We start from the raw sequence: 57,671 nt of genomic DNA, 5'->3' as shown, positions 1-57,671 counted from the left end.
AACGCATTAAACTCCGGAACATGCCCTGTCGCCAAAGCTTGAAGCACGATTAACGGGTCACTTAACGGCACGGTATCGAGCAACATACTTGATGACAGATTACCAGTTAGAATTCCCAGCGTCGGCCCAGCCATAAATAGCGCAATGATGGTGAACTGACATAGCCGACGTAAAATCAAAAACCGATGCGCGCGCCACCAACCAAGCTTTTCAAGCGCTTCTTTGCCAGCATTTTGAGCTAAATTCTTTGCCATTACTTACCTCCTTTTAGCGATTCAAGCGCACCTTCCGGCACAGGCGTCTCACTAGGGAGGATATTTTCGAGTGGTTTGTCGAGCTCTTTCCAACCAAAATTGTAGTGGCTGCCCACTTTGCCTTTCGCCAAATCCGTCGGGACGACTTTAATAGCAGCGACATCCAACACGCACGCTTGTTCACACTTACCACATCCGGTACACACTTCGGAATTCACTGTAGGGATAAGTTTGGCGTGATAGCCAGTTCGATCGTTGTGAACCATCTCTAACGTGATGGCTTCATCAATCAGCGGACAAACGCGATAACAAACGTCGCATCGTAACCCTTGCCAGTTAAGGCAAGTTTCATGGTCAATAAGAACCGCTGTACCCATTCGAGCATCATCAATATCGGTTAGTTTCGGATCCAGCGCCCCACTCGGACAAGCGACAACACAAGGAATGTCTTCGCACATTTCGCAGGGAATATCGCGTGCAGTAAAGTAAGGTGAGCCAGTCGCGATGGGTGAAAGTAATGTCGCAAGTTTCAAGGTATCGTAAGGACATGCCTGAACACACAAGCCACATCGAATACAAGCTGATTCGAAATCGCCTTCCGGCAGTGCACCAGGCGGACGAATAGGCACACCTTTGGTTTCTCGAGCTTGGCTTTGTAGCGATTGTAAGCCCAATACACACGCAGCTGCGCCAACACCAGCCGCAGTTCGAGCTGTATCACGCAAAAATCGGCGCCGACTTTGCGATATTTTAGACTGAGAGGATTTCATGCTATTTCCTCAACAAAACTCCCTTATCAAGTTAAGCATAAATAGCCCTAAACGTGTCGTTTCCCTATACCTCATAGGAGGTAACCCCATCCTCTATTGATTCAAGTCAACTGACGCACAGTGCCGTCGTCACAGTTTGACTAAATGCGTTTATTTACTGCGACATGAAATTCACCACGATACTCTGCAGTACGCGCCATTCTCAGTACAATAATTCAACACCTTTGCAATCTACTCGCTCAATTCGATGATAAATCACTACTAAAAATTCAAAAAATGACATCATAACAAGCTAATTTAAAAGGCATTTATCCATTAAACATAAAAAAACACTATCCAAATAAGAAAACTGTGGTTAGATTAAAAATTAAAACTAAAAAGCGAAGGAGAGAGGCATGGAAATTATCGTACGTCCAACGACCGTCGAAGACGCAGCGGCACTCGTAGAAATCTATTCACAACCAAAAGCACAACGTGAAACCCTGCAACTCCCAAAGCCTTCGCTCGCGATGTGGGTGGAAAGATTGTCAAACATACCTGATGGTGTTTATAGCTATGTCGCTGAAATTGATGGTAAAGTCGTCGGAAATATTGGCTTTCACCACTCTCTACGTCCAAGAACGATGCACACGGCATCGTTTGGCATCGGAGTACATGATAGTTTCCATGGACTCGGTATTGGTAGCAAATTGATAGAAACAGTCACTGAACTAGCAGATAACTGGTTAAATGTGAGAAGAATTCAGATAGAGGTCAATGCCGATAACGACGCCGCCATTGGGCTTTATAAAAAGCATGGATTTCAAATTGAAGGTGAAGCGATTGACGGTTCCTTCCGTGATGGTGAATTCATCAATACCTATTACATGGCGCGCATCAGACCAGGCCAAAGATAAAACAAAGCCTCCTACTAATTGGAGGCTTTTCTTTTTAAACTTCGACTCACTTTCGTAAGTAAGCCAACGCTCTGCGAGTCAATGCTTCTGTGTAGGGATTGATCTTCCAGTGGTCGGGACTCCAACCTTTCACAAATCGCTGAAAGTCTGCCCAAGCCACAGCAAACAAAGGACGCCACTCACGCTCGACTTCATTAGGGTCAAGATTCGGTTGATAGACAATTAGCGCGTGTTGCAACTGAGCAAAATACGTATCCAAAACCCAAACTTCCATCTCTGCACAACGTTCTGGCTTAACGGCGCTACTCATAAACAGTGCCACATCTTTCATTGCACACCCACATCCAACGTATTGAAAGTCAACCGCAACAACGCTTGATTCTTCTTCATCAAAACAGAAGTTCGCCAATTTGGCATCACCGTGTACTAGTGTTTTAAACTTAGCTTGCGAAAGCGTTTGATCAATCAATTGAGCCGCATTTTGTAGCTCAGTGTCTTGCAATGCTTCAAGCTCGTCGGGTCTGGTTGCTAAGTGCCAGTATGTTCCGGTATGCCACAACTTATCCGAACGAACATCGATGTATCGCGCATGAAAGTTCGCCAACCAAGTGAGGCAGGCTTGTAGATGCTCTAGCTGTGCATCTGTGATGACTTTTGGAAAGCCCACCTCGGCGAGATCTTCCATCACAATGAGCCATTCATTCTCCGATTGGAACGTTTTTAGACCTTGTGGTACTCGGCAGCGAGTATCCACCCCTCCGGAAAAATACTCATACCAATTCACTTCCACCTGATAAGAGTGCAACTTTCTTTGATGAGAACGGTCCGTATTCCAGCCTCTAGGATGCTCTGAAGGCTTAGGGAGTTTTACATGCTTAATGATCACTGAACCAGTAGAATAAGTAACTCGGACTAACTCCCCATAGCCTCCCCATAGCGATTGTATGACTTCTACAGAGCGGTAATTACCGAGATTGAGTTCCTGGCCAATATTTTGGTAGCGTTGGTGGTTGTTACTCATCATGTGAGCAGATGTGACCACGTTTGGTTCTTCTCCATGTAGTGAATAACATATGGGCAAACTGGTTTGATTTGATAACCGAGTGACTCAATTTCTGGCAACACCGCTTCCATCATCACTTTTCCGTACCCCTTACCTCGCAGTGCTTCAGGAACAACCGTTGATGTAATGTGCATGACATTACCCTTAAGCTGATAAATCACCTTGGCTTTATAACCCTGCTCTAAATCAACCCAGAATGTACTATTCGTGGCTTCATGAGTTACTTTATGCATATCTTGCTCTCTAATTTTTGTTACAGATTGATTGAATCAAACTATATCACTGAATAAAATCGATACCATGCGAGAGTGCTGCTTCGCCTCACGCGATTACGTTCTTACATCAGGTACGACAATTATAATGAGAAATATGAGCCCAATTGCCAGAGACGGCAAGCTACCTCTGCAAAGCAAGAAGGCACCAGAACGTCAGGCAAGTACATTAAATAGCACCGATGCAATGGCAATGGTCGAACATGGCAGTGAAGTGAGCTTAAACGTCACCACCCCCGTTGGTACAAAGTTTATTACAACCAGCACATTTGTTGGCTGTCACTCAAATAATACTGCATTGATAGAGGTTCCGAACATCTCCGATGAAGACTTGAAGTTCTATTTTCAAGAAGGCTTTTGGATCAATGTAAAAGCCTACTCTCATCGAGGTGAAGGGGCCGTTATCCCATTTCGGGCCCAATTACAGCATCGACTAGGCGATCCGTACCCAATTTTGGTGCTAGACCTACCCAACACTATGCAGGTCTTTCAGCTTCGCAAAGAAGTGCGTTACGAAGTAAATTTGAGAGCGCGCGTTTGTTTAGAAGCCTATCGAACTGAATGCGAAATAAGAGATTTATCTCGTAGTGGCTGTCGTTTTGTAACATCACCAATGAGCCGGCCACTTCAGGTTGGTGACCACGTTTCATTGGATCTAACGATGCCCGGAGAGAGTCGTATGCTAGCGCCATTGCGAGGTCGTATTTGTAATTTACAAAAATCAACGCACTATGCTCGCTACGGAATGGAGTTTGATGAGGTTGGTAAAAACAACGCTAAAAACCTCCTCAGTCACCTCAAATTTGATGGTACTAAGCTCACACTAAAAAGATAGATTTGATAACCCCTATCGCTTATCAAGAAGCTTTGAAGTGCTAGAAAACAAGAAACCCCTTACTTTTCAGTAAGGGGTTTTTATTTACTAAGAATAAGGCAGTATCTTAGATAAGAGTCATGACTTAGAAGTCGTAACGTAGACCTAGCGCTAGCTCATCTTTTTCAGCCGCGCCTTCGTTATCCATTAGATCGAAGTTGTATGATGCGTAGCCACGGAAGTTAGGCTTGAAGTAGTAAGTTACATCAACAGCTAGGTTTTCTACAGTATCTGCGTCTTCTAGTTCACCTTTGTTGAACGTAGAAGTGAATACAGTTTGACCCATAGTGTAAGCAGCGGCTAGTTCGTAGCCTTTGTAATCAAAAGTCTTACCTGCAACATCCATATCCGCGCCAGTGTAGTTACCAGCGAAGTAGAAGTCACCTACAGAGTATGCAGCTACCAGCATGAACTCATCGCTGTCGTTTTGATCTGCGTAACCAGCACCTAGTTCAAAACCAGTGTTAGCAAACGCGTAAACACCAGATAGAGAGAAGCCATCTTCCTCGTTGTCTGTAAAGCCTTGTGCATCTGTTGTGCGATCAGCAAAACGGTAGCTAGCGCGTACAGCTAGTTGCTCGAATTGGCCTTTGTAAGACAGCATGTTATCTGTACGGTCAGAAACAGGCAGTTTAAGTGCTGCTGTGTTACCGTGGTAAGCCATAATGTCAGTAAAGTCAGTAAGAACCACTAGTGCGCCGTCGTTTTTACCGTAAGTTACTTCACCGTATTTGCCACCCAGACCCGCATAAGCGTAACGAGTTTCAAGACTATCTGTCTCACCAACTTTGTTACCTTTAGAATCAAATACATCATAAGTTTTAGTTACAAACTCACCTTCCCAAAAACCAACGCCGTATAGGTTTTCATTGATTTCCTGTTTGCCTAGGAAGTTAAGACGGATGCGAGTACGGTCTTCTGCCTTACCATCCATCATAGAAAGACGCGCTTCAGCGCGGCCGCCCATCTCAAGAGAAGTGCCATCTTGGTTGTATAGTTCTGAAGCGACAACTTGAGATCCTGATGCCATTAGCGCCACTGCTACAGCTAAAGTTTTTAATTTCATTGTTATTTTCCATATCATTGTTTTATATGTGTTTTCTCACCAGAAAAACAGGACTTTTCTGTACCAACGAGAAAACTGGCGGCATAGTAGCAGCTGTTATTTTTCACGCAACGTGTTGAATAAACAGCGCTTATAGAAGAAAACACCACTTAAAATGACGATATGAATACCTCTCAACCATCAAGTTATCGGTTGAGTTAAAAAAAATGTTCGCGTCAAAAAAAAATTGACGAAAAAAATGTAAAAACAATATCACAAAACGTGATATTGCCCGCAAAAAAAAATCTTGTTAACTGACTGTTTTAGATAGACTTATTGATAATAAATCCGATTATTACAAACAAAAAAATCCCTGAGCATTCACTCAGGGATTTAGAGATTTGATAAGTAGATGATGAATTAAAGCTTAAAGAAACTTAATTGCTCTTTCTGCTTCTCTGCAAGTAATGAAAGCTCAGTACTCGCACTTGCACTCTGGCTGATGCCCGCTACATTTTGGTTTACAAGCTCCGACATGTTAACCACGTTGCGATTGATATCTTGAGTAACTTGAGACTGCTCTTCGGCTGCGGTTGCTACTTGCGTGTTTGAATCGTTGATGTTGGCGACCGACTCGGTAATTCCAACCAACGCGTCATTCGCTTGTTGCGTCAGCTCGTTGTTGCGGCTAAGCATATCAAGGCTGACTTGCATACTGTCATTCGCCAGCCCAGACTGCGCTTGAAGCTCTTCAATGATCGTTTGGATCTCTTGTGTCGAGTCTTGAGTACGCGCTGCTAGCATGCGTACTTCATCAGCTACTACCGCAAAACCACGACCAGATTCACCAGCTCGCGCCGCTTCAATCGCAGCATTCAATGCTAGCAAGTTGGTCTGCTCAGATACGCCGCGAATCACTTCAATAACATCGTTGATCTGTACAGATTGCTCTTTTAGACGCAAAACAACTTGCGCTGCATCGTTCAATGCTTGAGACATTTGCGCACTTGCTTCCGCACTTTCTTGGAAGATAGCCAAACCTGATTGAGCAAGTCCATCAGCTTCACGCGCGGTTGCGTCAGCAGAGGTCGCGTTATCACTCACATTATTCGCAGTGCTTGCAAGCTCGTTAACCGCAGATGCAACTTGCTCGATCTCCGCCAACTCTTGTTGAGCGTTCGCTTCCGCTTGCGTCATTACCGCAGCCAATTCGGTCGATGCAGATGCAACTTCCTCACTAATACGGGTTAACTGGTCCACAGTGTTGTATAACTGCTCTGCGGTTTGGTTTACATCTTTGCTCAGCTTAGAGATCTCATTGTCCCCATCGACATCTGCACGTACTGATAGATTACCCATTGCTAACTGACGCATCACTTCTTGCAGTTTTTGGATTGGTGTAACAATCATGCCAGATAGGAACCAAGCGCCTATCAGTGAGAAAGCAAATACCGCTAAAACCGTCAACATAGCGTTATTTTGCACACGTTCATTTTGCTGATGGCTTCTGATAGTAGATTGTTCAGCTTGCTCGTTTACATGCTTTGATAGCGTGTTAATTTGTTGGACCATTTCTCGGCCAACATTGCGATACTCTTTGACAAATGCACGGTACTCGCTATCCGATTTCAAACCTTGATCGTATTGGTTGAAGAAAGCAACTGAGCGCTCTGAATATCGCACATAGGATTCAATTGCTTGGCGAACTTTAATGGCATCGTCACGGAATAGGTTTCGGGCTTCAATTGCGCTTAAATCGGCATCAACTTGCTTTAAGCCTTCTTTCAATTCGGTTAGAAAATTCTCACGACGAGAAGCATCGTAAATAGCGTAAACCGCGCTTATGCGCAGAGGGTAAATTTGGTCGTCAATACTCGCCAATGTGTCTTTGTGAAAAACCAAAGATTCTTGGTTGGAAGCAATAACATCTTGCTCTGCTTGAAGATTGTTTTTAGTAATCCAAAGAGCAATAAACAAAACAATCGCGGTAAATAATACCGGAACCAAAATTTGCGTTCGTACTGACAAATTTTTCAGTGATAACTGCATGACAGGGCCTCAGTTGTATGCGTGATGTCTATATCCAAACAAACTCGAGCAGTGCCTATAACAACGTTACTTTTCGGCAGTTTGAATATCTATGCTTCCTTGCGACGGGATAAATCCCAGACGAATAAACAAGTGGCGAATATTAGAGGTCGATCACACTTTTGTCTAGTACAAAAACTCTCCATTTTCAATCTGTTATTGACAATATCCCGACAGTGGCGTCGGGATATTGTCGTTATGATAAATTATGATCACTTATGATGAGATACATTCACATTTAGGACGGTTTCAGCCTATTTTCTCAACGAATTGAGCTTAGCTTGAGCAAGGCCAAAAATGGTATCGATTGGATAAGAGCCTTCATCGGTTGGCTCACCAGCAACTTTCCCCGTAAACAATTCGATAGCTTCAGTAACATGGTCAATCGCCCAAATATTAAACTCGCCTTTTTCGACTGCTTTCACGATGTCGGAACGAAGCATTAGATTGTGAACATTAGAGCGCGGAATAATGACCCCCTGCCCGTCATGACGACCTTTAATTACACACACATCATAAAAGCCTTCGATCTTTTCGTTTACGCCACCAATAGGCTGAGCTTGACCAAATTGATTCATCGACCCTGTTATCGCAATGTCTTGTCGGTTTGGTTGCTTTGAAAAAGCAGACACAACCGCACATAACTCAGCCATGCTGGCACTATCACCATCAACACCACCATAAGATTGCTCAAAGGTAATGGTGGTCGTTAATGGCACTCGTGCCGTTTTACCAAATACGGAAGATAAGTAGGCAGACAAAATCATCACGCCCTTAGAGTGAATACTGCCACCCAAATCCACGCTGCGCTCGATATCGATAACATCCCCATCACCGTAACACGTCGTCGCTGTGATGCGATTCGGTGCACCAAACATGTAGTCACTAGTGCTCAATACCGAAAGTGCGTTGACTTGGCCTACGGCTTCTCCTTCGGTGCGAATCAGCGTTGTGCCGTTAATAAAGGTTTCCATTACGTTATCGCGTAATCGGCTTACTCGCATTTCTTGGTTATTGAGCGCCTCTTCAACATGCCCAATACGAATCATGTTGGAGTTGGCTTGACGAGCTACGTAGTTCGACTCTCGAAGCAAGTTGGCGATATTAGCCGAATGTAGAGATAGCTTGGATTGGTCGCCAGACAAACGTGAGCTGTATTCGATGATTCGAGCAATGGCTTTGCGATCGCAATGCAGCATATTGTTGTCATGCACCACGCTAGAGATAAAGCGCGCGTAATGCAGCTCAGACTCCGGCGTACGTTTCATTTCGTCTTCGAAATCTGCCGTCACGCGGAACAACTCGCTGAACTCTGGATCGTAATGTTGGAGTAATTGGTAAGTTCGGTAATCACCAAATAAGATGATTTTGATATCAAGCGGAATCGGTTCAGGATCGAGTGATACCGCCCCCGTCAATGTGACTTCTTTTTCTAGAGACGTAAAACTCAATTGACGAGCACGCAATGCGCGCTTCAAACCATCCCAAACGTAAGGCTGTTCAAGTACTTTCTGAGCATCCATTAATAGAACGCCGCCATTCGCCTTATGCAAGCTCCCTGCGCGAATCAGCGAGAAGTCGGTAAACACCGTTCCCTTGAAAGTGGCAGTCTCAATCGACCCGAAGAGTGAATGATAGTTGGGGTTTTCTTCAACAACGATAGGAAATTCGCTGCTTTTACGGCTTACCAAGACGTTCACTTTATAACGACGTGGCAATTTTTTATCCAAGGATGCCGTCGCAATTTCGCCTTGCTCGCCACTTTGGTCAAGGAAGATATCTGCGTTTTCAACAATATCTTTTTGCAGCTCAGTTAAGTAGGTTTTGATTTCGGAATATTGCGCGTAATCCACTTTGAGTTTTTTGATGAAGTGAGTAATCACATCAAGTGTCACTTCATCATTGAGCTTTTTGATTTTATCGCTGTATGTCTCTTCCCACTCCGTAAGCTCACGAACCATCGAGCGCAATCTCACTTCGAGTTCATCAATAGCATCGCTGAATTGCTCTTGTTCTTTTTTGCTTAGTACATCAAAAGACTCTTCCGTATGAAGCTCATCACCGTTCATGGCGACAAACTGATAATCCCCCTGCGTAGTCAGTGTTAGGTTGATGCCCTTTTCTTTTGCCTCTCGACTAATACGATCCAGCTCGTTTTGTTGCTTAGCTGCCAATTGATTTTTTAATCGCTCAGCGCGGCTAAAGTACATTTCATTGTCGAATGCTAGGGGTAAAGCATTCAATAATTTGCCCATTAAAGCTTCAATATCAACACGTAGCTTATTTCCGATACCACAAGGCAACTTTAATACCTTTGGTGTACGGGTATCCTCAAAGTTCGCAACGTAACACCAATCAAACAGGGCTGCTGCATCGTGCTGGTGACGATTCAGATAGCGCAAGATCATGGTGCGTTTACCTAGTCCATTCTGACCAATGGCGTAGATGTTATACCCTTTCTCTTTGATGGACATCGCAAACTCGACCGCTTTTTGCGCGCGCTCTTGGCCCACGATTTCATCAATTGGAGGTAACTCCTTGGTCGACTTACATGGCATATTCTCTAGATCTGCTACAGAATATAGCTGCTTAGCTTCCAATCTTAGTATTGCCATATCCACTTCCTTTTTTCTTATTTTCGTTATTTGAGTGTAGAGATTATTTGCTTAATTTTAAGTGATTTACCTTCCACCCTAGATTGATTGGACATTTTATGAACACATAAGTGATATTAACACGCACTTGCAATTGATAATCAATTTCATTTAATATCTAAACAAATCAAATGTTGTGGAGATGGATATGAATATTGAGCAATGCTGGATGCGCTACTTAAAAGCGGAGCAACTGATGGAACAAGGCCATTGGCCAGAAGCTCATCGTTTATATGACGACGTGCTCAACAATCTACCCAACCACATTCATTTAGCGCTAGAAAATGCACAAACTAAACCTTGCCAATTTGTATGTCTCATTACGGGACTTAGAGATGCTAGCGTGACGCAATCAGAGATTCTCAACAAACTCGGCTTACAGCATGATGCGTTCTCAATACTCAATCAAACTTACGCGCTATTTCAATTTTTGCAGCTAGAGAGCCATGAACTGATTGAGCGCGTAGGTCACCTACTTGGTCAACAGAGCGAAGACTTATTAGCTCACATGGCGGCATTTTGCTCTGCCCAACGTAATGCTCAATGGATGATAGAACTCGAGCACGTAACGCGCGCGCATGAGCAGTTCTTACATTTGCAAGCAATGAGTTCGGCAAAAGCTTCGCCTTCTCACCTGTATAATTAATCTAAAGCTCAAGCATTGAGGCCAGCTAGGTTTGTACTGTCCATTGCTTGAGTATCATTTGCTTTATCAACCACAAGGATCTGTGATGTCTTCTAAAACCATTCTTTCGGTGAACAACCTATCAGTCAGCTTTACGACAAACGATGGGATCGTCGATGCAGTAAAGAATGTTAGCTTCGATTTAAAAGCAGGCGAGACGCTGTCCATCGTTGGCGAATCTGGCTCTGGCAAGTCAGTATCAACCAATGCACTGATGAAACTACTGCCAGACAACGCTATTTTGCATGAAAGCTCATCCATCATGTTTGAGGGTAGCTCCATCTTGGATAAAACAGAGCGTGAAATGCAAAGTATTCGCGGTGATCGCATTGGCATGATTTTTCAAGAGCCGATGACCTCACTAAACCCGTACATGCGGGTGGGTATCCAAGTCGCTGAGGCCATCATGTGTCACCGCCCGGTCGATAGACGAACAGCAAAAGCAAAGGTGTTAGAGCTGTTTGAATTGGTTCATATGCCAAACCCAGAAAAAGCGTACAACAAGTACCCACACGAATTTTCTGGTGGTCAATTGCAACGCATCATGATTGCGATGGCACTGATTAACGAGCCCGATATTTTGATCGCCGACGAACCTACAACAGCGTTGGATGTCACGGTTCAAGCAGAAGTGTTGCACCTGATTAAAGAAATTCAGGCTCAGATGGGCATGGCAATCCTATTTATTACTCATGACTTAGGCGTCGTAAAACACTTTGCAGATCGTGTCATTGTGATGTGTAAAGGAGAAGTCGTCGAGGAAGGCGAAACGCAAACACTCTTCGAGGACCCAAAGCACGAATACACACGTATGCTAATCAACTCGATTCCTAAAGGCAGTAAGGAGCCTATTAGCGAAAGTGCTACACAGCTTTTAAAGGCCGACGATATACGAGTCAAATTCTTGGTAAAGTCGCATTTTATTGCGAGCAAGAATGAGTACTTCGAAGCGGTAAAAGGCATTTCTCTTGAGCTTAAACAAGGAGAGACCCTCGGGATCGTTGGGGAGTCCGGTTCAGGTAAGTCTACACTCGGCCGAGCTTTGATAGGTCTTCTGCCCTCAACTGGCAAAATAGAATATAAAGGCCAAGATATGGCCTTGCTGACAAACAAAGAACGTTTTGAGCTGAAAAAAGACGTTCAGATGGTATTCCAAGACCCTTATGGTTCGCTTTCTCCTCGTATGACTATCGGCGAGATCATCACAGAAGGATTAACTGTCCACCAACCAATGTTGAGTAAAAAAGAACGTATGCAGAAAGCGCGCGACGTGCTCCGTGAGGTCCGCTTAGATCCCGCGTCCATCAACCGTTATCCGCACGAGTTTTCAGGAGGCCAGCGTCAGCGTATTGCTATCGCGCGAGCACTGATCCTTGAACCTTCGTTTATTCTGCTTGATGAGCCAACCTCTGCATTAGACCGCTCGGTGCAACTGACAGTGATTGACCTTCTGAAAGATTTGCAGAAAAAACACAATATTGGCTACTTGTTTATTAGCCACGATCTATCAGTAGTTAAAGCACTCTCTGATCGTGTTCTAGTCATGCAAAAGGGCGAGGTCATGGAACAAGGTACGGCCGAAAAGATTTTCCAAAACCCTAAAAATGACTACACGAAAAAACTGATAGATGCCTCATTTGATCTTGAAAACAGTGAAAATCAGCACAATGCGGCTTAGGTTCATCACAGTTTCATATTCATAAACTAGGATTAAGAAAAGGTGATAAATTCATCTTGTCTTAAGAATGGCGTAGCTGCCTTTCGGTTTGGCCGCCGAGACTGGTTGGTTCAAGAGTCAGACTTAGTCAACCTGGCTCAAATACTGGCAAACAGTATGAATTGAGTTCCCCCAACCATGAAAAATGCCGCGACACTGTCGCGGCATTTTTTTATTCTCAGAAGCTTCGAACAACTAGGGCATTAAATCGACTCAATACCCATATTATGTAACGTAAATGCATACATGTCTGTGGTGAGGTCAATTTGCTTACTCAGCGGCATTCCTGCACCATGACCTGCATTGACATCAATGCGTATTAATACTGGATTAGCGCCTTGCTGTTTGTCTTGCAGCTCCGCAATAAATTTGTACGAATGTGCTGGCACAACTCGGTCGTCGTGATCAGCAGTTGTCACCAAGGTAGCAGGATATTGCACGCCTTCTTTTACATTGTGAACAGGAGAGTAACCAAGCAAGTATTGGAACATCGCTTCACTTTGCTCCGACGTGCCATAGTCATACTTCCAGCCTTCTCCAGAAGTAAACGTGTGATAACGCAGCATATCAAGCACGCCAACCGCAGGCAGCGCGACTTTGAATAGTTCAGGGCGTTGCGTCATACACGCTCCAACTAACAAACCACCATTAGAACCACCGCGAATCGCTAGGCGATCCGAGCTAGTGTAGTCGTTTTCAATCAGGTATTCCGCCGCCGCAATAAAGTCATCAAACACGTTTTGCTTTTGCTGCTGAGTGCCTGCGTTGTGCCAGGCTTTACCGTATTCACCGCCGCCTCGCATGTTGGCGACAGCGTATATACCACCCAACTCTAGCCAGTTGGCTACATTGCCAGAAAACATTGGAGTAAGGCTGATGTTAAAACCGCCGTAACCATACAACATGGTTGGTGATCTACCATCAAGTGCAACGCCCTTCTTGTATGAAATGATCATCGGAACTTGCGTGCCGTCTTTTGAGGTGTAAAACACCTGTTTTGATTCATACTCATTACGATCGAACGGTGCCTTTGATTCCTGAAACAGTGTGGATTCACCAGATTCGACATCAAATGAGAAGATCGTCGGAGGCGTCACGTAGTTAGTGAATGTGTAATAAAGTGTGGTTTCTTCTTTTTTACCCGCCAGACCATAAGCCGTGCCTTCTCCCGGCAATTGTACATCTCGAATCCACTCACCTTGGTAGTTAAACTGCTGCACTTTAGAAAGCACATCTACCATATAAGTCGCAAACAGATAACCGCCACCTTTGCTGATTTCTAACGGCTGTTCTTGTTCAGCAATCACGTCAGCCCATTGTTCTGTCTGAGTGTTGTAGCTGACAACTTTGCCATTCGGCGCGTCTAGGTTGGTGTAAAGCAGCAAGGTTGCGTCTTGGCTATCAATTAAGTAGGTGTCGCCTTGCGTTGTATCGCGCAGCGTCACAATTGCTTGGGAGTCAGACTGTAAATCGATATAAAACAGACGATTACCCGATGTAGATTCTGCGCCAGAAATAATGAGGAAGCGATCATCTGTCGTCGTCGTACCAGACACATAACGATGAACTTGCGTATCCAACTCACCAAAAATCACTTTATCTTCAGATTGAGGGGTACCAAGTTCATGATAATAAAGCTTGTGATGCTCAGTTCGAGCAGACAACTCACTGCCTTGCGGCTTATCGTAGCTTGAGTAATAGAAGCCTTTGCTGCCCAGCCAAGAAATCGACGTAAACTTCGCATCAACAATCTCAGGCTCTAACTGTTCTTTGGTTTCCGTATCAATGACAAAGATCTTACGCCAATCACTGCCCCCTTCCGAGATGGAATACGCGACCAAACGGTAGTCTTTAGAGAAGCTGACTTCGCCAAGAGAGGTCGTGCCCTCTTCGGAGAAAGTATTTGGATCAAGGAAAACCTCGGCTTCTCCCTCGCCTTTACGTCGATACAATACGCTTTGATTTTGCAAACCGTCGTTTTTGTAGAAGTAGGTGTAGTCACCACGTACAAATGGCTGGGAATATTTTTCGTAGTTTTGACTGTTCGCCACTAAGTCACGGATTTGTTGGCGGTACGGTATCTGACCAAGGAAATCGAAGGTGACCGAATTTTGACCCGAAACCCATTGTGCGGTTTCTTCACTGCGATCATCTTCTAACCAGCGATAAGGGTCGGCAATGTCGTGACCAAAATAAGTGTCCACGACAGAATCTTTACGTGTTTTTGGGTAATGCATAACGTCCGTGTTACTCCGTTGTTTTTATTAAGTTGTTTATCTTCAATCGTTTTATTGCGGTGATTACCTTAGAGCACCCAATTTTGATTTCAACGACATTGTTTTAAATCTATGAAGAACCTAGAAATAATGAGATATCGTTAAGTACCGGTCACGAATGTGCTCAATAAGCAGCTTCACTTTGTTCGGTGGTTGACGAGTAAACGGATACACCGCGTAGATACCCAACTTTTTACCTACTAATTCAGGAAAAATATCCACCAGTTGACCATTACGAATATCGTGATACACCAAGCAGCGCGGGACGTAAGCAATACCATGGCCGCCCAGAGCGGCTTTACGTAATGCGGTCGCGTTATCAGTAGAAAAGCAGCCCGATACTTTGACGATGTAATTGCCATCTTCTCCTTTAAACTCCCAATCCGTTGCACCTGTGGTTTGGTAAGCGTATTGCAGACAATTGTGCGTGGTGAGATCAATCGGCTCGATCGGTTTCCCATTTTTCGCAATATAAGAAGGTGACGCGCATACCACCCATTGGGAATCGAGAATATGTCGTGCGATCAAACTAGAGTCGGCTAGGTAGCCAGTTCGAATGACTAAATCGTAACCATCAGCCACTAAATCGACAAAGCGATTATCCAATGACATGTCCACGGTCAGACCCGGATGAAGGTTACAAAACTCGGCAACAGCATCAGCAAGTATCAAATCTCCAGAGATACACGGCACGGACATTTTTATATGACCGCTCACATTCTCTCCAAAGCCTGCAACAGCATCCATAGCCTCCTGAGTGGCCTGCTTCACATTTTTAGCACTGTGGAGTAACACCTTACCTGCCTCGGTCAAGGTTAATTTGCGCGTTGTTCGATATAATAGCTGAGCCCCTATTTCTTCCTCCAACCTCGCCATTCTTTTGCTAACTACCGAATTTGTAAGGTTATTTGCCTCTGCAACCTTACTAAAGCTGCCAAGTTCGATTACTTGAGAAAATAGGATTAAGTCGTCTGCTCTCATACCATTATGTCACTTTTGGAATTAATTATTTTCATTATTTCCCTATATCAACAAAAAATAAAGGAGTAAATTCACGCCAAATTAACAAAACCATTACAACAAAAAGTCACCTCTACAGCGGATTGACACCGTTCGAGAAGTCAGCGTACGAAGGATGTACAAATGAGTGAAACCCTACTTGCCCTAGTGGCATTTTCGCCAATTGTTGTTGCCGCCATCTTATTGGTTGGTCTCAACTGGCCTGCTAAAAAAGCCATGCCTGTTGCGTTCGGTCTAACCGTCGCTATCGCACTAATGTTTTGGGATATGTCAGCCAATCGCGTACTGGCCTCCGTATTCCAAGGACTGGGCATTACTGTCTCTGTTCTATGGATCGTGTTTGGTGCCATCTTCTTGCTCAACACTTTAAAACACACTGGAGCGATCACCACAATCCGTAATGGATTTACCGATATTTCGGCTGACCGCCGTGTACAAGCCATCATCATTGCTTGGTGTTTTGGCTCGTTCATTGAAGGCGCCTCTGGGTTCGGTACCCCGGCAGCAATCGCTGCACCACTACTGGTTGCAATCGGCTTTCCTGCGCTAGCCGCTGTCCTAATGGGCATGATGATTCAGTCTACGCCTGTTTCATTCGGCGCGGTAGGCACGCCTATCATCGTAGGTGTAAACAAAGGTTTAGACACCCATAACATCAGTGAGTCGTTGGCCGCACAAGGTGCAACGTGGGAAATGTACCTGCAAGATATCACAGCGCACGTTGCTGTCATTCACGCAGTCGTAGGTACGATGATCCCAGTATTAATGGCGATGATGTTAACACGTTTTTTCGGCAAGAACAGAAGCTGGAGTGAAGGCCTGGATATTCTACCATTTGCGCTATTCGCTGGTGTCTCTTTCACCGTTCCATACGCGTTAACCGGCGTATTCTTGGGCGCAGAGTTCCCTTCACTTATCGGTGGTTTGGTTGGTCTGTCTATCGTTGTTACCGCAGCGAAAAAAGGCTTCTTAGTACCAAAGACTAAGTGGGATTTCGAAAGCGAAGACAAATGGCCTGCAGAGTGGTTAGGCTCGCTAAAAGTCGATCTAAACGACAATCCGGGCAAGCCAATGAGCATCGTAAAAGCTTGGGTTCCATATGTAATGCTGGCAGTTATTCTCGTCGCAAGCCGCGTTAGCCCTGAGCTGAAAGGCTTTGTACAAAGCGTAAGTTTGTCGTTCAGCAACATTCTTGGTGAGACTGGCGTTAGCGCTGCTATTCAGCCGTTATACCTTCCTGGTGGCATTCTGGTGTTTGTCGCACTACTTGCTGCAATGTTACAAAGCGGCAGTGTAAAGCCATTGCGTGAAGCGTTTGGCGAGTCAAGCAAAACACTGATTGGGGCGGGTTTTGTCTTGGTATTTACCATTCCGATGGTTCGTATCTTTATCAACTCAGGCATCAACGGTGCTGACCTAGCAAGTATGCCCGTCACAACCGCAAACTTCGCCTCTGACCTTGTTGGTTCTGCGTTCCCAGCGCTGAGTGCCACCGTTGGTGCACTGGGTGCGTTCATCGCTGGCTCAAACACGGTATCAAATATGATGTTCAGCCAGTTCCAATTCGAAGTGGCACAAACGTTGTCTATTTCGAGTGTGATTGTTGTATCACTCCAGGCCGTCGGTGCTGCTGCAGGTAACATGATTGCGATTCACAACGTTGTTGCCGCATCAGCCACGGTAGGTTTGCTTGGTCGAGAAGGCGCAACATTGCGTAAAACGATTATCCCTACGTTCTACTACATTGTAATGACAGGCATTATTGGATTGGTGCTGATTTATGGCTTCCAAATGACAGATGTCTTAATGAAGTAACGCGAAATGCAGGGTTTACAGCCCTGCCTAATTTGACACAGCTGTCTGCACTACTACCCCGACATGTTGATTTAGCTTGCTACATCAATTCCCCCGACAGCTGTGTCACCCTTTCCAGTTTGCATAACTGATTGAGTGATTTAATAAAATTTTTCAACCAATTATGTAAATGGGTTACCAACATCACCGATTCAAACGTAAGTGAACCATAGGTAACTATACTCATTTTGATGTCTTCACTGCTTTGCGATGAAGGCTCAACGAAAGAGCAAATTGCTCCACAACTTTGCTTAGAATAACCGCTAGGACACCATTATGATTATCTCAGCTTCTACTGACTACCGCGCTGCCGCGAAAGCCAAGCTTCCCCCGTTTCTATTCCATTATATTGATGGCGGCTCTTACGACGAACGCACGCTGAAGCGTAATACTGACGATTTAGGTGATGTCGCTCTTCGCCAACGCGTCCTACGCGATATGACAGATTTGAGCCTCGAAACCGAGATCTTCGGTGAGAAACTGGCAATGCCAATCGCGCTAGCTCCTGTTGGTCTAACTGGTATGTACGCGCGCCGAGGCGAAGTGCAAGCAGCAAAAGCAGCCGAGAAAAAAGGCATCCCGTTTACTATGTCGACTGTTTCGGTTTGTCCGATTGAAGAAGTCGCACCTGCAATTGAACGTCCAATGTGGTTCCAGCTTTACGTACTTAAAGACCGTGGCTTTATGAAGAACGTACTTGAGCGTGCAAAAGCAGCAGGCGTAACAACGCTGGTGTTTACCGTTGATATGCCAGTTCCTGGCGCACGTTACCGTGACATGCATTCAGGTATGAGTGGCCCTAACGCGGCCATGCGTCGTGTATTCCAGGCGATGCGCCACCCAAGCTGGGCGCTGGATGTGGGTCTACTTGGTAAACCGCACGACTTAGGTAACATCTCAACTTATCGTGGCGAACCAACAAAGCTAGAAGATTACATCGGCTGGTTAGGCGCAAACTTCGACCCTTCTATCTCCTGGAAAGATCTTGAGTGGATTCGTGATTTTTGGGATGGTCCAATGGTTATCAAAGGCATTCTAGATGAAGAAGACGCGAAAGATGCGGTACGTTTCGGCGCGGACGGCATTGTGGTATCTAACCATGGTGGCCGTCAGTTAGATGGCGTACTTTCAAGCGCTAAAGCACTACCAAGCATTGCGGATGCGGTAAAAGGTGATCTTAAGATCTTCGTAGACTCTGGTATTCGTACTGGTCTTGATGTCGTTCGTATGCTCGCACTTGGTGCAGACTGTACGCTTCTTGGCCGTTCATTTGTGTACGCATTGGCAGCACAAGGCGGAGCAGGCGTTGAAAATCTACTGGATCTGTACGATAAAGAAATGCGTGTAGCAATGACGCTGACTGGCGCTAAGTCTATCGCGGATCTTTCACGCGATTCGCTAGTGAAAATCCCATAATCTTTGCAATCGAGCAAAACAGAAACGAAAAAACGAGCCAACAGTGGCTCGTTTTTTATTGCTCTTCAACCCGATAATTTGACGAGCAAGCTAGCTAACTTGGTGAACGTACTCGATCACGACTTGGTTTCCGTCGATAAACACGTTACTGATATCGCCATCCACCGTCACACGATTTTGTAAATAAACGGTACCAGATGCAGATAGGTCACGCTCCGTCAAAGACGGAATCACCTGACCAGGACGTACATGTAGCTGCTCGCATAGCTGTTTTACAAAACCTAGCGTCAGTGGAGAATTACCACGTAACAAGCCAGAAAACTCGTGTAGACTCAAACCAAGGCGCTTCGCCATTTCCATTTGAGTGATGTGCATTTTGGCTTTTTGTGACATCCAGATGTCGTAGAGCGCGTTTCGATCCAGCTCTGTAAATTCCATATCTGCCTCCGCTAATTCAAGAGCCAATACACTCTCACACTTACTTAAGATAAATGTTAGCGATAAGTCAGAGAAGTTATAATTGATCGTCCAAATATCAACCCTCAATCATTGGTAGCGTACCTCTGAACATGCATGAGGCGGTCGCTCAACAGAACATTGAGGTGACTCTCTTGTCATCGGAAGGAAAAGTCCATCTCGGACGGTTTAGACATAAGTAAATGATTTAAAGGAAATCACTGGGGTGAAGGAGTAATATCTGCTACCTTTCCTTCCATGGTTCACTAGAAATAAGTTACATATGCCACAGTGGTTTACCGAATTACAAAGCTACATTGAAACGTCTCATCAAAATTGGAGTGGGAGCGTCCTTTTCATTACGCTCGCTAGCTTTATAGCTTGGATAGCTTGGCGGCTGATTCGCTCTCGCCTCGCTGCGCTCGTAGAGAAAACGCCCTTCCACTGGGATGATATGTTGCTTGATGCGCTAAAAGCGCCAGTCAGTACACTCATTTGGTGTTGGCCAGCAACCGTCTCTATCGGCATCATATTGGAGAGCGAGCTCAACGATAAAATAAACTGGTTAAGTACGCTGAAACTGATTTTAATCATCAGCATCTTCGTATGGACCGTTATGCGGCTCATTACCAATGTTGAAGAGCATGTTCTCGAACAAAAGAACCGAGATGAAACAACAGTACAAGCGATAGCTAAGGTCGCGCGCCTGTTCTTTATTACCGTCGGAATTCTAACCGTAATGCAGGCATTTGGTCTGTCACTATCGGGCCTCCTTACCTTCGGTGGTGTTGGTGGTTTGATCGTCGGTTTAGCGGCGAAGGATTTGCTGTCTAACTTTTTTGGAGGTCTTATGATCTACTTCGATCGTCCATTTAAAGTTGGCGATTGGATCCGTTCTCCAGACCGACAAATAGAGGGGACAGTAGAACGCATTGGCTGGCGCATGACCATTATCCGAACTTTCGATAAGCGTCCACTGTATGTACCAAACTCAGTGTTTAGCAGCATTGTCGTAGAAAACCCATCTCGCATGCTGAACCGACGTATCTACGAAAAAATTGGACTTCGTTACGACGATGCAGAAAAAATGCCGCAAATTATCACCGCGGTAAAAGAAATGCTGAAAAATCACAAAGACATTGATGCACGCCAAACACTTATCGTTAATTTCGATACATTCGGTCCATCATCATTGCACTTCTTTATCTATACCTTTACTAAAACCGTGAATTGGGTGAGATACCATGAGGTTAAGCAGGACATACTGCTTAAGGTAATCAACATCATTAAAGAACACGATGCAGATATCGCGTTCCCTACTCAGACGCTTAAGCTTGATCCTATACAAATGGTAAAAGCGGAAGAGCAAGAAGATCACGGCTTCTAGTTTTCACCAATACCCAAATAATCAAGCCCGCTATGTTTAAGCGGGCTTTTTATTTTTCTTCGCATGAAGTGGTTATTGTTGCGTTAACACCATACGTGCATTCAGCGGTTGGATTGGGCGATTGTTTTTCCCCATTACTTCCGAAAAAGATTTTATCTGCTCAGGAGAAATAGTTTGTGCTTCTTTCATCACCAACCAACGCACACCTTCAGAGCATGGTGGTGTCGTTAGTGAGCCGTTAAAGCGGTAGTAGTCTTTATCACTTGGGATAAGGGCATCCGCATCAAATGGAACCTTGATGGTAACATCTTGATCTTTAGTTGGAATGTTAGCTAGCATCTTAGCTAAATCTGGGTTCGTGTCACCCAGTTTAAAGAACACCGCGACAACAGCTAGATGACCTACTTTGTCGGCATGCACAAAGTGTACTTCTAGTGGGTATTCTTTACCATCCACATGGTTTTCAGATGGCGTATGGAAGTGGAACTGTTTCAACGTAAACTCTTTACCATCAATGGTGAGTGTGTTTTTACCTTCTAAACCAGTCTGTAAAGTGTGACCATTGTTCAGCAGTGAAATTGCCTTTCCTTCGTAGTCGAAATTCAATTTTTCTAGCTTCGCTTCGGTCGCCGATTCAATGTTGATTGGGCTCTGGTTTTGACCTTTCGCGCACTCAGATGCAAACTCACCCCAATGAGCTGGCCCATGGTTTCCCTCGTAGCCCCAGCTTGCTGCATAAGCTGTTCCTGTAAATACCAGTGCCAAACCTAATGTTGTTAGTGACTTCTTCATCATTTTCCTTATTTCTGAAAGTTAAATTCCGTGAGAATAAAGCCATACTAATCTCACAAAATTAAGCAGTGACAGAGTGAAAACTATGATTACAAAAGATTTTTGGAATAGAAGCCTCTAATGATGTAATTGACATGATGCTCAAAATTGAACGTCAACGATTATTGAGTCGGTGTAAGTACCTGCAGGAGGGGTCGTTTGGCTGGTTAGTATCTGCGCGCGATAATTATAATTCTGTGGAGTGATACCATCAGGAATGGAGCCGCCAGTATCGACGTCACTGTGTTCACGACGTTCAGAACTGGTTCCTCCCCAGCGCTCCATCGTTGATGACTTATAGATTTCATACTCCAAATAGTGACCACTAGAAATCATTCGCCGCTGACCGCCGGACGCATTTAGGCCGTCATTCAAGCCAATGGAGAAGGAACTATTCTTGGTACAAGTTAACGATATAACCTGACTGACTGGTTCAAAACCGGCCACTAATGGGGACGAACCAAAATCAATATCTGGCGCTGTGATCATACAATCAGGGGTCACTTCTAACTCAACCGTAATCACGCTTTGAGCGCTGCCATTGGTGCGGCCAATGCATACCCCTAGAACCCCGATACCCTTACAGTAATCCCAAATCCAGGATACGGTGATTTGGTCTTTATAAGTCCCAGCGGAAAGATTACTACCCACTCCCGTCCGAGCATAGAGCGGAAACTCGGCTTGAGTGCCAAACAACCCGAGTAAATCGAGTAACCCGATTTCAAAAAAATTGTAAGTTTGGCCGAATACATACTCTTGTGAAAGACCTGGATCGCCAAAAATCTGATAGCTGAGCTCCGAACTCGGATCATCCTCATTTAATAGCAAACCATTATTTATACTGTTAAACGTTGCTGATACGTAGTCGCCACTTAACAAAGACACAAGTGTAGAAAAGTCACACGTAATCCCCGCATGAGGCTGAGCTGAGCTTTGCTGCTGAGAGCTTGAAACAGTAAACGAAGAAACATTGCCAAACAAGATTAAAGGTGTTGCCGCCGTGAGCTGACAAGCCATTGTCGAGCACGAGAAAAAGAGAAGTAGGCTAGCAAACCAGCTGCGCAAAATCATAGTGCGGTCTCTTCTTCGGCTTTGATACAAACCTGCTCAGGCAATGTTTGTATTTTTTGACTGTCACGCTGATACAACCCCTCAATAAACACTTTACATGGCGACTGTCCTTGAGGATAAAACTGAATATAGCGGCCTAGGTCAACGCCTTCAAAGTACGTAAAACCATCCCAACCAATTTGGCTTGTTAAGCCCGTTTCTGAGCGGCCATATGTACCAATCGGAAGGAACAAATGATTTTCGTCTACCACCGTCATGCTCAGTGCAATTTGTAGCTCTATTGGGAACTCTAACAGGTAGCCGTAGCCCGAATGTATCGAAGCAAACTGCTCTGTCTCAGAAAACGCAGCATTGGCTGGTAAATTAAGTGGATCGATTTCATATTTGGCGGTGTAATACGCCGTAGCCCAAGGAACAAGTAAGTAACCTTCATCGTCTGTCACTCCGACAATTTGATTCTCATATTTAACCGGAATACCTTCAAAACCACTGGTGCTCACTACCGCAAAGCTGTCATACACTTCATTCGCTGGGAATATTTCTCCATCCAACGTAGAGACTGAACCTGCCATTTCCGCAAAATAATCATAGTCGCCACTGGTGCCATTTAACCCCGCTCTGAACTGCGCCCATGACGCACGGTAGGTCAAATCGGCCTGTTTACGGTTTTCTGGGTCCTCGTTAATATCATGCGCTAAATTGACGCCCCACCCACCTCGTATTGGCGCAAGGCGGCTGTAACCCACTCGCCCTCTAACATCGCCATCATCCTCTCTTTTCAGCGTTAACCCCGAACTTCCCCCCAAAGAACTGAAAGGTAGAGAGAATTGCGCCAGCGTAACACTCTGACCACCAATACTATGGTTGTAAGAAAGGGACATATTGATATTAAAAGGCAGAGCGTAGCTATAAGTAAGATTTAGGGTACGTGAATCTGAGTCGGATTGTTGAATATCAAAGTACCCACCAGAAAGTGAGCCCCAATCTCCCAAACGGACTCCCATATTGATTTGTGATAGATGGCGCGACGCGAGTGAAGCGTCCTTGCCTTCATCGAGCATTTCGTAATTTGGTAAATGAGATAAGGTATAAAAGTCGGCTTGTTCTACTTGAGTTCGAGCAGCGAAGCTAAACAACCGAGACTGATAACTATAACCTAGCGCATATGAGGTAGATTGATCCTGAAAATTACTCACACGAAACGAGGCATCCACCGTACCCAAGTTGAAAGCATTGGTGACAAAGCCCAGCCCCGCAACGATCAGGTCGTCTTTTGCTTCGGCTTGAGCTTCTAATGTTAACCAGTCAGTCATGCCATGACGCAGAGCGGTAACCACGCCACCGTCTCCATAGTCGTTAGATGCATTACCGAAATTTTCTCTGATCGCACCAATACTCGCACTATAAGATGTAAATCCGGTCTTCAGTAGATCGGAAGAGAGAAAAAATGGGCTGGTCATGACCGTTTGCTTACCTTGAGCATCCGTTGCAATTACCGTTGCTTCCCCAGCACCAGAGAGCATTGGAATATCGTTAATAATGAAAGGACCGGGCCCAACATTCATTGAGTCAGTTTTAAAGCCATTGATAAACAAATCTAACGTAGTGGGCGCTGTGACCTCACCGTAAAATGCAGGTAACGGCGTCGTCACGACATCCGGGCGCATAGAGAAATCATGCGACAACTGAATACCCGCCAGTCTTACTGGTTGGCTCCAAGATAAAGGGCGAACAATATAGTCCCCTACCTCCATACGAATTCGCTTCTCTTGATTGACGTACTCGTAACTCGTATCAAAACGAGTGTACTGGCTGCTTTGCTGGGACTGAACATCGCGATGAAAGTTAGATTTAAATATCCCGGTAGTAGAAAAAACGCCAAACTCAGAAAAGGCTCTGACTTCATGATTTATAGAAACCTCCTTTTGTCGGCTTTCGTTCTCGTACACACCAAATACGTTGTAGTTAAGCAGGCCACCACGCCCAAACTGAGCCGGGGAAAATCGCCCCATATCCTGCGCTGATAAGCTCTGCATCGGTAACCAATTAGGCGGTACGTCAATTGTAAGTTGCAATGACGATTGCAAGTAACGCACGTTAACTCCTGGGATAGACGTAACCTCAAGTCTCTCTTCAGTTCCAGGCAACGACTTGGCGGTAACCCCAACTGAAATGAGGTCCTCCCGGAGCAAAAAGAACTGATCGCCAACTCGCTCAACTTTCGCAACAAGCCCGGTTGCTCTTTGATTGATCACCAACTCCAGATTGAGGCTAATATTCTCAAACTTTTCTAATGAGAAATTTTCAGGACTCGGTAGCTCAGAGAAGTGGTTTGCTGAATTTGCACAAAGACCAATACTGCTCCACGTTACGCTAAGTAATACCAACCAAAAGAAAGCATTCATTGTATTAAATCTATTCATTATTGCTTCAATGGTATTTGGTAACGTTTACCTCCAATATTCGCGCTCAAACTCAAGGGTCTGACATTACTATGGGGAATAGACCAAACCTTATACTGTTCAGGAAGAATATAGCCAGCTAGTCCATCGGAAATAACGACAGGATCTTTATTTGGTAGATTCAACTGTAAATTCACTAAGCGAACATGGTGTTTTCCTGAATTTTTAATGTGAACAAAACGCTGATTATTTTTCTTAATAAACTGTGCCTGTAAATCACCCCATAATTCACTGTCACGGTTTGGTTTTTGAGTATCAGTCAGCCCTTTCCCGTAAATAAACAAAGGTATCGAGTAACGCATTCGGACTTTTACAGCGAGTTCATTTTCCGTCAATTCTGTTTGAGGGTTTTGAGTTGGCGGTAATTCATCTATGATCACTCGGTATGCATACTCCTTACCCGCAGAGGCCTCATCTTGGTTGATGATGCGGATTAACTGCTTTTCACCTGGTTCAATTTTGACAAACGGAGGGGTTGCAATTAACTGGCTTTGACTTGAATAACTATCTTCTCCTTCGTTTTGTTCCCACTTAAAAATTCTCACCTGTAAATAAGAATCAACACTGCCTTTATTTACCATCCAAAGTGATGTTGCATTACTCTCCTCTGATATTTTGGGGTAAATCGGCCAAATTAATAATGAGTTAGCATTGGCATTTGAGAAAAAAACAAAAAGGAAGGTTATTAATAATAGTTTTTTGAGTATGAATTCCATTTCACCCCTCCAAAGTTCACTTACCACTCTAATGTCAGCGTAAGCGTATCCATATAAATTCCAGCCATTTCATTCCCATTTATTGTCGCCTTTGCCCAGATAGGAAACTGAATATTATCTGGGTCTTGGTCGGTATCGACGGAATATTGCGTTTCAATATCAAGCACCTGCGTATAATTTAGATCCTGAAACAAAAAGTAATCTACCGTTGTCGCTTCTTCACTGTGCTTTAGCTTACGTACACCGTCTGATGCATTCATCCCGCCATTTACGGAAACATTCATCGTAATACCCGGAGTACAACTTAATGTGAGTGATGAACTGTAAGTGATGCTGCCTTGTACTTCCGTCGCGTAAACTGAAGAATGCTCACCAAAATCTAACGTGCCTATTTGCCCGGCTTGGGTTGCGCTTTCTTCTTGTACTACGCCGTTAATCAAACAACCTGTATCTACGGTGGCAGACACCTGAAAAGTTTGTGTCGCATCAGCCAGCACAGTTAAAGAGCACAAACTCATCGCGACAAGTGAAAAGCCCCTAACAACCAGCGTCACGTTTTACCAGCTTAGCGTCACACTGATGGTATCGGAGTATGTACCGGCAATGCTGCTCGTACCGTAAGCTTTCGCAAAAAGCTCAATAGTTTGCGATGTTGCACTAGTAAATTCAGACAGAGCTACCGTCCCGCCTTGTATAATTTGTGTGCTTCGGTCTGAGTCGGTAAACAACGTATAATCAATAAATTGCGCGCCATTTGACATCGCATAGGTACCAACGGTCGCACTTGCATCATACAATCCGGTGCCCAATGTAAACGTCGGTGTCACACCGTTACTACAAAGCACTTCAATACCCGTCGCACTACCACCATTTACCACACCATCTTGTTCACTGAAGATTGCAGGCACGTCTCCAAAGGCGAGTGAGCCAAAGCCAACGCCAGAAGCTGCATCTACCGCATTATTTCCATTAATCACACAACCTTGTACAAGGTTAATTGAAACATCAATCGTACCGCTAACTGACGCTCCACTCGCTTGCCAACTAAATGAGGTTAAGAGCAGAGGCATCATCAGATAAAATCTTTTCATATAAAGCTCCATTTTTACATTCCACTGTATATCGGTAACCTTTTTATTAGTTATAGCTCAATTATGACAAACCAAATGCATATAAAATGTAAAACAATAAAAAGAAGCAGGATAAGGATAAAGACGAACAGCAAATAAAAATATTAAACTTAAAAGTGACGATTTTTAAGCATGTAATGCTAAATAATAACCACCAAAAACAAATGGTTATTATCTTGTTCCAAATATAGAATCGACAATGAGTTAGAAGGTAGGGTGAAGTTGAGTGGAAAAAATCTAAAAAAGTAGCAGAACGATACGAGAAGTTTAGAAAAGATTGGCGACCATTTCTTCCCGAAACAAAAATCTTCATGAAACAAAAATGCGCCCCAAAAAGGAGCGCATTTCTTACTTGAATAAGTTATTCCCAATCAAGAATAACTTTGCCTGACATACCGCTGCGCATTACATCGAAGCCTTCTTGGAAGTCATCAATCTTGTAGTGGTGCGTGATGATTGGCGATAGATCCAGACCAGATTGGATCAGTGAAGCCATCTTGTACCACGTTTCGAACATTTCGCGACCGTAGATACCTTTGATCACCAAGCCTTTGAAGATAACTTGGTTCCAGTCGATACCCATGTCTGACGGTGGAATACCGAGTAGTGCAATGCGACCACCGTGGTTCATTGTGGTTAGCATTGAGTTGAATGCTGCTGGGTTACCAGACATTTCTAGACCAACGTCGAAGCCTTCTGTCATGCCTAGCTCAGCCATTACGTCTTCTAGCTTCTCTTCAGCCACGTTTACTGCGCGTGTTACACCCATCTTACGAGCAAGTTCTAGACGGTATTCGTTCACGTCTGTGATCACTACGTGGCGAGCACCAACGTGCTTTGCTACTGCCGCTGCCATGATACCGATTGGGCCAGCACCTGTGATAAGCACGTCTTCGCCTACTAGGTCGAAAGAAAGTGCTGTGTGTACTGCGTTACCAAACGGGTCAAAGATAGACGCTAGGTCGTCAGAGATCTCGTCTGGGATCTTGAACGCGTTGAACGCTGGGATAACCAGGTATTCTGCAAATGCGCCTTCGCGGTTAACGCCCACACCAATCGTGTTACGACATAGGTGAGTACGGCCGCCACGACAGTTACGACAATGACCACACGTGATGTGACCTTCGCCAGATACGCGGTCACCGATTTCAAAGCCACGAACTTCCTGACCAATCGCAACCACTTCACCCACGTATTCGTGACCGACAACCATAGGCACTGGAATTGTCTTTTGTGACCATTCGTCCCAATTGTAGATGTGTACGTCTGTACCACAGATAGCGGTTTTCTTAATTTTGATCAGAATGTCGTTATGGCCAACTTCAGGTTTATCAACCTCAGTCATCCAGATGCCTTCTTCAGGCTTTAGCTTTGATAATGCTTTAATTTTCATAATGTAACCTTAATTAAAGGCCCTATTGTCTAAGGCCTAGAATCTTAAATAAGACCCATGTCCTTACCAACTTGGATGAACGCGTCGATTGCACGGTCTAGTTGCTCGCGAGAGTGCGCCGCAGACATTTGAGTACGGATACGTGCTTGACCTTTTGGTACTACAGGGAATGAGAAGCCGATTACGTAGATGCCTTTCTCCAGCGCACGCTCTGCAAATTCTGCTGCTACTTTTGCGTCGCCAAGCATGATTGGGATGATTGCGTGGTCAGCACCACCCATTGTGAAACCAGCGTCTTCCATACGAGTACGGAAGTGTGCTGCGTTTTCCCATAGACGATCACGTAGGTCACCGCTCTCTTCTAGTAGATCTAGAACGCGGATAGAAGCGCTTACGATTGCTGGTGCAACAGAGTTAGAGAATAGGTATGGACGAGAACGCTGACGTAGCCAGTCAATCACTTCCGCTTTACCAGATGTGTAACCGCCTGAAGCGCCGCCCATTGCTTTGCCTAGCGTACCAGTGATGATGTCGATACGGTCAACCACGTTGTGGTGCTCGTGCGTACCTGCACCTGTTTTGCCCATGAAGCCAACAGCGTGAGAGTCATCAACCATAGTCAACGCGCCGTACTTCTCTGCCAGGTCACAGATAGCCGGAAGGTTTGCTACTACGCCGTCCATTGAGAACACACCGTCCGTTACGATAAGAATGTGGCGAGCACCTGCTTCTTTCGCAGCGATCAGTTGTTGCTCTAGCTCTTCCATGTTGTTGTTTGAGTAGCGGAAACGCATTGCTTTACATAGACGAACACCGTCGATGATTGACGCGTGGTTTAAAGCGTCAGAGATGATTGCGTCTTCTTTGCCTAGAATAGTTTCAAATAGGCCCGCGTTTGCGTCGAAACATGATGTGTAAAGAATCGTATCTTCTTTACCTAGGAACTTAGAAAGCTTCTGCTCAAGCTCTTTGTGGATGTCTTGCGTACCACAGATAAAACGTACTGAAGCCATACCAAAGCCGTGCTCGTCCATGCCTGCTTTACCCGCTTCGATAAGTGCCGGGTGGTTAGCAAGACCAAGGTAGTTGTTCGCACAGAAGTTTAGTACTTCTTCACCAGTAGAGATTTTAACAGCCGCTTGCTGTTGAGACGTGATGACACGCTCTGATTTGTAAAGGCCTTCCGCCTTTACTTCTTCGATTTGCTGCTGAATCTGTTGGTAGAATGCAGAAGACATTTGAAATTCCTTCCTAGTTATTTTGGCGAGTATTTACTCGTTTAGAATTAGGCTTAGCCTTTATGTGACGGGCGTCACGGGCTATCACTCATCAATTAATTGTAGTGTAATTCAAGGAAGGAGGAAGGATTATACCTTAAGGTGGAAAAGCATTAATGAATCCTAGGCACAAATTCGATTAATGCTTTTCTATGAGTTTGTTATAAAAGGAATTATAGCCAGGTAGGCTTAGCCAAAAGTGCTTCAAAGTCCTTAGCAGGTAATGGTCGGCTATAGTGGAAACCTTGTCCGAACTCACAGTTTAGGTTTTTCAGGTAATCCACATGACGCTGTTCTTCGATGCCTTCTGCGACGATCTTAAGATCCAGCGCTTTTGCCATTGCTATGATTACGTTCACAAGCTCGCGGTCTGAGTCGTTCTCGAACATATTTTGCATAAAGCTACGATCAATTTTTAAGCGGTCGAACGGAAACTTCTGCAAGTAACTCAGCGCAGAATAACCAGTACCAAAATCATCAATAGTAAGTTTGGTGCCTAACGCTCGTAAGTTATTAAGCATGTCTAATAGCTCAGAATCGTGATTGAAGAGGAGACTTTCTGTCACTTCAATATCGAACTTATCTGACGGAAGACCAGACTCCTCAAGGCTGTGTTTAATAAACGTAAGTAAGCGCTCGCAGTACCTAAATTGAACACTAGAAAAGTTTACAGAAACAAACAACGGAGTCAGACTCTGCCATTGTGCCGCTTGTCGACACGCTTGTTGAATAGCAAACTCACCAATTTGATGAATTAAACCATTTTTCTCTGCAATAGAGATAAACTCTTCAGGGTTTACGAATCCGTACTTGTCATCATTCCAACGCATTAGCGCTTCTGCCCCTACGATTTTACCACTACTCAGCTCAATAATTGGCTGATAATACAGCTCTAACAACTGATTGGAGATCGCACTTCTCAGACGATTTTCCAGATCTAAGTAGCGTTGCAAGTCTTGGTTCATATTATGGTTATAAAAACAAAAGCCATCACGCCCATCTTGTTTCGCCCGATACATTGCCATATCTGCACATGCAAGAAGCTGCTCAGCGTTGTCTCCATCATCCGGGAACACAGACATTCCGACGCTGCTACTCAGAAGAATTCATGGTTGTTCCAAACAAACGGATCGTTAAACGCCGAAAGTACACTTGAAGCAACTCGCTTTGCAGTATCATTATCAGGCAAATCAGGGATGACGAGTAAAAACTCATCCCCACCAATTCTCGCCAATAAGTCTGTTTTTCTCGCGACTTGATACAGTCGCTGAGCACTGAGTTTAAGGATTTCATCCCCAACAAAGTGTCCCATTGAATCGTTAATCTGCTTAAAGTGGTCTAAGTCGATGAACATCACCAAAACTTTAGACCCACTACGCGATGCCCTAATTAACTCCAAAGCCAATCGCTCGGAACCATAACTACGATTAGATAAATTGGTTAATGTGTCATATTTAGCTTGGAAGGCGAGTTCTTTTTCAGACGCTTTTCGACGTTCAATTTCGTTCGTTAATTTTTTATTCTGTTGAGAAAGAATATCTTTACGCTTTTTTTCTTCCTCAAGCTTAATTTTCAATTCAATCCTATTATTGTTCGTGATGAATGCATAACATAAAGCAATGACGATCATAACGGCCAGAATACTCAAACCAATAATAAAGAGCCGTGATGTAAATATATCTCGTTCACTCAAAGGCTCGAACCACGCCATCAATTTGAAGTGATGTTTATCCACAGGAACTTCAAAGTAAATTTTTCCGTCTACAGCCTCAGAAACGAAATAATTCTCATCCTTATTGTGAGAAGGTGTTTTATTTATGGTATCCCATACAGCCATTTCCACGTCTTTTATTTTTAGCACCATTCGGCTATAACTATCTTCGTGTTCTTGGTTAGTAAGTTGGTCAATAACAATATTCTTATTAAGATCGGCAATTAAAAAGGCAACAGGCTTTCCGGAGAACTTAACTTGCTTAATGACTTGAATGCGAACGTCATCATTGTATCGCGTCGCACAAACCTCTTCGGGATGCCCGTGTTGAGTCATTAAGGTCTGTATGTCCATTTTGTGCTCGGCAAGGTTTTCAGATCCAGTGGTGACAATGGTGACTCCATCACTGCCTACCAGCGTGAGCTTCTTATAGATTTGGCTGCTATTAATTAGCTTACTGTCTATCTTCTCATCGAAGCGACGCTTTAAATTAATTAAACTTGCACCTAACCCATACTCCATTGACATGCCAGAAGCTAAATTACCAAAGAATGTTTGTATTGTTTTATCTGTAGCTAGATTATCAACATCTTCACTCGCTATGGTAAATAAATTATCGAGTGTGCTTGCATAACTTTTTACTTTTAAATCTAGTTCTCTGTATTGAGATTCTTTTAACTTATTTTGACCTACGCTAGTCACAGTAATAAGCATAGCTAAGTAAATTGAAACTAATATTGCGCTTATTGTAATAAATCTTTTACTGGAAAATTTTTTAACGGCCTTATTCATCGGACTTTCTTTTTATCTTCTATAAAGTAATCGTTATAAAAGTAGTAAATAGATGGATAGTATTTTTTTACTAGTTTTTCGTATGAACCGTCTTTTTTTATCGAGTCTAAATAACGATCAAATGCTTTGCGTAATTCAGGGGAATTTTTACGGAATGCAACAGCCATTTTTTGATTTTCAGATATAGGGCCAATGACTTTTATTTCACCCGGCCATTTTTCGAGGGCAATTAGCGTATCCGCAACATCTAATAATGTGCTTTCCGCATCATTTTTCATTATCGCTGGAACCATCTCATTAAGGAGACGCGCCCCATCAGGTAATATAACTTTTGCACCTGTGTCATATAAGTCATAAAGGTTAGGATCCAAGCAAGAATGTTCTAAAGCTAACACTTCGCGACCATCGATCAGCTGCTTGACGTTTTTAACATCTTCATCGACCGACCCACTTGGTTTAATCGGGCTCAGACTAGAGTCGGATCTGGAAACCAACCATACACCTGAAGGAAAATAATCTTGTGAAAAATCGACAACCTCAGAGCGCCAATCAAGAATAGTAACGCCATTTGCGATCAAATCGCCTTCAATTGGAACACTTTCTCCGACAACAGCCTGCTTGTTGTGATATTGCACATTTTGCCCTGTCAACTTACCAACCACGTCGCTCCACTGTGCTGGAACATACTGGTACTGAACACCTAACGACTTGGCAAAACCTTTTATTATCTCTACATCCAAGCCAGTCAAAGTTTCCACTTCACCTTGTTCAATATAGGAGACAAAGTTAGCGTACGGGACACCAATGTGACGCAGTACACCGCGTTCACGGATTTGTTGTAAATCGTCTGACCAAGCGGCAGACGACGCAACAGAGGTAACCATGAGCGCCACCGTCGCTAAAGTTCTTTTGAATGTTATGACTGACATAATAATATCCTTACCTTTCACAAAGCGCCCAATAATGGGCGCTTGAGTGATAAACAACGATGTTAGAACGACGAGTAATACAAATTCGTCATCGCCACTACGAGCCCTTCCACATCTTGTTCGTCATGGAACAAATGCGTAGAGATACGCAGCGCGTAAGTATCAAAGTCATCATCCTTATGCAGCTTAAAGCTAGTCGTACGGATGATGTAACCATACTCTTCACGTAAACGATCTCGGAATTCCGTCAGTATCTCTTCATTAGTTACATCGGGGAACGGGTTAACCGTCGTTAAGCCACTGGTTAAGCCTTCCACGTTTGGTGAATACATTTTGGCTTGTGGTAAGTACTCTTGAAGCAAGGTTTTACATAAACTACCAAGGCTTACAACTCGCTCTTCGATACGGTCTCGACCAATCTCATCCCACATTTTGCAACTATCAACTAGTGCTTGTTTCGCAGGATAGTTATCGTTACCAATGTATTGCATTTGCAGCTGTTTACCTAGGTAATCAGCATGAGAAAGTGAGGAGTTGATCAACCATAACGGGTTCTCTCGGTCACTCCAATACTCATTCAAACGGTTACCGTTATCACGAACATACAGAATACCTGTCGCGCCCGGACCACACTGCCACTTATGACCAGATCCTGCATAGAAATCACAATCCATATCGTGGAAATCAAGGTCAAACATACCGACCGTATGCGCGCCATCAACAAGAGTAGGTACACCATACTCTTTTGCTAAAGCACAAATGGCTTTTGCTGGTAGCGCGGTTCCTGTTTTGTATGTGATATGAGAGAAAACAATTAGGCGAACGTTTTGATTCGCATCAAGCGCGTCTCGGAACGCTTGAATGTAATCTTGCTCAGAAACGTTTTCGGTACCAGTAAATACTGGTAGTTGAATTTCTACCACATCCACACCAAAACGATGTTTCGCTACGTTCATAGGTGATGTTGCAGCAATATGTTCATGGTGTGTCGTTAGAATCACATCACCTGGTTCAAAGTGTAAGCCATTAATGATCGAGCATAAGCCATCAGTAGTGTTGCGGCTGAGAATGATCTCTTCTGGGTTAGCACCAAAACCTGGTGCGACGTCTTTAACCATCTCAGAAACATACGGCCAAGAGCCAAATTTGCCTTTCATATCCCAAGGGTATTTAGCCACCAGCTTGTTGTTATGCTCGTAATCTTCAAGAACATGTTTTGGCATTGAACCTGTTGTACCAATGTTCATGTAAGTGGTTCGTTTATCCAAAACGAACTGTCTTCGCACTTTACGCCAGAAGCGCTTATCGTGTTTTCTACCTAGCCCGCGGCTGCTCCAATCAATTTTCTGTTCTCGTGCTTGAGCTACGCCTGAGAAAGCGGAAGCACTCACACCAGCAACAACAGCTCCTGTTGCGCCTTTCAGAAAATTACGGCGGCTGCTATTAGTCTGAATAGATTCCTTGTCTTTCATCTTTTTCAATCCTTGTCGGAAATTAGCCATATTATTAATTTTAAGTGCGTAACTATCTGTTACTAAAACATTATTACCCATTACAATCAGAGTTTAATTTTTTCCTCTGCCATTAAGTGACTTTAGTTCCAATTTTTTATCTTATTTGATGATATAAGCAACAGTTTGACCACAAATCTATAAACAACAATGTTCACATTAATATATTCGTTAATTTGATTATTCTTTATTGCGGACAATTCCACCAAATTCTTTATAAAACAATTATGAGCTTTGTTATAAAGTCATTAAAAATTTAACTTTGCGTTAATTTAAAAATATTCAGGCTATTTTAGGATTGGCGTCTATTCTTTTTATATCTTAACGATCTCAACATGTTAAGACTAAATAAAAGAAAGCTGATTTCGGATCGAGATATCAGTTTAAGACCATAAAGTGATACACATCACTCTATGACATAAACTCACCGCTCAACAGACATAAGTACAACAGGTTTTCACTAATATGTGCTTGAGCGTACACCCTAAAAGAAGGAGGTCCCATGTTAAAAGGATTGCTATGCATTTCAGTTGCATCCGCTCTTGTCGCCGCCCCTAACGTGCTAGCGAAAACGGTAGAAATGACTGCTCTCAACACCAATGAGAGTGCGGGTACCATTGAGATTTCACAAAGTGATTATGGCGTTGTTTTTACGCCTCAATTATCAGGTTTGTCAGCAGGTGTGCACGGTTTCCATGTTCACACTAGTCCATCTTGCGATAGCATAGAAAAGGATGACAAAACCGTATTAGGCGGCGCAGCAGGTGGCCATTATGATCCTAACAACACAGGGAAGCATGGCTATCCTTGGACCGATGACAATCATTTAGGCGACTTGCCTCCACTCTATGTGGACATGGACGGCAATGCCAATCAGCCCGTTGTCGCGCCTCGCCTAAAATTATCAGATTTAAAAGGTCGAGCGTTAATGATCCATGCAGGTGGTGACAATCACTCCGATCACCCAAGTAAGCTAGGTGGTGGCGGCGCTCGCGTCGTATGTGGTGTTATTGAATAAACATTAACTTATGTCTCACACTTCTCTTTAGATTGCGAGAAGTGTGAACTTCTGTTGATATTGAGAGGATGTTGCATTGGTCTCAAGGTAGCTGTGGTGAAGCATTAAGATCGATTGAACAATCTTCGTCCCGATCCCCAAAGAACCGCCCTCCGCTTCTTCCTCGATGTGATTGACGAAGGTAAAGTGGATACGCGACTTATCCTCACTCAAATGTGCTTGGCAATGCACTTCCGAGCCGATTGGGCTGTGGCGCAATGCATTTTCAAGCAGGTTCAATACCAACCGCTCCAATAGCCCCTTGTCACCCACGGTTTGGATTTCGCTATCGATATCCACTTTCAACACCACTTCTTTACGAGAAAACTGGCTCTGCATCGTTTCGGCACATTCTGCCATCAACGCGCCAAGATCTACGGGGCGGTACTCGTAGTTTGGCATTGGAGCTTCTTTGCGCGCGGCGTCTAACAAAGAATGCAATTGAGTTGAGAGCTTCTCACAATTTCGGAAAGCGACGTCAATCAAAGGATCGGATTCCGGATGTTGCAAACGCCACGTTTCCAAATAGCCAAGCACGCTCGATAACGGCGTTTTTAAATCATGGCTAAGCTGCAACAAGCTTTGACGACGATGAGACGATTGATACTCCAACTGTAAAAACTGCTGCTGAATGTGCTTCGCCATCATCTGATAAGAGTGCGCAATCGGCACGAGCTCCGGCACTTGGTGAGTAAAATCAGGTTGCAGGCGGAAATCATGTTCAGCTTGTTGTTGAAGTTGCTTGGTCACACGTTCAATCGGATTCAATAGGCTACGTTTGACCAGCACATAAGCCCCAAGAGCAAAGCCTAAAATGGACACTAAGACCAATCCTGCCAGCGCGATGTAAGGAGTATCGACTTGAGCATTGGCAATGGCGTCATGTCGGGTACTGCCAATCACCACGTAGAGATAACCGATCGTAGAGCCTAATTCTTCTATCGCGGCGACAGAAAAGACTTTGTGCTCACCACGATTACGTGGGTCTTCACCCAAAATAGGAAAAGGTTGGTCATTTAAGAATTGCTTAATGGGATTGAGATCCACCTTCCCCATGATCTCCGCCCCTTCCGGTGCTGCATGGGTGGTGATGTTACCTTGGCTATCGAGGAAGTAGATTTCAAAATCAGGGCCGATCAGCATGAGCGTGTGAAAAATCGACTTGAGCGCTTTCGGATTGTAATCCGTCCCGATCATCAGCGGGTTATCATCACGCATGTGGCTAGCTAGCTCTTTATGCAGGCTTTGTTTAGTGCGTAACTCGATGGTTTCTTTTTGCCAATTGTAAGTCAGTGCAATCACCACCGCCGCGAGGCAGAACCACAAGCTAGTAAATACTACCAAGCGAGATTTGAAGCTCATCCTATCGCCTCCTTAAACAGCGGTGTTTCCGAAACACCCGTGATGATTGAAAAATGACGGTGAAAACAACTGCAGACTTACTGTCTTGGCTTGATGTTTTGACTTACTTTCTTGCATTAGTGTCTTGGTTGAAACTTATACCCAACACCCCAAACAGTTTGAATGAAGTGATGATCAGAATCAGACAACGACAATTTGCTGCGTAAACGGTTAATGGTGCTACACACCGTGTGGTGATAACCAGAATGACTAGTGTTCCAAACGTGATCGAGCAATTCATCTTTACTGTAAACTCTGCCCGGACGAGTCGCGAGAAACTGCAGCAAAGTAAACTCTGTCGCGGTAAGAGTGACGTCTTTGTCGTTTAGGGATACTTGGTGCAACTCCGGAATGATTCTTAGCGGACCAAAATCCATCGCATCGTCGAGGACTTCATTTGCCACCTTTGCTTCTGCGGTTTGGCTGACTCTGCGTAACACGTTTCGCACTCGTGCTTGGAATTCTAATACGCTAAATGGCTTAGTGATGTAGTCATCAACGCCCGCTTCTAAACCGTCAACCTTGTCCATTTCACCGTCTCTGGCTGTCAGCATGAGCACTGGGCTCCAATCTTGTTGCTGACGCAAATAATGGCAAATGTCTAGACCATCACCATCTGGTAAACCTCGGTCAAGGATCAATAAATCAAAGGGTTGTTGCTGGTATTGCGTTTTAGCATCGGCGACATTTGTGGCTCGCGACACTTGGTGTCCTTGAAACTTGAGATGCATCTGAACCAGCTCTGCCAAATCATCGTCATCTTCCACCAACAAGATGTTCGCGACTAAATTGATTGCCTGTTGTTCCATGGTCCTTTCCTTGCCTTCGAGTATCCTCACTTTGCACATGACCGGAACAAATTAGAAATTCTTTCAAAAAAGGTTCCGATGACGCCATGAGGGATAAAGCGCTCGGCTACAAGCGCTTTGGAAAGGAGACGTCATCGGAGCCTGTGTTACTCGACTCGAGTGATGGTGACTTTCGCACCTGGGTTCAAGAAACGATGGTTCGCAGAGAGTGCTGAGTTTGCTAATCCATCATCTTGGCTAACAACACCCGCATGGAATGCAACAACGTCACTGCTGTCATTACGAGCGGCATTGAAACCCTCACCGCCACCTGCTGGGCCCGGAATGGTTGCGGCAAGCTCATCATTCAGTTCCGTGCCGGAATCCCAAACGTTCATGCTCATTTCATAGCTTTCACCCACTGCGAGCGATTTGAGCGATAGCCCCGTTTCACCAACAAAGGCATCATTGGTATTCACAAACATAGACGCCACAGACAAGTAACCGTAACGACTAGGGTCAACCGTGATGGTGACTTCGTCCGATGCACCCGGCAACACCAATCCATTGCCCGAAATGCCTTGGTAAACACTGTCATTGCTGTTCATCAACTCAATCAGCTCAGCGTTACTCCCGCCTTCGGCAAGATGCTCAAGTTCAACAGATGCGGCTTGTCCAATTTCAAACAGTTGGTAGTCACCATTGTGAGTGAGTACCGCGAGCGGAGACATAGGTTGATTCGCAGTCAAGTTCGCCACGTTGACGGTGTAGCGGTACGATTTCACTACATCGTTATCATCATCGCTTGGACAACCGGCGAGCAAGCCGACTGAAGCTGCAACTAGTAAGATTCTGTATTTCATACATCCCCCTTACTTCACAACGATTGTGATGGTTGCAACTGGGTTTAACCAACGATGGCTGCTGCTGTCTAGGTCACTGATGCCGCCGGCTGGATCGCTATCACCAAGGTTACCCGGATGCACGTGAACTTTGTCGTTAGTTACCGTTGCTTCAACGCCTGTGCCGCCAGTACCAAAGGTAATGAAAGGTGGGTTTGGCATGCTAGACGCAAGTTCATCGTTCGCTTCTGTACCGGCATCGTAACTTCTTAGCGTTGCTCGGTATGTACCCGCTTCCGTTGGAATCTTCCAGCTATCTAGACCGACGAAACCATCATTGGTTGGCAGCAACATCGCGCTCAGAGAAAGATAACCGTGGTCGCCACTATCCAAGGTGAAGGTGGTTGCAACACCTGGATTCAAAATGCCACCAGCAGGGTTCTCAACCACCGCACCACCAGCGTTACCAATCACACTAGCAAGCCCAGAGATATCACCACCTTCTGCCATTGCTTCTAGTTCTGGCGTTGCTGCTTGACCCGTTCTGAACATTTGAAGATCAGAGCCATGTGCAGCAACAATAAGTGGCGTAAAGTAGATGCCTTTGGTTGCGTTTGTCACGGTGATTTCCAATTCCACCGCATTCACTGATGCAGAGCCTAGTGCCATAGCGACTGAAGTCATGACGAGTCCGAGTTGGGTACGTTTTTTCATTGTGATTCCATCCTTTAATGAGGGTTGAACTACCCAAGCCCATGTGTACGGCTTTACTTCTTTGTTCGTGACTTGAGTAGGTTAAGCATTACGTTTCGAACGTTTTGCGTTCTTGCCTCTAAGAATGACGAGCAAATCTATCAGCAACTTCATCGAATTCTCATAAAATTCTCACAAGTTCTGTTCGAATTCTGTCAGCAGCACTTTTTTACTCTTAATCAGGTATTTACACTTCGCGCTTTCCCCTCCTAAAATGCAGTATTCCCTGTTTAAATCACGATTCTCACCATGATTCATAACGTTCTGTCTGCCTACTATGGCGAAATTTACGGCATCGCTTTTTTCAACCACTACTTGAGCCATTACGCCCAAAGCGAACAACAAACACTGTGGAAAACCTTGATTGAAGTGGAAGAACTCACCGCAGAAAAGCTCAAACCTGTACTGCTGACAAATGGCATGGATATCGAAAGCCGACACCAAGAGATGTTTGATAAAGGCTTGGCAGATGCAACCAAGTGGATTGGTTTACCATGGCAAGAGTTGGTGGCGACTCTTCTGAAGTGGGTAGAACCTTATGAGGTCAAGTATCGAGAGTGGTATGAAGAAGTGAAAGCTTCACAGCAGTATTCAATCGCTGAGCGAGAAGCTATCGAGTTAATTGCAGACCATGAAACGGCCATTTATCACTGTTGGCAGCAATACCATACTGGTGAATCTGGCTTGCCTGCACTCAATGCATTTTTGGCAAAATATCGTTAAAGCGAGACGGTGACACTTGAACCTCGTGAAACCGTACCAGACAATATCGTTATTCCGCTGCGCAGAACTGAACAATTATGGTTAATCCAAAACTCATTGCCCTACTTCCTGATCTTGCTTCGTTTATCTTGGTGGTAAACGAAGGCAGTTTTACCGCTGCTGCTAAACAACTCGGCGTAACGCCATCGGCTTTAAGTAAGTTGATCACACGATTAGAGCAAGCCCTCTCGGTGAAACTGTTTGAGCGCACGACTCGTAAGTTGATCATCACTCAAGCTGGGCAAAAGGTTTACGACCAAAGCATTGCAATGGTGAATGCTGCGCAGCAAGCCGTTGAGTTATCTGCAGAAGATCATGCTGAGCCAACAGGTGCACTCACAGTGGCTGCCCCTGAAGCATTTCTTAATTCGGTGCTTCAACCGTTTGTGTTGCCATTCCTAGAGCGTTATCCAAATATACAGCTTAAGCTGCGTGCAGCAGATGGTGAGATTGATCTGTTCCGCCAAGGTATTGATGTCGCATTCAAGCTCACCGACAAACCCGATGAGAATCTGGTCCTCAAAGAGATCAGCAAGACCAATCTTGTTTTGTGTGCTTCTCCAGATTACCTAGCCAAACATGGTATGCCTGAGCACCCAACCGAGCTTGAGCAGCACGACTGCATTTACCTTGCCGAGAACGACAAAGACAACATCTGGTCGTTCTTTAAAGAGGAAGCCTTTCATTCGATTGCAGTAAGCGGGCGTTACGCCGTCAACCACTCTCAAATGCGCTTGAATGGGGTTAAGTCTGGCTTGGGAATTGGGATCTTCCATGACTTCGTGATCAAAGACGCGTTAGAGCAAGGTGAAGTGGTGGAGGTACTACCGGATTGGATGATCAAGAGTAACTACCACGGCGCTATCGCGATGCAGTATGCGCAAACCAAATACATGCCTGCTCGTCTGCGCGTGTTTATCGACTTCGTTAAGGAGCATTTAGTCTCCGACGATACTAACCATGCTTGAAGAGGCTAACCATGTTTAATGCCATTCATCACGTCGCGATCATTTGCAACGATTACTCAAGGTCAAAACGCTTTTACACTGAAGTGTTGGGATTGAAAGTCATTGCTGAGAACTATCGCGAAGCCAGAGACTCATACAAGCTTGACCTCGCTTTACCTGACGGCAGCCAAGTTGAACTGTTTAGCTTTCCGGGCGCACCAGAGAGACCGAGCTTTCCTGAAGCACAAGGGCTAAGGCATCTCGCTTTTTTGGTTGATGATGTTGAACAGGTGAAAACCTACCTAGAATCGAATGACGTTGAAGTTGAGCCAATTCGTATTGACGAATTCACAGGCAAAGCCTTTACCTTCTTCCAAGACCCAGATGGCTTGCCGCTGGAGATTTACCAGAAATAAAAAGAGCCAGCACGTCGCTGGCTCTTTTACTATTTCATTCTTTGTCTGTTACTAATTCAACGCCGTTTTCAGCTTCTCAACGCGGTTGAACAACAGCCAATCCAGAGTGAGAACCGTAACAATCGCCAAACCGCCCATCGGGAACGCCAGACACAATACTACCAACGTTACTAAGCCAAGCTTCCAAATACCGTCTTGCTGAAACTTAGGTGGCGCACCCAATGCAGCACTGCGACTTGGCCTGCGAATCCACCACATCACCGCACCTGTGATTGAGATTAAGATGAACGCCAAACAGAACACCACGTTGAGCACTTTGTTAAACACACTGACATCGCCTTGATGCAATGACACACCTGCCGCCATGAACTTGGCAAACAAACTGTAATCTTGCCATGTGACATCCACCAACAAGCGACCGGAATATTGGTCAAAGTGGCTGGTGCGATCTTGTCTTGGGTCGGAAATATCGCCACCCATAGAGTTAGCTGCAACGGTGTAAACGCCCGTCTCAGAGCGCGGCAAAAACAGCTTATAACCAGTGAAGCCCATCATTTCAGCTTTGAGGATGATATCATCAATAGAGAGCACATCATTATTGCCTGCGTATGCCATCTCTTCCTTCATATTGGCATGATCATGAGCGGGTTTGTCTTTCGACTCTGGCACAGCAGCAAGCTCTAAGTTCCATGGCATCTCTTCTGAAGCGCCATGGTTAAGATCTTTGTGTGTCAGTGTAGATTCCGGTTTCTCACCCCATGTGTAATAGGTTGGGAAGGTATTCCAAGCTTGCACCATTTTCGCCCCCCAGATCCCTGCCCACGACAATCCTGAAATCAAAAAGAACAACAGAACAAGCGACAGTACACCACCTAAATTCGCATGCAGGTCACGCATCAACATTCGAGGGCCATTGTTAAGGCGAATTTTCAAAAAGCCGGCGCGGCTGGCGTTGTCTCTCGGTAACCAAAGGTACAAACCAGACACCAACAGCAAAATCCCCAGACTTGCGGCGATTTCAATTAAACGGTCGCCTAGGTCGCCGATGAGCAACGTGCCGTGAATGCTGTTCATCAGTTCATAGATGCTATCACCACGATTAATGGTGCCTTGTACGTCTCCTGTGTAAGGATTTACTGCAACAATCAGCGAGCTGCCTTCTTGGTTTTGAATCGAGAATCGGTTGGCCATATCGGCCGTTTTAGCAGGTACAAACTGAGTGACATTAAAATCGGGATACGCCTGCTTGACGGTTTCTAATTGTGCAGAGACAGGAACCATTTGCTCTTGTGGTGAAACTTGTAGTGTCGCTTCGTATCGAGCCAGTTCGATTTCGTCATCAAACAACATCACCAATCCCGTGAGGGAAAGCATGAGCATAAATGGAATGACGAACAAACCTGCGTAGAAGTGCCATCGCCAAGTCATAAAGTAGATGGATTTTGCGCGTGAGGCTTCCTTGAGTTGAGGCTTTGCCGAGTTTCTCAACATGTGTATTTTCCTTTTTTCATTGTTGAACACCCAAATTCAGCCAAACGCATCCTGCACATACGCATTCGTATGCGGCGCTATTTGACTTAGATTTGGGAGTACCACTGCTCGAAGTGGCAGTGTTGCTGACTATATACCCAAGTGACTTCAAGATGCTGGATTCAGAGCGTTGTCATTGATTCGAGTGCAAAGAAAACAACGCTGTGTAATAGACAACTCTTTCCAAGTTGTTTGAAGCAGCAATCGGAGCAATGACACGCTCCCGAAGGGCGAGTTGCCTTGGCTTGTATACTTTGTTGTCGATATCTTGATTTAGACCCACTAGACCTTTAAATCGCCGCCGCGTCTACAAACCAAGTCATTCTCGCTGAACCAAGCATCTCGAGGTTACTTGGGTATCGTGTAATTGTTTTTGTTATGAGAAAAGGGAAACTGGCGGCGCTCGAGGAACTGGTGTTTCAAATCGCACACTTAGAGCCAAATAAGCGTAGCTGTCAGAAATCACCAAGCTCAGTCTTGAGAGTATTGGTGTCGTTGGAAGTGTATCGTGATGAAAAGTCGAGAAGTGGCTAAACGGACAAGGCTTACCTTTGTGGCTGACAGAATTGTCGCCCTCTTCTATTTGAACCAATTCAAAACCGTTAAGCGTACATAGCGTTGCCCACACGCCCATGCTGTTACCATGAGCATTGATAACAGGCATCAGCGTCACTAGCGCCCAACTGAGAGCACTAGCAAATAACATCGAGCGGTAAAAAGGAATTAATCTACGCATAACGGTGACTTAACAAATTTCACACAGCGTAACTAATTCTGAGTGGTAGCTCAAAAACAGGATCAATAAGTGGCTGCTACCTCACAGGTTTTCTTGAATACCTCGATTGACAGGCACAAAAAAGCCCGCCGAAGTGGCAGGCTGATGGTCATTTCTTCAATTTGGATAAACGGTTAGCTAAACAGTTTGCTCCAGATACTTGGGTTGCGTTTGTCGTGGTACTCTTCACGAAGGCTATCGATTTCACGCAGTTGGTCTTTCGCTTCTTCTAGCTTGCCCGCATCAAGATCCGCTTCAATCTTATCTAGCGTTACCGTCAGCTTGTTAAAGCCTTCTAGGTAGATATCGAACTTCTCTGGTGGGTAATTACCACGCTTAGATTGTTCAACGATCGCTTGCAAGCTATCAATCGCAGATTTCATGGTTTCAACATCAGACGCTTCTGCCGCCTGTTTGAATTCCATCTTCATCTGTTTCATGTTTTGTTTTAAATCAACCGCTTCTGCCATTGCGTATGTTGAGCCAAACGCAATCGCACACCCTAGGACTAAAGGACGTAACATTTTTCACTTCTCCATTTATAGTGCCGAATTCTGTGTCGGCTTTATTCACCCAAATAACCTACGCCATAAAAGGCGAAAAACTAGCTTATTTGAGTATTTCCGGGTCGCAGTGTAAAGCAATCTGGCGTCAGGTGCATACCTTAAATGTAATCAAGTTTATGCGTTGAGAATGCTGTCATATTCTGCAATTGGTTTACGGCCTCTCAAAGCTAAGAAAGACAAAAACTGCTGAGCGGTGTGAGTAATCACTTTCTTGCTATCAATACCCACTTTGTCCATTAACTCTCCAACCAACTCCAGATTACCAACATCGTGACAGAAGTGCGCGTCACTGCCCGTGGTGAAGAAAACACCGAGATCTTTCCCGATTTGTGCAATCTCGTGGCAACGGTCTACGCTGCCTACTCGGCTATTGCCCTTCAGAGTGGTGTTGTTAATTTCAATCGCGACATTGTGCTCTTTCGCGCACGCTAAAACGGTCTGAAAATCAAAGTCGAAATTTGGATTACCAAGATGACCGAGCGCATCAATACGGCCACTCTGAATGACATTAACAAGTGCTTCCGTGTGAGTTTGCTTGTTTGCAGGACGAAAAACGGGTTCATGAAAACTCGCGATCACCCAATCTAAGTTGCGGTCCACACTCAGTGGAATATCAATGTCGCCTTCGGTATTCATAATGTTGGATTCAACGCCACGAATAATCGCAACCCCCTCAAGAAAACGAGGCAGAATTTTCTGGTTCGAGAAGAACCAGTAATGAGGCGCACCCGGCATTGATTCTGCGTGATCGGTCGTGCAGAACATATCCAGCCCGTTCTCTTTTGCCAACTTTGCATTTTCAAGCAAGGTACTGTACGCGTGACCACTGGCGTACGTATGTGTATGGGTATCAACTTTAAATTCCATCATCCACTCTCTTAGGTGCGCTATCTTGCGTGCTATTGTATACCTTCAGGCAACGCATCGTCAGCCCAAGATAAGCAAGAACCCTAAGCTTGCTCTTCACTAATGGCTTTTATCAAGGGTAAAGCTTTTTCCCATCCGTGATTAAACATGGAAACAAAGTCGTTGTGAGTATGAATGGTAACATTGAGTAGTAAACGATCGTTGTTGGTATCGATCTGGTAGATCTCTCGCGATCCGATCCACCTAGATGCTAGGTCAGCATCGAGTTGTTGACGATTATCCGGATTAAAAATGGCAACATGATGAAATTCAAGTTTTTGAAGCGGTAGCACCGTATCTATGATCGCCCTTGTCCCGCCCATATCTGGATCAAAAAAAGTGATGCCACCTCCTTCTTCCCAAGCTCCTTCAAATTGAGACTGCGGTGAAAAGGCTTGTGCCCAACGTTTATACAACTCAACATCGGTTAGCACTTCCCACACTCGTTGCGGTGTCGCCGAAATTTCGACGTAATAATTTAGCGTAAGCATGATTTCTCTCCCTGAACCTTTCTTGACGCTAGCCCATACTCAAGAAAAATCAAACCACACGACCAATTTATCTACCTGCCCCCTTCATTTTCCGACAGACTAAGAAGTTCTCGCTTGTAAACCACCACTGCGATGCGCCGTAAAACGAACCCAACATGTGTTCAGTATGATTGCGAGCACTATTAAACTCATCCCGACAATTTGACTTTGACTCATTCGGTCTTCAAAAAACAGGCTCTGCCAAACCGCAGTGAACAATAAGTTAGTAAAAATGAGTGGCGCAAGTTGAGAGCCACTGCTTGCCAGTTTATATGCTTTGGAGCGAAAAACTTGGGTGTTAATGATCATCAGAGACATCATACCGATCCACAGCGTATTTGAAGAAATCTCAGGCGCCATAACACTCATATTAAGTAACGCGTCGAAGTCATTAAACAAAGTTAGCGGCAACAGAAATACGGCAGCAAAACCAAACGCCCAAAAGTTGATTTCTAGCGGCGACATATTTGTTTTACTCACTTTATATAACGTAAGCTGAGAACCAGAATTGAAGAGTCCACCAGCCAAGCCGAGCAATAAATCCGCTCGCCATGTAATCTCACTTCCACCGCCCGCCAACATAACCACACCAGTGAACGCCATTGCTAAAGCCGCCAATGTTGAAACACGAATGCGCCCTCTCATGAACAGCCTTTCAACCAAGGGAATAAATAATGGGCCAGTAGCAAACAACACAACCCCTTCAACGAGCGTTAACGTTTGTAATGACGCGATAAAGCAAAGTTGTGACAAACCGATACAAAGAGCACGCAATAAAATAGGCTTTAGCGTGCCCGATTTAGGAAAGGTAAGGTTTTTCACACGAAGTAAAATAAGCAAGATAAGCGCAGGCACCAAAAAACGTAAGAAGCTAAATAGTGTGACGGAAAGTTCGCCTGACAACTGCTTTGCTAACAGTCCAGTAACAGATAAGCTTAACGTAGACATCAACATGAAAAGGATAGATTTATTTACAGCATTCATTCAATACTCCTTAATATATGGAGCATTTTAAAAGACATCACTTATCGTAAATAGCGAATAATATTAACCATTGATGTAAGAAAAACTTACAGTTTAACTTATCTATCACCAGCTACGGTTTTTAAATTATGCGGAAACTAGTCCCCTTAAAGTCCATCTACGCATTTGTTGCAGTAGCTGAGTCTGGCAGCATGACAGAAGCAGCACATATATTAAGTGTGAGCCACTCAGCCGTAAGTCAGGCGATTAAATCGCTGGAGAGTCAAGTCAACAAGCCTTTGTTTGATCGCATAGGCAGACAAGTTCAACTCAATGCGGACGGTAAAAAGTATTACCGAAAGGTGGCACCCGCTTTAGAGCAAATTGTCGATGCAACGGAAGCACTCATCCAAGATCAGAACTTGCAACGTGTTACGCTCAATATGGTGAATTCATTGGCTCTTCACTGGTGGATTCCTCGAATGTCCGATTTACAAGGGTTTGCTCCTCAATTAGACGTTCGTTTATCAAACCTGTCTGGCAGATTCAATTTAGAACAAGAAGGTATCGACGCGGCCTTGGTGCATGGAAATCCCGAAGAATGGCAGGATTACTACTGCGAAAAGCTCAGTGAAGATGAACTGGTTTTGGTATGCAGTCCTGAATTGATAGCGAAGACAAAAGACTCAAACATCACTCAACTCTTAAAGCAGTATCCCATCATTGAAGTTACTAACGAACGAAGAAAAAATGACTGGAACGTGTGGCTGGACGCGACGGGTATCCAGCGACCTAAAAATAAAAAACCAATCACTTTTAACATGTCGATACAAGCCGTCCAGGCCACAACTCGTCGTTTGGGGTTATTGGTCACTCATCGCTTGTTTGTGAAGGATGACATCAAATATGGTCAGCTAATCGAGCTGGGTGAACCCGTCATTAATCCTCATCAACAGCTTTACTTTGTATGCCCGCCACACAAGCTAAAGCTTGAATCGTTTCATCTGTTGCGATCTTGGCTACAACAATCATTCAACTATTAGAAACTTTTGTTAAGCACATTCACTGAAAAACTAGTATAAAGTTAGAAGAGCACTTTTCATCCAAGGATGGTTTATGAAGCAGTATCAAATATGGCTAAGCGCACTCTGTTTTGCAGTATCTTTGAGTACGACCGCTGAAGTAGAAAATGATAACCGCCTTTCAGAACAAGGGATCTCCACGGCAATTATTGGGGGTCAGCAGGCTACCCAAAACCAACTTCCTTTTTTTGCACGTCTTATTCTACATAAAACTGGCGCTAATCAGTTTGCCAATATTTGTGGGGGAACCATTGTAAACGACCGCTTCATTTTAACTGCGGCTCACTGCGTAGAACCAAGCGTTTTTACTGACGGCTGGACAATCAACGACCTACGAGTGTTAGTCAAAAACCCTACGATGAATGACGTGTTTGTTGAAGAATTCAAAGATGTTCGCTCTATCACGATTCATCCTGATTATGTGCCTAGCGATTTATGGATTAATGACATCGCTGTCCTTGAATTGACTAGACCTATCACCGATAACGTCCAATCCATCACTTTACCGCAAGACTTTGGAGACTACAGCAGCAAGTCAGTTTATCAGATATTCGGTTTAGGTCAGACCTCAACCAATGATGAAAGCCCCCCTAACTATTTACGCTGGGCAGAAGTAAAACCCCTTACCGACACCCAATGCGCTTCGTTGGTAACAGGGTTTAACGCTCAGGAAAGTTTATGTGCGAATGGATTTCCTGAACGAAGCTACACTGGTATCTGTCGTGGTGACTCAGGCGGTCCTCTCACCTATCAAGACAATAATGGCATGTATCAGCAAATTGGCATTGTGAGCTACGGTTCTTCAGTTTGCGAATCCGCTGCGATTCCAAGTGTGTTTACCGAGATTTTGAACTATGCAACATGGATTGAGACCCAAACCAGCTCAGGTGTAAAAACCAGTTATAACGCCCTCTTAGCAAGTTCGGAAGATTATCATAGCGAAGGGGACTCTGGCTTTGAGCCTGTCGATACCAACACATCTGGCTTTGGTAACAACGGCAGCAGTGGCGGCGGTGCTCTCGGATCAGGGTTGATCATGCTTGGAGGCTGGTTTGGTTGGCTAAGACACCGCAGAAATTATTCGCGCTCCTAGTAGCGTCAACAAGACATCATAATATCTTGCGCTTAACGCGAGAGTTAATGATGTCTTCAATCATCTTTTGCTCTTTTTTCGCTTTTTCATAGTTCTGCTTAGTACGCCAACGATCAAGCACTTTTTCTAACCCTTGAACGCGTGCGTGCTTGTGTTCTAGCGTTTTCTGTACAGATGCACATTCCGCTTGCATAACGGCTTGCTCTTGCTCGTGGTGACGAAGCATTCTTTGTAGCATTTGGTCAACACGATTAAAGTTCATCAAAGCCGCGCTCGTCAGCGTCGGGCCGGTTCGGGTTGATTGTCCAGCGTGGCCTTTCAACGCCGACAACTGTTCCAATTGCATTGAAAGATGGGAGTGACGCTGACGCATGGCATCAAGTTGTTGACCCACACGGTCACGCTGTTTTTCTTCCATTTGCTGTAACTTGCCTACGGCTTTTAACTTGGATTTCATTTCAGCCTTGTCACTCCCATTTGATTAAGCACTTTGAAAAAGCTGCGCGAGCTCGGTCAAACTGGTTGGGTAATCTACAGACTCGTTGGCAGCTTGTTGTAGATATGCACGCAAATTTGGATACATAGCAACAGATTGATCTAACTCAGGATCTTGTCCTGGTTGATAACCCCCTAATGGCAGTAACTCTTTAACCTGAAGGTAGTTGGAGTACATTTGACGGAAGTTATTCGCAATCGTGCTGTGTGCGTCCTGCGTACAAGTATTCATACAACGGCTAATAGACGCGTTGATATCTATCGCGGGATAATGCCCTTGCTCAGCCAGTTGACGCGATAAAACGACATGCCCATCTAAGATGGCGCGCGCGGAATCCACGACAGGATCTTGTTGGTCGTCCCCTTCTGCCAATACGGTATAAATTGCCGTTAAGCTACCATGTTGATTTTCACTGTTACCCGCTCGCTCTAGGAGTTGAGGTAACACGCTGAAGACTGAGGGCGGATAACCACGAGAAGCTGGAGGCTCACCGAGCGAAAGAGCGATTTCGCGCTGTGCCATGGCGTATCGGGTTAGAGAGTCCATCAGAAGTAGAACGTCTTTGCCTTGGTCTCGGAAATACTCTGAAACGCGATGACAAAGTAGTGTCGCTCTTAACCTCATTAGCGGGGATTCATCAGCAGGAGCCGCGATAATGATCGCTTTCTTGCGCGCTTCTGGGGTTAAGTTTCTCTCGATAAACTCACGTACTTCTCTGCCTCGCTCACCAATAAGCCCGACCACAATTACATCGGCCTCCGTGTTTTTGGTGATCATCCCCATTAACACACTTTTACCGACGCCACTGCCAGCCATCAAACCAATACGTTGGCCTTTGCCTACCGTCAATAGTCCATTAATCGCTCGCACGCCTACGTTGAGTGGTGTATCAACTGGGCGTCGCTTCAGTGGGTTAATCGGTTTTGGTTCAAGTGAAACTCGATCTCCCCCCTTAAGCGGAGCCCCATCATCTAACGGCTCACCTAAACCATTCAGTACGCGTCCTAACCACTGAGAGCTTAGCTGCACGGTACTGTCACCATCAAGAGGGATGACTTTTGCACCTGCAAACAGATCGCCTAAACGGCGGATAGGCATGAGGTAAGCAATAGTGTGTTCAAAGCCCACAACTTGCGCTTCGATCATATCGCCTTCCGCGGTTTCTACGAGACAACGCTGCTCAAGCTTAAACCGACACCCTACGGCTTGTAACATTAAGCCGTTTACTTTTATCAATCGCCCTGTTACGCGAGCAACAGGGATTGAATCGAGCGAAGCCAAGGCTTCGCTCAAACGCTCACTTAATAGTTCATGGCTTAGGGTATTACTCATGCTCAGACTCTACCTGTGGAATACTGACTTCATCCAAAAGGTGTTGCTTTACATTGTCCATACAGGCTTCCAAACGAGAGTCGCAGCTCGCATCCGCTTCTGCGTCATCAGTCACTAACTGACAGCCACCAATAGGAAGCTCCGTATTAGGGACCAGTTTCCAAGATTGCGGCAAATCAGCATTGATGTGAGTAATGCGCTCTAAATCTTGCGGATTTAAATGCACAGTTACTGTTTCCGCTTTACCAGGCATGGCAGACAATGTCTCGTCCACCAAAGCTAGGATCTGCTGAGGCATTAAAGTGAGCTCGGCACGAATCACTTGCTGAGCTACCTTTTGTACCAGTTCACAAATCATATGGCGTTGTTGCTGTTCTTTTTCATCTTGCCAACGAGAAAGGGCGTGAAAAAGTTCATTGACAGGCTTCGCCGCCTCCAAAAAGCCTTGCTTTCCAGACTGCTCACCGGAAACAAAGCCTTTTTGGAAACCTTCTTTTTGGCCTTCCAACAGACCTTGTTGCTTGCCCTGTTCGATACCTTGGCGTAAGCCTTCCTCATGTCCTTGTTGCAAACCTTGTTGAAAACCTTCTTCAAGTTGCTGTTGGATATCTATTTGAGGTTCTTGCCAGCCTTGGTTATCTAGCCCGAATTCGTCTTCGATAGTCTTAGGTTGCGCTAAAGGAGGAAAACGGTGTAAACGATACCCGCTCGGAGGCAATCGCATAGTACTTGATTTTGTCTCTAGCATGACCTTACTCCACCGTTGGCTCTTCATAGAGAAGCAGCTGAACTTCACCAGATTCATCCAGCTCACGTACCATTTGCATGATGTCTTGACGTGCTTTTTGAACTCGACTTAACGCAACAGCGCCGCGTGCGTCCATGTCATCTTCTAGCGCTTTCACCATACGTTGCGGCATTGAACGCTTAATAGCTTGTTGTAAGGTAATATCGGAACCTTTTAGCGCGACTGCCCACAACTCTAGCGGAATCTGCTGCACCAACATGTCCATGGTTTCTTCGCGTTGTCGGCCAAGAACCATAAAGTCGAACATGTTTTCTTCGATTGCATTAACAACATCTTCATCATGCAACTTCAGCATTTCCATTAATGAACCACGGTCACCTTCAAAGCGGTTAATGATATCTGCTGCTTGCTTAACACCTGATAACGGCGTGCTTTGACTCGCGGATACTTTTTCGATGCAACGCTCAACGAGTTCATGCAAATCAACGGCAACTTGATGATCGATATCTTGCAATTGAGCAATACGGAACAAAATTTCGTCATGGTAATCTTGTGGCAAGTGCTTCAATACCGCTGAAGAGCTGTCCGCTGGCAAATACGCTAGAAAAATTGCTTGCATTTGTGGGTGCTCGTTCACAATGAAACGAGCGAGAGTTTCTGCTTCCACCCACTGTAAGCGCTGCATATTGTTGCGAATTTCATCGCCATATAACGTATTCAATAACCCTTTTGCCAAATCGTTACCCAACGCTTTACGCAATGTATTAGATAGGTATTCCTTAGAGGCTCCTCGAATACCGCTGTGCTCACGGAAATCTTCAAAGAAAGTTTGAATAACACCACGAGCAGAATCGCTCTTAATGCCATTTAACTTCGCCATTGCACGAGTCACACGCTGGGTTTCATCACGGCTAAAGTGTTGCAAAACCTTCGCTGCGGCATCCTCGCCCATGCCTAATAGCACGAGCGCGGTTTGTTCAACATAACTAAGCGTCTGCTTTGATAGAACTGTGTTCATTGATGTTTACCCATTGTTTCAGTATTTCGGCTACGCGCTCTGGCTCTTCATTAGCAATAAGCTGTAGGTGTTTCAATTGAATTTCTAATGGCGAACCTGCTGGTGGTAGCATGTCGCTGTTTACATCTAAACCTGAAGAGGCTGAGATGCCTTTTTCAGATAGGCGGCGATCAAGTACTTCTTCATGCTCGCGCTCTTCACGCGTTTGCAAGTTTTCGTAGTCAGGTTCTTCCTGAGGCTCAGCAAAATTTAGCTCAGGCACAGGTTTATCAACGCCAGTTAGGTGCATGATTAATGGACGCAGTACGAAGAAGATCATCGCCAAGCCTAACAAGCCACCAATAACGTAGCGTATTGGCTGCTGTACTGTAGGGTCTTGCCACCACGGCAGTGCAGGAGGAGCATCAATTTCGATTGGGGTGAAGTTGAAACTCATTAAACTTAAGCTGTCACCTCGTGTGGCAGAGATACCAACAGCATCCATGATCATGTTTGAGATTTGCTCTTTATCGGCTTCACTCCACGCCACACCATCTGGCGAAGCTTTGGAGTTCAACAGAACCGAGACACTAAGCTTTTCTATTTGGCCTTGTTGGTATTGAGTACGACGAACACTACTACCTACAGCATATTGACGATTCACTTCAGATCGCGCATTCGTGTTTTGGCTATCGTTCGTTTCCACTTCACCAGATCCTGTCACTGGCGGTTGGTTACTTAGAGAACCAGGAACACCCAACGCAATTTGATCAACCGAGTTGTTATGAATGGTGTGCTCATTACGCACAACCGGCGCGTTATCCAAAATTTCTTGTGTTTCTTCAACTTGGCTAAAGTCCAGATCGGCAGCGACTTGTACGCGGAAGTTACTCGGCCCCACAATCGGCGTAAGCATATCTGCTGCGCGTTGGATGATCTGTTTTTCAACACTCTTCTGGTATTCAAGATATTTCGCGTTTACTTTGCCGGCTTCCGCAGAAGCGACATCCGCACTAAGAAGACGGCCATACTGGTCAATGACAGAAACAAATTCTGGCTTCATTGCCGTGACACTGCCGACCACTAGGTTAATGATCGCTTCAACTTGTTCAGGCTTTAAGTCTTCACCAGGTTTGAGCTCAAGCATGACAGATGCTGAAGGATTCTCACTGTTTTGGCGGACGAATAGAGTTTGACGAGGTATTGCTAAATGAACACGCGCGTTCGCTACTGAGTTCAAAGACATGATAGTACGTACTAACTCACCTTCTAAACCATGACGATAACGCGCTGTTTCCATAAATTGGCTCGTACCAAGAGAGCTATCTTCCTTGAGCGAATCCAAACCTGTCGGCAGCTTAGCTTTAACACCTTTTGATGCAAGCAACATGCGTACCTTAGCAACCTCACCTTCTGGTACAAGAACTTGTCCATTTTGCTCTTGCATGCGGTAGCTTACGCCTTCGCTTTCTAATACCGACACAATTTCGCCGATATCAAAACGCTCTTGCTGGCTATAGAGCGGACGAAAGCTCTGCGAGGAACTCCATAGTGCAACCACAATAATCGCTGCAACAATCGCAGCTAACACCGCAGATAGCACTAAGTTTCTCTGACTGCTAGACCAGATTTGCTTCAGCTTCGTTGTCACATCGTCCATGCCGTTGGCAGTAGAAAATGTCTGTGCTGTGCCGGTAGCCATAGCTGTGTTTCCGGCGACTTGGGGGGTTAGTTCTGACATGAATTACACCGGCATCTTCATAATATCTTCAAATGAGGTCACGACTTTGTTGCGCACTTGCATCAAAGCATTAAAGGACAAGCTGGCTTTTTGGCTCGCGACCATTGCACCAACTAGGTCATCACTTTTTCCTGTTTCTACGGCCGTCATTTTTTGACTAGCCACTGATTGATGTTGATTCACTGTATCCAACACATTTGTCATCGCTTGTGAGAACGATAAAGGTGCGTTTAGTGATTGTTGATCTAAAGGATTTGCACTCACGATAAACTCTGGCGGCTGCACTTGTGCCTGCATCGCCTGCATTTTTGACAACATAAGTTGCTCTGCCGAGACCGCATGAGTAGGTTGACTTGCCATCTATTTTTTCTCCTATTAGGCAGCCGAGCCTAGTGCCGACTGTAAATCAATACCATGTTCTCGCATTGCTGCGAGCTTGTAGCGTAGCGCTCGAGTAGAGACTCCAAGCGCGTTTGCGGTTTTCGTTCGGTTTCCACCAAACTGACGTAACTTTTCCAAAATAAACTGATATTCAGCTTGCTTCTTCGCTTCTACATGACCAAAACTTGAAGTTGGCTCTGCTGTAGGAACTGACGCGACAAGCTCAATAGGCAGCATCAGGTCATGGGCTGTAATGTAATCACCATGACGCATGACCAAAGCGCGTTGAATGACATTTTCCAACTCACGAATATTGCCCGGCCAGTGATACTGACTCAGCGCACTAATCGCATCTTGGGATAGGTGACAGCGGCTGCTATCTTGATACTTTTCAATAAAGAATTGGCTAATCGGTAGAATGTCCTCTTTTCTTTCACGCAAAGGCGGCCAGTGCAGAGGCAGCACATCTAATCGATAATAAAGATCTTCACGGAACGTGCCTTTTTGAACTTCCTCACGTAAGTCTTTGTTGGTTGCCGCAATAACACGAATATCGAGCTGAACGGCTTTATGGCTACCAACACGTTCTACTTCACGCTCTTGAAGGACGCGTAACAATTTCGCTTGAACCGCAGGTGACATTTCACCAATCTCGTCAAGCAGAATCGTCCCGCCATTTGCTTCTTCAAACTTACCGCTTTGAGAATTTGTCGCTCCGGTGAACGCGCCTTTTACATGACCGAATAGCACAGCCTCTAACATTGACTCTGGAATGGCGGCACAGTTAACCGCCACAAATGGACCATTGATACGCGGAGAGTGCTCATGCACATATCGCGCCAGCACTTCTTTACCCGTTCCCGATTCACCTGTAATAAGCACACTCGCGTTAGTACATGCTGCACGATGCGCCAATTGCAGAACTTGTTTGCTTCTCCAAGACTCCGCAACAATGTTGGCCATTGGCTTACCTAACGCTTCAACACGTTTAAGCAGATTAACCAACTGATTAGATTCAAACGGGCGTAATAGATAATCAGTAGCGCCCGCTTTCATCGTCTCAGCAGCCAAGATGCCTTGTTCTTGGTCGACAATCGCAATAACAACACCCGAATTTCGCTGCTTTTGGTGACACGCGACAAACTCACGAACACACATATCCGGCAGCGTAGAGCTCACTAAAGTGATTTCTGCTCGCTCTTCAAGCAAAGCGCCTCGACCAGTACGAGTGTGTTTCGCGGTGTAACCTGCATTTTGCAACACATCCAATACTGGTTGAGCAAGAGCTTCATTTGGCTCAACCAACAAAATTTTCGTTTTCGTCATCATTGAACCTTAACTTTCGTTTGTTGATTTTGTGATTGTAGATCTGGGTGGTGTTTCGTAGCCGTATACTCGTTGTCCCTCACTAAACGCAGGGTGACACGTCGGTTTTTTGCTTGGCCATTAACCGAGTTATTGCTGGCAATTGGGTAACGTGAACCATGAGCTCGTGTTTCGATCATCGACTCGTCGACCCCAAGCTCAATCAAAGCATTGGTGACTTGCTCTGCTCGAGTACGTGACACAGAAAGGTTCGTTAAACTTGAACCAACGTTATCGGTGTGACCGTCGATGAGGATTTTGGTCACTCGATCATCCACAGATACATAGCTATACAGCGCTTCTAGTGTTGCTTTCTGTCCACGACTTAACGTCTTCTGACCAAACTCAAATGAGAGCGCCATATCCCTTGCCTCTGAAAAAGACAATTTAGGCAATCGCGCGCGACACGCATTAAATGATTTCAATGCGTTTTGAATTTGAAGAGTAGGAATCACAATCTCTGAAACAGAGGAAGCATTACTTCCTTTAAGTGACAGCGTCACCCAACTACCCGAAGCAATTGAATCCATGAATTCTTCAGCGCCTTTATTAAAGATGAAACGCTGAGACGGCTTAGTAAATTCAAGGGAACCAAATTCTTTTCTATAAAGCTCATCACCCCAAGGAGCATTTTGAGTTGTTAAAGCAATCGTTTTCCATTTATTGTTTTCATATTCTATATCGGAAATAAAATAGAATTTATTATTAGGTTCCGCTAGGAAATAAAACTTCCCATAGTCATTATTTGATTGCAACAAGTTGCATTTGAATTTATTTCCCTCATATGTCCATTTAGAGAGGTCCATAGGGATTGTTAAGACTTCTTCTGAATATGACACTTTTGAAAAAATAAAACTGATAACAATAATTGTGTTACAAATTATCAAACGGACATGATTCATGTATATCTTACATTCCCATGACTTAAACCGTTTAATTAAATATGCCACCAAGCCGAGAGAACTGGCATAGCTAATCATTTTAATTACCTATTCTGAATATTAAAATTGGTTACAAAACGCTCAAGAGAGCACGCTTAGCCTCCAATGGAAGCTTTAAGCATAAAAAACAGTATCTTATAATTTATTTATTTGAAGTTGTTGTTACGCCATAAAGGCAATTTAAAAAATCTATAACAACTAAAACGCTCAACATTGTTATTTTATTTATTAAGCGATTTATAAAGAAAACTAACTCTTTTTAAATTTCATTAAAAGATTATGACTATATGAACAAAGCAACATGTGAACTAAAGTCACAATCTTAGAGTTTGGAGCTAAAAGATCATTAAAATTTCTGTGTAGACTACACGCCATTAAGTTAAAACACTTTCGATTGTTAACGCACGGTAAAATATAAATGGAAAATAGAGTTAGCGAGCCTATTTCTGATAGTCAACTACTTGATGTAGAATTATTAGGCAAACCTATTCATATCATTCGTGAGAAGCTCGATAATTTAATTTCAGAATCTTGCTCAAACCTTACGACTGAATTACAAAATTGGCTCAGCACAGGAAAAGTGGAAGCTAGCTTAACCTCAGTAGACTTGCACCGCTTTACATCGGTTGAGATGGACAAAGAGCAAACGTCGACCTATCAACATCAGGAAGGCGGCATGGTATTCATCCATGGTAACCCTCACACGCTA

52 protein-coding genes and 1 pseudogene (2 of these 53 cut by a window edge) are annotated in these 57,671 nt (G+C 44.6%); 14 read left to right on the top strand and 39 right to left on the bottom strand.

Annotated features, from left to right (window positions below; genetic code table 11):
• Both napH and napG read right to left on the bottom strand, forming a co-directional pair.
• Positions 1 to 254 carry the beginning of a quinol dehydrogenase ferredoxin subunit NapH gene (gene napH, locus R7F64_RS01820; protein WP_170894191.1) on the bottom strand. It extends 601 nt beyond the left edge of the window, so the window shows 254 of its 855 coding nt (coding positions 1-254); its start codon is at positions 252 to 254; its stop codon lies beyond the left edge, outside the window.
• Positions 254 to 1,024 (bottom strand): ferredoxin-type protein NapG, encoded by a 771-nt coding sequence (gene napG, locus R7F64_RS01815; RefSeq protein WP_318071396.1) that lies wholly within the window; start codon positions 1,022 to 1,024, stop codon positions 254 to 256. The genes napH and napG overlap by 1 nt, the downstream gene beginning before the upstream one ends.
• 395 nt (positions 1,025 to 1,419) lie before the next feature.
• Between napG and R7F64_RS01810 the strand changes: the two genes are divergently transcribed.
• Positions 1,420 to 1,920 (top strand): GNAT family N-acetyltransferase, encoded by a 501-nt coding sequence (locus R7F64_RS01810; RefSeq protein WP_017820512.1) that lies wholly within the window; start codon positions 1,420 to 1,422, stop codon positions 1,918 to 1,920.
• A 46-nt stretch (positions 1,921 to 1,966) separates the two neighbouring features.
• Here the strand turns inward: R7F64_RS01810 and R7F64_RS01805 are convergent, their stop codons facing one another.
• Positions 1,967 to 2,944: a phosphotransferase gene (locus R7F64_RS01805; RefSeq protein WP_132936476.1), complete on the bottom strand. Its 978-nt coding sequence runs from the start codon at positions 2,942 to 2,944 to the stop codon at positions 1,967 to 1,969.
• Entirely contained in the window at positions 2,941 to 3,216 is a 276-nt protein-coding gene (locus R7F64_RS01800) for a GNAT family N-acetyltransferase (protein ID WP_262630054.1), read from the bottom strand. The genes R7F64_RS01805 and R7F64_RS01800 overlap by 4 nt, the downstream gene beginning before the upstream one ends.
• Positions 3,217 to 3,343: 127 nt before the next feature.
• Between R7F64_RS01800 and R7F64_RS01795 the strand changes: the two genes are divergently transcribed.
• Complete coding sequence (locus tag R7F64_RS01795) at positions 3,344 to 4,090, top strand: flagellar brake protein (protein ID WP_042521645.1); 747 nt, start codon at positions 3,344 to 3,346, stop codon at positions 4,088 to 4,090.
• 124 nt (positions 4,091 to 4,214) lie between these two features.
• Here the strand turns inward: R7F64_RS01795 and R7F64_RS01790 are convergent, their stop codons facing one another.
• The 3 genes from R7F64_RS01790 to R7F64_RS01780 all read right to left on the bottom strand — a co-directional run bounded on the left by R7F64_RS01790 (position 4,215) and on the right by R7F64_RS01780 (position 9,877).
• Positions 4,215 to 5,195, bottom strand: a complete 981-nt coding sequence (locus R7F64_RS01790) for a porin (RefSeq protein WP_025768571.1) — start codon at positions 5,193 to 5,195, stop codon at positions 4,215 to 4,217.
• A gap of 399 nt (positions 5,196 to 5,594) precedes the next feature.
• Positions 5,595 to 7,223, bottom strand: coding sequence for a methyl-accepting chemotaxis protein (locus tag R7F64_RS01785; protein WP_258484051.1), 1,629 nt, complete (start codon positions 7,221 to 7,223; stop codon positions 5,595 to 5,597).
• Positions 7,224 to 7,516: 293 nt separating this feature from the next.
• Positions 7,517 to 9,877 carry an ATP-binding protein gene (locus R7F64_RS01780; protein WP_318071395.1) on the bottom strand — a complete coding sequence of 787 codons (2,361 nt, stop codon included), beginning with the start codon at positions 9,875 to 9,877 and terminating at the stop codon, positions 7,517 to 7,519.
• 187 nt (positions 9,878 to 10,064) lie between these two features.
• Between R7F64_RS01780 and R7F64_RS01775 the strand changes: the two genes are divergently transcribed.
• Both R7F64_RS01775 and R7F64_RS01770 read left to right on the top strand, forming a co-directional pair.
• Complete coding sequence (locus tag R7F64_RS01775) at positions 10,065 to 10,562, top strand: hypothetical protein (protein ID WP_017635485.1); 498 nt, start codon at positions 10,065 to 10,067, stop codon at positions 10,560 to 10,562.
• A gap of 85 nt (positions 10,563 to 10,647) precedes the next feature.
• Entirely contained in the window at positions 10,648 to 12,279 is a 1,632-nt protein-coding gene (locus tag R7F64_RS01770) for an ABC transporter ATP-binding protein (RefSeq protein WP_017635486.1), read from the top strand.
• A 242-nt stretch (positions 12,280 to 12,521) separates the two neighbouring features.
• Here R7F64_RS01770 and R7F64_RS01765 read toward each other — a convergent pair whose 3' ends face one another.
• Together R7F64_RS01765 and R7F64_RS01760 are read right to left on the bottom strand one after the other, a co-directional pair.
• On the bottom strand, positions 12,522 to 14,555 hold the full coding sequence (locus R7F64_RS01765; RefSeq protein ID WP_017635487.1) for a prolyl oligopeptidase family serine peptidase: 2,034 nt from the start codon (positions 14,553 to 14,555) through the stop codon (positions 12,522 to 12,524).
• Between the two features lie 120 nt (positions 14,556 to 14,675).
• Positions 14,676 to 15,575 carry a LysR family transcriptional regulator gene (locus R7F64_RS01760; RefSeq protein WP_005375112.1) on the bottom strand — a complete coding sequence of 300 codons (900 nt, stop codon included), beginning with the start codon at positions 15,573 to 15,575 and terminating at the stop codon, positions 14,676 to 14,678.
• Positions 15,576 to 15,737: 162 nt separating this feature from the next.
• On the opposite strand from R7F64_RS01760, the gene R7F64_RS01755 reads away from it, so the two are divergent.
• Positions 15,738 to 17,429, top strand: a complete 1,692-nt coding sequence (locus R7F64_RS01755) for an L-lactate permease (protein ID WP_005375111.1) — start codon at positions 15,738 to 15,740, stop codon at positions 17,427 to 17,429.
• Positions 17,430 to 17,744: 315 nt separating this feature from the next.
• Entirely contained in the window at positions 17,745 to 18,884 is a 1,140-nt protein-coding gene (lldD, locus tag R7F64_RS01750) for an FMN-dependent L-lactate dehydrogenase LldD (RefSeq protein WP_005383962.1), read from the top strand.
• A 90-nt stretch (positions 18,885 to 18,974) separates the two neighbouring features.
• On the opposite strand, the gene R7F64_RS01745 is transcribed toward lldD, so the two are convergent.
• Entirely contained in the window at positions 18,975 to 19,322 is a 348-nt protein-coding gene (locus R7F64_RS01745; protein WP_005375109.1) for a helix-turn-helix domain-containing protein, read from the bottom strand.
• Positions 19,323 to 19,623: 301 nt separating this feature from the next.
• Between R7F64_RS01745 and R7F64_RS01740 the strand changes: the two genes are divergently transcribed.
• A complete protein-coding gene (locus tag R7F64_RS01740) occupies positions 19,624 to 20,727 on the top strand; it encodes a mechanosensitive ion channel family protein (protein ID WP_005375107.1) in 1,104 nt (367 codons plus the stop codon).
• Between the two features lie 72 nt (positions 20,728 to 20,799).
• Here the strand turns inward: R7F64_RS01740 and R7F64_RS01735 are convergent, their stop codons facing one another.
• The 11 genes and pseudogenes from R7F64_RS01735 to R7F64_RS01685 all read right to left on the bottom strand — a co-directional run bounded on the left by R7F64_RS01735 (position 20,800) and on the right by R7F64_RS01685 (position 34,511).
• Positions 20,800 to 21,519: a carbonic anhydrase gene (locus tag R7F64_RS01735; protein ID WP_017635489.1), complete on the bottom strand. Its 720-nt coding sequence runs from the start codon at positions 21,517 to 21,519 to the stop codon at positions 20,800 to 20,802.
• Between the two features lie 141 nt (positions 21,520 to 21,660).
• A complete protein-coding gene (locus R7F64_RS01730) occupies positions 21,661 to 22,629 on the bottom strand; it encodes a spore coat U domain-containing protein (RefSeq protein ID WP_213965072.1) in 969 nt (322 codons plus the stop codon).
• Positions 22,626 to 25,052, bottom strand: coding sequence for a fimbria/pilus outer membrane usher protein (locus R7F64_RS01725; protein WP_373920830.1), 2,427 nt, complete (start codon positions 25,050 to 25,052; stop codon positions 22,626 to 22,628). The genes R7F64_RS01730 and R7F64_RS01725 overlap by 4 nt, the downstream gene beginning before the upstream one ends.
• Complete coding sequence (locus R7F64_RS01720) at positions 25,052 to 25,807, bottom strand: molecular chaperone (protein ID WP_025768578.1); 756 nt, start codon at positions 25,805 to 25,807, stop codon at positions 25,052 to 25,054. Before R7F64_RS01720 ends, R7F64_RS01725 begins: the two co-directional genes overlap by 1 nt.
• 20 nt (positions 25,808 to 25,827) lie before the next feature.
• The gene (locus R7F64_RS01715; RefSeq protein ID WP_318071458.1) at positions 25,828 to 26,325 is read right to left on the bottom strand and encodes a spore coat U domain-containing protein; all 498 of its coding nucleotides are present in this window, start codon (positions 26,323 to 26,325) and stop codon (positions 25,828 to 25,830) included.
• A gap of 39 nt (positions 26,326 to 26,364) precedes the next feature.
• On the bottom strand, positions 26,365 to 26,910 hold the full coding sequence (locus R7F64_RS01710) for a spore coat U domain-containing protein (protein ID WP_005375099.1): 546 nt from the start codon (positions 26,908 to 26,910) through the stop codon (positions 26,365 to 26,367).
• 388 nt (positions 26,911 to 27,298) lie between these two features.
• Complete coding sequence (gene tdh, locus R7F64_RS01705; RefSeq protein WP_005394871.1) at positions 27,299 to 28,330, bottom strand: L-threonine 3-dehydrogenase; 1,032 nt, start codon at positions 28,328 to 28,330, stop codon at positions 27,299 to 27,301.
• A 44-nt stretch (positions 28,331 to 28,374) separates the two neighbouring features.
• Positions 28,375 to 29,568: a glycine C-acetyltransferase gene (locus R7F64_RS01700; RefSeq protein ID WP_005375095.1), complete on the bottom strand. Its 1,194-nt coding sequence runs from the start codon at positions 29,566 to 29,568 to the stop codon at positions 28,375 to 28,377.
• Positions 29,569 to 29,780: 212 nt separating this feature from the next.
• Positions 29,781 to 32,110: pseudogene (locus R7F64_RS01695) on the bottom strand (putative bifunctional diguanylate cyclase/phosphodiesterase).
• Positions 32,107 to 33,039 carry a transporter substrate-binding domain-containing protein gene (locus R7F64_RS01690; RefSeq protein WP_005375093.1) on the bottom strand — a complete coding sequence of 311 codons (933 nt, stop codon included), beginning with the start codon at positions 33,037 to 33,039 and terminating at the stop codon, positions 32,107 to 32,109. The pseudogene R7F64_RS01695 and the gene R7F64_RS01690 overlap by 4 nt, the downstream one beginning before the upstream one ends.
• A 62-nt stretch (positions 33,040 to 33,101) precedes the next feature.
• Complete coding sequence (locus R7F64_RS01685; RefSeq protein ID WP_213910488.1) at positions 33,102 to 34,511, bottom strand: aminotransferase class V-fold PLP-dependent enzyme; 1,410 nt, start codon at positions 34,509 to 34,511, stop codon at positions 33,102 to 33,104.
• A gap of 541 nt (positions 34,512 to 35,052) precedes the next feature.
• Here R7F64_RS01685 and R7F64_RS01680 point away from each other — a divergent pair.
• Positions 35,053 to 35,568: a superoxide dismutase family protein gene (locus R7F64_RS01680; protein WP_318071394.1), complete on the top strand. Its 516-nt coding sequence runs from the start codon at positions 35,053 to 35,055 to the stop codon at positions 35,566 to 35,568.
• Positions 35,569 to 35,595: 27 nt separating this feature from the next.
• On the opposite strand, the gene R7F64_RS01675 is transcribed toward R7F64_RS01680, so the two are convergent.
• From R7F64_RS01675 to R7F64_RS01660, 4 genes are all read right to left on the bottom strand, one after another.
• Positions 35,596 to 36,969, bottom strand: a complete 1,374-nt coding sequence (locus R7F64_RS01675) for a sensor histidine kinase (protein WP_053303867.1) — start codon at positions 36,967 to 36,969, stop codon at positions 35,596 to 35,598.
• Positions 36,970 to 37,085: 116 nt separating this feature from the next.
• A complete protein-coding gene (locus R7F64_RS01670) occupies positions 37,086 to 37,817 on the bottom strand; it encodes a response regulator transcription factor (protein WP_041053947.1) in 732 nt (243 codons plus the stop codon).
• A 146-nt stretch (positions 37,818 to 37,963) separates the two neighbouring features.
• Entirely contained in the window at positions 37,964 to 38,659 is a 696-nt protein-coding gene (locus tag R7F64_RS01665; RefSeq protein ID WP_005443001.1) for a spondin domain-containing protein, read from the bottom strand.
• A 9-nt stretch (positions 38,660 to 38,668) separates the two neighbouring features.
• Positions 38,669 to 39,352, bottom strand: coding sequence for a spondin domain-containing protein (locus R7F64_RS01660; RefSeq protein WP_318071393.1), 684 nt, complete (start codon positions 39,350 to 39,352; stop codon positions 38,669 to 38,671).
• 288 nt (positions 39,353 to 39,640) lie between these two features.
• Between R7F64_RS01660 and R7F64_RS01655 the strand changes: the two genes are divergently transcribed.
• From R7F64_RS01655 to R7F64_RS01645, 3 genes are all read left to right on the top strand, one after another.
• A complete protein-coding gene (locus R7F64_RS01655; protein WP_225477326.1) occupies positions 39,641 to 40,114 on the top strand; it encodes a hypothetical protein in 474 nt (157 codons plus the stop codon).
• Between the two features lie 77 nt (positions 40,115 to 40,191).
• The gene (locus tag R7F64_RS01650) at positions 40,192 to 41,121 is read left to right on the top strand and encodes a LysR family transcriptional regulator (protein ID WP_005384005.1); all 930 of its coding nucleotides are present in this window, start codon (positions 40,192 to 40,194) and stop codon (positions 41,119 to 41,121) included.
• Between the two features lie 11 nt (positions 41,122 to 41,132).
• Entirely contained in the window at positions 41,133 to 41,516 is a 384-nt protein-coding gene (locus R7F64_RS01645) for a VOC family protein (RefSeq protein ID WP_132936283.1), read from the top strand.
• Positions 41,517 to 41,567: 51 nt separating this feature from the next.
• On the opposite strand, the gene R7F64_RS01640 is transcribed toward R7F64_RS01645, so the two are convergent.
• From R7F64_RS01640 to R7F64_RS01615, 6 genes are all read right to left on the bottom strand, one after another.
• The gene (locus R7F64_RS01640) at positions 41,568 to 43,007 is read right to left on the bottom strand and encodes a PepSY domain-containing protein (protein WP_318071392.1); all 1,440 of its coding nucleotides are present in this window, start codon (positions 43,005 to 43,007) and stop codon (positions 41,568 to 41,570) included.
• Positions 43,008 to 43,422: 415 nt separating this feature from the next.
• Positions 43,423 to 43,782 (bottom strand): hypothetical protein, encoded by a 360-nt coding sequence (locus tag R7F64_RS01635; protein ID WP_080773099.1) that lies wholly within the window; start codon positions 43,780 to 43,782, stop codon positions 43,423 to 43,425.
• A gap of 173 nt (positions 43,783 to 43,955) precedes the next feature.
• Complete coding sequence (locus tag R7F64_RS01630) at positions 43,956 to 44,345, bottom strand: cytochrome b562 (RefSeq protein WP_170893963.1); 390 nt, start codon at positions 44,343 to 44,345, stop codon at positions 43,956 to 43,958.
• Positions 44,346 to 44,501: 156 nt separating this feature from the next.
• A complete protein-coding gene (locus R7F64_RS01625; protein WP_170960403.1) occupies positions 44,502 to 45,254 on the bottom strand; it encodes a phosphatase in 753 nt (250 codons plus the stop codon).
• Between the two features lie 83 nt (positions 45,255 to 45,337).
• Complete coding sequence (locus R7F64_RS01620) at positions 45,338 to 45,784, bottom strand: SRPBCC family protein (RefSeq protein WP_005375065.1); 447 nt, start codon at positions 45,782 to 45,784, stop codon at positions 45,338 to 45,340.
• Positions 45,785 to 45,883: 99 nt separating this feature from the next.
• Complete coding sequence (locus R7F64_RS01615; RefSeq protein WP_136976832.1) at positions 45,884 to 46,807, bottom strand: DMT family transporter; 924 nt, start codon at positions 46,805 to 46,807, stop codon at positions 45,884 to 45,886.
• Between the two features lie 128 nt (positions 46,808 to 46,935).
• Between R7F64_RS01615 and R7F64_RS01610 the strand changes: the two genes are divergently transcribed.
• Both R7F64_RS01610 and R7F64_RS01605 read left to right on the top strand, forming a co-directional pair.
• Positions 46,936 to 47,829: a LysR substrate-binding domain-containing protein gene (locus tag R7F64_RS01610; protein ID WP_130545755.1), complete on the top strand. Its 894-nt coding sequence runs from the start codon at positions 46,936 to 46,938 to the stop codon at positions 47,827 to 47,829.
• A 73-nt stretch (positions 47,830 to 47,902) separates the two neighbouring features.
• A complete protein-coding gene (locus R7F64_RS01605; protein ID WP_025768593.1) occupies positions 47,903 to 48,961 on the top strand; it encodes a S1 family peptidase in 1,059 nt (352 codons plus the stop codon).
• 16 nt (positions 48,962 to 48,977) lie between these two features.
• Here R7F64_RS01605 and fliJ read toward each other — a convergent pair whose 3' ends face one another.
• From fliJ to R7F64_RS01565, 8 genes are read right to left on the bottom strand one after another with little or no spacing between them, the layout of a single operon-like run.
• The gene (gene fliJ, locus R7F64_RS01600; RefSeq protein ID WP_017820533.1) at positions 48,978 to 49,418 is read right to left on the bottom strand and encodes a flagellar export protein FliJ; all 441 of its coding nucleotides are present in this window, start codon (positions 49,416 to 49,418) and stop codon (positions 48,978 to 48,980) included.
• Positions 49,419 to 49,442: 24 nt separating this feature from the next.
• Positions 49,443 to 50,789, bottom strand: coding sequence for a flagellar protein export ATPase FliI (fliI, locus tag R7F64_RS01595; protein ID WP_318071391.1), 1,347 nt, complete (start codon positions 50,787 to 50,789; stop codon positions 49,443 to 49,445).
• Entirely contained in the window at positions 50,782 to 51,537 is a 756-nt protein-coding gene (fliH, locus tag R7F64_RS01590) for a flagellar assembly protein FliH (protein ID WP_005375050.1), read from the bottom strand. Before fliH ends, fliI begins: the two co-directional genes overlap by 8 nt.
• Positions 51,538 to 51,541: 4 nt before the next feature.
• Positions 51,542 to 52,555, bottom strand: coding sequence for a flagellar motor switch protein FliG (locus tag R7F64_RS01585; RefSeq protein WP_005375048.1), 1,014 nt, complete (start codon positions 52,553 to 52,555; stop codon positions 51,542 to 51,544).
• The gene (gene fliF / locus R7F64_RS01580; protein WP_005384024.1) at positions 52,524 to 54,275 is read right to left on the bottom strand and encodes a flagellar basal-body MS-ring/collar protein FliF; all 1,752 of its coding nucleotides are present in this window, start codon (positions 54,273 to 54,275) and stop codon (positions 52,524 to 52,526) included. The genes R7F64_RS01585 and fliF overlap by 32 nt, the downstream gene beginning before the upstream one ends.
• 3 nt (positions 54,276 to 54,278) lie before the next feature.
• A complete protein-coding gene (fliE, locus tag R7F64_RS01575) occupies positions 54,279 to 54,635 on the bottom strand; it encodes a flagellar hook-basal body complex protein FliE (RefSeq protein WP_005375045.1) in 357 nt (118 codons plus the stop codon).
• 15 nt (positions 54,636 to 54,650) lie between these two features.
• Entirely contained in the window at positions 54,651 to 55,982 is a 1,332-nt protein-coding gene (locus tag R7F64_RS01570; RefSeq protein WP_031778880.1) for a sigma-54 interaction domain-containing protein, read from the bottom strand.
• Positions 55,982 to 57,001: an OmpA family protein gene (locus R7F64_RS01565; protein WP_136976831.1), complete on the bottom strand. Its 1,020-nt coding sequence runs from the start codon at positions 56,999 to 57,001 to the stop codon at positions 55,982 to 55,984. The genes R7F64_RS01570 and R7F64_RS01565 overlap by 1 nt, the downstream gene beginning before the upstream one ends.
• Before the next feature lie 379 nt (positions 57,002 to 57,380).
• Between R7F64_RS01565 and R7F64_RS01560 the strand changes: the two genes are divergently transcribed.
• Positions 57,381 to 57,671 carry the 5' portion of a FliM/FliN family flagellar motor switch protein gene (locus R7F64_RS01560; protein ID WP_136976830.1) on the top strand. It continues 528 nt past the right edge of the window, so only the first 291 of its 819 coding nucleotides appear in the window; it begins with the start codon at positions 57,381 to 57,383; its stop codon lies off the right edge, out of view.

It is taken from the genome of Vibrio sp. Vb1980 (assembly GCF_033338615.1).
In the GTDB taxonomy this organism is placed as follows: domain Bacteria; phylum Pseudomonadota; class Gammaproteobacteria; order Enterobacterales; family Vibrionaceae; genus Vibrio; species Vibrio alginolyticus.
This window is presented reverse-complemented; position numbering and strand designations above follow the sequence as displayed.

Coding starts and splice junctions, on each gene's coding strand:
- R7F64_RS01670 (WP_041053947.1), bottom strand. CDS start 37,817: ATGGAACAACAGGCAATCAATTTAGTCGCGAACATCTTGTTGGTGGAA.
- R7F64_RS01640 (WP_318071392.1), bottom strand. CDS start 43,007: ATGTTGAGAAACTCGGCAAAGCCTCAACTCAAGGAAGCCTCACGCGCA.
- R7F64_RS01650 (WP_005384005.1), top strand. CDS start 40,192: ATGGTTAATCCAAAACTCATTGCCCTACTTCCTGATCTTGCTTCGTTT.
- R7F64_RS01690 (WP_005375093.1), bottom strand. CDS start 33,039: ATGTCAGTCATAACATTCAAAAGAACTTTAGCGACGGTGGCGCTCATG.
- R7F64_RS01605 (WP_025768593.1), top strand. CDS start 47,903: ATGAAGCAGTATCAAATATGGCTAAGCGCACTCTGTTTTGCAGTATCT.
- R7F64_RS01665 (WP_005443001.1), bottom strand. CDS start 38,659: ATGAAATACAGAATCTTACTAGTTGCAGCTTCAGTCGGCTTGCTCGCC.
- R7F64_RS01730 (WP_213965072.1), bottom strand. CDS start 22,629: ATGATTTTGCGCAGCTGGTTTGCTAGCCTACTTCTCTTTTTCTCGTGC.
- fliF (WP_005384024.1), bottom strand. CDS start 54,275: ATGTCAGAACTAACCCCCCAAGTCGCCGGAAACACAGCTATGGCTACC.
- R7F64_RS01780 (WP_318071395.1), bottom strand. CDS start 9,877: ATGGCAATACTAAGATTGGAAGCTAAGCAGCTATATTCTGTAGCAGAT.
- lldD (WP_005383962.1), top strand. CDS start 17,745: ATGATTATCTCAGCTTCTACTGACTACCGCGCTGCCGCGAAAGCCAAG.
- R7F64_RS01805 (WP_132936476.1), bottom strand. CDS start 2,944: ATGATGAGTAACAACCACCAACGCTACCAAAATATTGGCCAGGAACTC.
- R7F64_RS01655 (WP_225477326.1), top strand. CDS start 39,641: ATGATTCATAACGTTCTGTCTGCCTACTATGGCGAAATTTACGGCATC.
- R7F64_RS01715 (WP_318071458.1), bottom strand. CDS start 26,325: ATGAGTTTGTGCTCTTTAACTGTGCTGGCTGATGCGACACAAACTTTT.
- R7F64_RS01685 (WP_213910488.1), bottom strand. CDS start 34,511: ATGAAAGACAAGGAATCTATTCAGACTAATAGCAGCCGCCGTAATTTT.
- R7F64_RS01610 (WP_130545755.1), top strand. CDS start 46,936: ATGCGGAAACTAGTCCCCTTAAAGTCCATCTACGCATTTGTTGCAGTA.
- R7F64_RS01810 (WP_017820512.1), top strand. CDS start 1,420: ATGGAAATTATCGTACGTCCAACGACCGTCGAAGACGCAGCGGCACTC.
- R7F64_RS01635 (WP_080773099.1), bottom strand. CDS start 43,782: ATGCGTAGATTAATTCCTTTTTACCGCTCGATGTTATTTGCTAGTGCT.
- R7F64_RS01765 (WP_017635487.1), bottom strand. CDS start 14,555: ATGCATTACCCAAAAACACGTAAAGATTCTGTCGTGGACACTTATTTT.
- R7F64_RS01710 (WP_005375099.1), bottom strand. CDS start 26,910: ATGGAGCTTTATATGAAAAGATTTTATCTGATGATGCCTCTGCTCTTA.
- R7F64_RS01620 (WP_005375065.1), bottom strand. CDS start 45,784: ATGCTTACGCTAAATTATTACGTCGAAATTTCGGCGACACCGCAACGA.
- R7F64_RS01770 (WP_017635486.1), top strand. CDS start 10,648: ATGTCTTCTAAAACCATTCTTTCGGTGAACAACCTATCAGTCAGCTTT.
- R7F64_RS01720 (WP_025768578.1), bottom strand. CDS start 25,807: ATGGAATTCATACTCAAAAAACTATTATTAATAACCTTCCTTTTTGTT.
- R7F64_RS01585 (WP_005375048.1), bottom strand. CDS start 52,555: ATGAACACAGTTCTATCAAAGCAGACGCTTAGTTATGTTGAACAAACC.
- R7F64_RS01745 (WP_005375109.1), bottom strand. CDS start 19,322: ATGGAATTTACAGAGCTGGATCGAAACGCGCTCTACGACATCTGGATG.
- R7F64_RS01800 (WP_262630054.1), bottom strand. CDS start 3,216: ATGCATAAAGTAACTCATGAAGCCACGAATAGTACATTCTGGGTTGAT.
- R7F64_RS01775 (WP_017635485.1), top strand. CDS start 10,065: ATGAATATTGAGCAATGCTGGATGCGCTACTTAAAAGCGGAGCAACTG.
- R7F64_RS01645 (WP_132936283.1), top strand. CDS start 41,133: ATGTTTAATGCCATTCATCACGTCGCGATCATTTGCAACGATTACTCA.
- R7F64_RS01680 (WP_318071394.1), top strand. CDS start 35,053: ATGTTAAAAGGATTGCTATGCATTTCAGTTGCATCCGCTCTTGTCGCC.
- R7F64_RS01790 (WP_025768571.1), bottom strand. CDS start 5,195: ATGAAATTAAAAACTTTAGCTGTAGCAGTGGCGCTAATGGCATCAGGA.
- R7F64_RS01615 (WP_136976832.1), bottom strand. CDS start 46,807: ATGAATGCTGTAAATAAATCTATCCTTTTCATGTTGATGTCTACGTTA.
- R7F64_RS01785 (WP_258484051.1), bottom strand. CDS start 7,223: ATGCAGTTATCACTGAAAAATTTGTCAGTACGAACGCAAATTTTGGTT.
- fliH (WP_005375050.1), bottom strand. CDS start 51,537: ATGCTAGAGACAAAATCAAGTACTATGCGATTGCCTCCGAGCGGGTAT.
- R7F64_RS01725 (WP_373920830.1), bottom strand. CDS start 25,052: ATGAATAGATTTAATACAATGAATGCTTTCTTTTGGTTGGTATTACTT.
- R7F64_RS01565 (WP_136976831.1), bottom strand. CDS start 57,001: ATGATTAGCTATGCCAGTTCTCTCGGCTTGGTGGCATATTTAATTAAA.
- R7F64_RS01675 (WP_053303867.1), bottom strand. CDS start 36,969: ATGAGCTTCAAATCTCGCTTGGTAGTATTTACTAGCTTGTGGTTCTGC.
- R7F64_RS01740 (WP_005375107.1), top strand. CDS start 19,624: ATGCCACAGTGGTTTACCGAATTACAAAGCTACATTGAAACGTCTCAT.
- R7F64_RS01760 (WP_005375112.1), bottom strand. CDS start 15,575: ATGAGAGCAGACGACTTAATCCTATTTTCTCAAGTAATCGAACTTGGC.
- R7F64_RS01700 (WP_005375095.1), bottom strand. CDS start 29,568: ATGTCTTCTGCATTCTACCAACAGATTCAGCAGCAAATCGAAGAAGTA.
- fliI (WP_318071391.1), bottom strand. CDS start 50,789: ATGAGTAATACCCTAAGCCATGAACTATTAAGTGAGCGTTTGAGCGAA.
- R7F64_RS01570 (WP_031778880.1), bottom strand. CDS start 55,982: ATGACGAAAACGAAAATTTTGTTGGTTGAGCCAAATGAAGCTCTTGCT.
- tdh (WP_005394871.1), bottom strand. CDS start 28,330: ATGAAAATTAAAGCATTATCAAAGCTAAAGCCTGAAGAAGGCATCTGG.
- fliE (WP_005375045.1), bottom strand. CDS start 54,635: ATGGCAAGTCAACCTACTCATGCGGTCTCGGCAGAGCAACTTATGTTG.
- napG (WP_318071396.1), bottom strand. CDS start 1,024: ATGAAATCCTCTCAGTCTAAAATATCGCAAAGTCGGCGCCGATTTTTG.
- fliJ (WP_017820533.1), bottom strand. CDS start 49,418: ATGAAATCCAAGTTAAAAGCCGTAGGCAAGTTACAGCAAATGGAAGAA.
- R7F64_RS01755 (WP_005375111.1), top strand. CDS start 15,738: ATGAGTGAAACCCTACTTGCCCTAGTGGCATTTTCGCCAATTGTTGTT.
- R7F64_RS01660 (WP_318071393.1), bottom strand. CDS start 39,352: ATGAAAAAACGTACCCAACTCGGACTCGTCATGACTTCAGTCGCTATG.
- R7F64_RS01735 (WP_017635489.1), bottom strand. CDS start 21,519: ATGAAGAAGTCACTAACAACATTAGGTTTGGCACTGGTATTTACAGGA.
- R7F64_RS01625 (WP_170960403.1), bottom strand. CDS start 45,254: ATGGAATTTAAAGTTGATACCCATACACATACGTACGCCAGTGGTCAC.
- R7F64_RS01630 (WP_170893963.1), bottom strand. CDS start 44,345: ATGTTACGTCCTTTAGTCCTAGGGTGTGCGATTGCGTTTGGCTCAACA.
- R7F64_RS01795 (WP_042521645.1), top strand. CDS start 3,344: ATGAGAAATATGAGCCCAATTGCCAGAGACGGCAAGCTACCTCTGCAA.